A 47,131-nucleotide genomic window follows, 5' to 3' on the forward strand; every position below is an offset into this window, starting at 1 on the left:
CCGCGCTCGGCATCCCGGTCACGGAAGCTGTGGGATAAGTCCGTCCGGGGAAAGGGGAACTTCGGCGTTCAGCCGATTTGTGCAACAGAGCCGCTGAGAGAGGGCCCATGACGTCCAACGCCGAATGCTGGAGGCTGCGGCGCACCGTCCTCGTTCTCGCGAAGATCTCGCTGACCGGCTGCGCGACGGGCGCTTCTCACCTTGGCGGCGTCGGGGCCTGTCCGCCCTGTCGTCGAGTACGGCCGTCAGTTCCAGGCGCGGGCGGCCGAGGAGCTCGGCAATACTTCCGGAAGGGAAATGTGATCGCGGGAATGCTGGCCGACGACGCTGTGTTTCGAGAGCAGGCGCAGGCATCATGTCACTTTTGATGTTTCAATGCGCTTGGCGGAGCCTTCGGCGCTTGATTGCGAAATTTCGGCGAGCTGACCCCGAATACTGTCTGAAGCGTGTCTCGATCCGCTCGGGTACCGAGCGCTCGGCCGACAAACGGTGGATCCGCGCACCAGAGAATCTTCGATAGAGATCGCAAGCAATCCTGATAGCATTTTTACCGACGCGGGCAGATGGTCGTTATCGGTTCGATATCCTCGTGTAAAGTCTCGCAATATTACGGGGGGCAATCCGGCGTCCGAGGCGCCGGTCAGGAAGCTGTATGCGAGAGGAAAGCAAATGGTAACGGCGCTCGTGCTCGAGGAGAAAGGGAAGCTGTCACTTCGGGATTTTCCGCTGGACCAGTCCTTGGGACCGGCCGATGTGCGAATTGCGATCCGGACCGTAGGTGTTTGCGGTTCCGATGTTCACTACTACACGCACGGAAAGATCGGTCCCTTCGTTGTTAAGGAGCCGATGGTGCTCGGTCACGAAGCCGCGGGCGTGGTGCTAGAAACGGGTTCTGACGTTCGAAATCTGAAGGTTGGCGACAGGGTCTGCATGGAGCCCGGCATACCCGATCCGACGTCGCGCGCGTCGAAACTGGGGATCTACAACGTTGACCCTGCCGTCAGATTCTGGGCCACGCCGCCAGTGCATGGCTGCTTGACACCTGAGGTCATCCATCCGGCCGCGTTCACCTATCGGCTGCCGGACCAAGTAAGCTTTGCCGACGGCGCGATGGTCGAGCCTTTCGCAATCGGCATGCAGAGCGCCCTCCGCGCGCGCATTCAGCCTGGCGACATTGCCGTCGTGACCGGGGCCGGGCCCATAGGAATGATGACGGCGCTCGCTGCGCTTGCGGGCGGCTGCGCCAAGGTTATCGTTGCCGATCTGGCGCAGCCCAAGCTGGACATCATCGGCGCCTATGCCGGGATTGAAACGGTCAATATCCGCCAGCGACCGGCTGCCGAGGTTGTCGCCGAGGCGACTAATGGCTGGGGCGCGGACGTGGTGTTCGAATGCTCTGGCGCTGCGCCCGCCATTCTTGGGCTGCCCGCTCTCGCTCGACCGGGCGGGGCCCTCGTTCTGGTCGGCATGCCGGTCGAGCCGGTTCCGGTGGACATCGTCGGGATGCAGGCAAAGGAGCTGCGGGTCGAAACCGTGTTCCGCTACGCCAACATCTACGACCGGGCGATCGCGTTGATCGCGGCTGGCAAGGTAGACCTGAAGCCGCTGATTTCTGCGACTGTGCCATTTGCGGACAGCATCGCCGCCTTTGATCGCGCCGTGGAGGCACGCGAGACGGACGTCAAGATTCAGATCTCCATGCCGGCGGATTGACCGCGCCGCAAGAGGACAGCGCTCATGTATCTGGGACTCGACATCGGCACATCCGGTGTGAAGGCGATGCTGGTGGCGGAGGATTTCGCGACCGTGGCCGTGGCACATGCGCCCCTGACCGTCTCACGCCCGCATGCCGGCTGGTCGGAACAGAATCCAGGCGATTGGATCACGGCGTGCGAAGCGGCCATCGCGGACCTCGCCCGGAAGCAGGGCGACGCGATGGCGCGCCTGCAGGGCATCGGCTTGTCCGGTCACATGCACGGCGCGACGCTGCTGGACGGCTCGGACCGTCCGCTCAGGCCGTGCATCCTCTGGAACGACAGCCGCTCCGCAGAGGAATGCGCTGTGTTGGAGGCACGCGCGGATTTTCGCAGAATCGGCGGGAATATCGTGATGGCGGGGTTCACGGCGCCCAAGCTTTTGTGGGTGGCGCGGCACGAACCGGAGATATTCGAGCGGACGGCCAAGGTACTTCTGCCGAAGGACTTCGTGCGACTTTGGCTGACGGGCGAGCACGTGGCCGAGAGGTCCGACGCGTCTGGAACTTTGTGGCTCGACGTGGCGCAGCGCCGCTGGTCGGACGCGCTGCTTAACGCGACCGGGCTGACGCAGGCGCAGATGCCCGCTCTGGTCGAGGGAACCGACATATCGGGCAGCCTGCGCACCGAGCTTGCCGAGCGATGGGGCGTGGCCCGCGTTCCGGTGGCGGGCGGTGCCGGCGACAATGCCGCGACGGCCTGCGGCATGGGCGCTATCCAGCCCGGAACAGGCTTTCTGTCGCTGGGAACCTCGGGCGTGCTTTTTGCCACGACGGACCGCTTCCGCCCGAACACCGACGACGCGGTGCACGCCTTCTGCCACGCGGTTCCCGACACATGGCACCAGATGGGCGTCTTTCTCGCCGCGACGGATGCGCTTACGTGGCTGTGCGAGATCACCGGCCGTCCGGTGCCTGAACTGGTCGGCCTGCTTCCAGAGACAGTCACGCAGCCGTCCGCTGTCGGCTTCCTGCCCTATTTGTCTGGCGAGCGTACTCCGCACAATGACCCTGGGGCCAGCGGTGCTTTTTGGAACGTCCGCCGCGACACGGGCCTCCCGGAACTGGTGCACGGAGTGATGGACGGCGTCGCTCTGGCCTTCGCCGATTGCGCTACGGCTCTGCGCGCCGCCGGAACCGATATCGACGTGGCTTATGTCGTGGGAGGCGGTGCACGGTCCGAGCAGTGGTTGAGCATCCTCGCCGCCGCCACGGGGATTACGCTTCTGCGTCCGGAGGCCGGCGATTTTGGCGCTGCATTCGGCGCGGCCAAGCTTGCGGCTGCATCGGTAAGCGGCGACGTGTCGGGAGGGATATTCGCCGGCCCAGCGATCCGGTCCGAGGTGGTGCCCGATACGAATTTGGCAGCCGGCTATGCAGAAAAGTATAAGGCATATCGCGCCGCGTATCGTCAGATCCGGCCACTGGTCTAATCGGCACTCTCCCAGATGCGCGCGTGAACGCTGGCTTGAACTGTCTTGTGGCCCTATTTTGCTGCATTGCAGCGAGGGGGCGCCGCGCCAGACAGCCGTTCCCGTTACAGCGCCAGAACAGCATGTTTCTGATGCTCAACATAAACGGATCAAAAAAGTATCAGAAAATGCCCGCTGGCGTCGTGGCTCGACACCGCGCCGGGTGATACAAAAGAATCGTCACCGAGAGGAGGGTCGAGGCCGACGAGAAGCGGATCGATCACGGTGGAACCGGGAGGACACAATGCATCTCGACCTTGAACTGGTCCATATCAGAGACGGGGAATCCTTCGCCGCCTGGCGCCATGGATACCCGTTTCGAACCGTGCGCTGGCATTATCATCCTGAGTACGAGATCCACCTCGTGGTGGCAACGCATGGCAAGTTCTACATCGGCGACCACGTGGGTGAGTTTTCGCCCGGACAGCTGATCATGACGGGCCCGAACCTGCCCCAGAACTGGATTAGCGATATCGGTGACGCTGAAACCGTCCCCCGGCGGACCGAGGTGATCCAATTCCCGCAAAGCTTCGCGGACAAGATTCTTGACGCGTTTCCAGAGGCCGCGGCGGCAGAGGCGATCTTCGAGCGCAGCAAGCGCGGCATCCTGTTCGACTACGAAACGGGGGAATCTGTACGTCCGCTCATGCATCGACTGGTCGATGCACGCGGTGTCATGCGTCTCGCGCTGTTCTTCGAGATCCTCGACAAGCTTCTGAACGCTTCCAAGACGCAGACCCTTTCGAGCCTGAACTTCATGCTGAGCATGGAAAAGGCCGAGGAGTCCGACATGAACAGGGTTATCGCGCATCTGCGCGAGAACCTGACTGAACCCGTCACCGAAAGCGAGCTTGCTGAGATGACCGGCCAGAGTCAGAGCGCGTTTTCCCGGTCGTTCAAGCGCCACACAGGCGAAACGCTCGTCAGGTTTCGCAATCAACTTCGGATCGACCTCGCCTGCCAGATGCTGATTGCCGATCCGGAGGCCAAGGTGTCGGACATCTGTTTCGATGTCGGGTTTTCGAACCTGTCCAACTTCAATCGTCATTTTCTGCGCCTGAAAGGCATGTCGCCGTCTGAGTTCCGACAGACCTTTGCAGAGAACGAGGCGGTGCTAATGCCCGCCTAGCCACCGAAAATCTCCCTCAGGACCAATGAACTGCGGATGCAAACTTCGCAGAACGGGGAGATTTTGTCTTTCAACCAAGGGAGGATCCCATGAAGACCCTACTGAAATCCGTCTCCGTCGCAGCGCTTGGACTGGCCGCTTCGGCCGGAATCGCCACCGCCCAGGACGATCAGCTCAAGATCGGCATGACGTTCCAGGAGATGAACAACCCGTATTTCGTCAGCATGCAGGAAGCGCTCATGCAGGCAGCCGATGCCATCGGCGCAGAGGTGATCGTGACCGATGCCGGGCATGACGTCGCAAAGCAGATCTCGGACGTCGAGGATATGCTTCAGCAGGACATCGACATCCTGCTTCTGAACCCGACCGACAGCGCGGGCATCGAGGCTGCCGTGCGCATGGCCAAGGAGGCCGGCGTGATCGTCGTCGCGGTGGACGCCAATGCCAACGGCCCGGTCGATACCTTTGTCGGCTCCAAGAACCGCGATGCCGGTTACCTGTCGTGCCAGTACCTGGCCGAGGCCATGGGCGGCGAGGGCGAGGTCGCGATCCTGGACGGCATCCCGGTCGTGCCGATCCTGCAGCGCGTCGAAGGTTGCAAGGCGGCGCTGGATGAGGCGCCCGGCATCACGCTGGTCGACACCCAGAACGGCCGGCAGGACCGGTCGGTCGCGCTTGGCGTGGTGGAGAACATGATCCAGGCGCATCCGAACCTCGGCGGCATCTTCTCGGTCAACGATGGCGGTGCGATGGGCGCTCTGGCCGCGATCCAGGGCTCGGGCAAGGACATCCTGCTGACCTCAGTCGACGGCGCGCCCGAGGCGGTGGCCGCCATCGCGCAAGGTACGCCCTTCATCGAGACCACCGCCCAGTTCCCGCGCGACCAGGTGCGCGTCGGGCTCGGCATGGCGCTGGCGCAGTACTGGGGCGCACGGGTGGTTCCGTCCGAGGTCCCGATCGACGTGCGCGTCGTCGATGCGGACAACGCCGAGGGGTTCTCCTGGTAAGAGGCTGACATCGACCGCGCCCGGACCGTCCCGGGCGCGGCACTCAGGGGGAGGAGACGATATGCTTGAGATGAGCGGCATAAGAAAGGCGTTCGGCCCGGTGAAGGTCCTTCACGGCGTGGACCTCGAGGTCCGCGCGGGCGAGGTCCACGCCCTGCTGGGCGAAAACGGCGCCGGCAAGTCCACCATGATGAAGATCCTCTGCGGCATCCTTCAGGCGGACGAGGGCACGATCCGCATCGACGGCACCGAGCGTCACTTCGCCCATTACGACGAGGCCATCGCCGCAGGCATCGGCATCGTGTTCCAGGAATTCAGTCTCATTCCCTATCTGACGGCGGTTGAGAACATCTTTCTGGCGCGCGAACTCCGCACGCGCTTCGGCCTGCTGGACCGCAAGGCGATGCGCGTCCGCGCCAAGGAAGTGCTCGACAAGCTGGGGGTCGCGGTGCCGCTCGACGTGCCCGTGGCCGACCTGAGCGTCGCGGAGCAGCAATTCGTGGAGATCGCCAAGGCGCTGTCGCTTGAGGCGCGGGTGCTCGTGCTCGACGAGCCCACGGCGACGCTGACGCCGAGCGAGGTCGAATATCTCTTCCGCGTGATGCGCGACCTGCGCAGCCAGGGCGTCGCCATCGTTTTCATCTCGCATCACCTCGAGGAGATCTTCGAGATCTGCGACCGCATCACCGTGCTTCGCGACGGGGAGTATATCGGCACCCGTGCCGTGGCCGAAATCGACACCGACGGGCTGGTCGAGATGATGGTCGGTCGCCGGATCGAGAGCAACTTCCCGCCCAAGCCAGACTCGCACCCCCACGCCCGCGTCGTCGTCGATGCCGAGGAAATCCAGCTTAGGAAGAACGGCCCGGTCAGCAGCTTCCAGCTCCGCCAGGGCGAGGTTCTGGGCTTTGCCGGGCTGGTTGGGTCGGGACGCACCGAGACCGCGCTGTCGATCATGGGGGCCTATCCCGCTTTCCGCGTGAAGGTCGAGATCAACGGCGATCCGGTTCCCCCGAAAAACCCCAGCGAGGCGCTGGCCCGCGGGATCGGCCTTCTGCCCGAAAGCCGTAAGGAACAGGGCCTGATCACGTCGTTCCCGATCATGCACAACATCTCGGTGAACAACTACGGCAAATACCGGCGAATGCGGGTCTTTCTTGATCTCGCCGCCGAGCGTCACCATACCGAAATTGCCATGCGGGACGTGCGCGTGAAGGCGCCGGGACCGGACGTGCCCTGCGACACGCTCTCGGGCGGGAACCAGCAAAAGGTGGTGATCGCGCGCTGGCTCAATCACCACACGCCGATCCTCATCTTCGATGAGCCGACGCGCGGCATCGACGTGGGAGCCAAGGCCGAGATTTACCAATTGATGCGTAAGCTCACCGAGGACGGCTACTCGATCATCATGATCTCCTCGGAATTGCCGGAGGTGACGGGCCTGGCTGATCGGGTCTGCGTGTTCCGAAGCGGGGCCATCGTGGCAACGCTCGAGGGCGACGCGATCACCTCCGAAGAAATCATGAAACACGCCACAACGGGGAAGCTCAGATATGTCGCATGACGTAACCGCTCAATCGTCGTCCTCGGCCCTTCAGTCGGTAGCGGCACGCCTCAAGCATTCGCCTTTGCTCCTGCCGCTGGTCGGGCTGATCGTCGTCTCGGTCGTCATGGCCTTTGCCAGCGACAATTTTTTCAGCGTCGACAACATCGTCAATGTCCTGAGGCAGCAATCCATCATCGGCATACTCGCCATCGGGATGACCTTTGTCATCCTCACCGGCGGGATCGACCTTTCCGTCGGGGCCGTCATGGCGCTCTGTGGCACGCTGGGGGCCGGCGTCATGGTTCACATGGGTCTGCCCGGTGGGCTCGGCCTGCTGGCGATGCTCGTCGTGGGGGTGCTCTTTGGTCTCTTTAACGGCCTGCTCGTGGCCTGGGGCAAGATGCCCGCGATCATCGTGACACTCGCGACCATGCTGATCGCGCGCGGGCTCGGGCTGGTCTATTCGGGCGGCTACCCGGTGAGCGGCCTTCCGGGGTGGATCTCTTGGTTCGGCATCGGCCGGATCGGGGGCATACCGGTGCCGATCATCATCATGGTGATCCTCTACGCGGCGGCCTGGGTTCTGTTGCAGCGCACCTCTTTCGGGCGCCACGTCTACGCCATCGGCGGCAACGAGACGGCAGCCTCCCTGTCGGGCGTGAACACCAAGCGGATCAAGCTGATCGTGTTCATGATCTCGGGCTTCACCTCGGCCATGGCCGCCATCGTCCTGACCGGGCGCCTGATGAGCGGACAGCCGGGCGCCGGTGTCGCCTTCGAACTCGACGCGATCGCGATGGTGGTGCTTGGCGGCACGGCAATTGCCGGAGGCCGCGGACTGATCCTCGGCACGCTTATTGGCGCCGTCTTGCTAGGCATCATCAACAACGGCCTGAACCTTATGGGCATCAACCCGTATCTCCAGGACGTCATCAAGGGCTTCATCATCCTGCTGGCCATCTACATCGGCCGCGACTGGCGGTGAGCGAAGCCCGCGGATCCGGATGGACCTCCCCCGTCCGGGTTCGCACCAATGCCCCTCATGAGCCCTGAACAGGAGCTGGGAAGTTGACGGATCATTTCATCGGCGTGGATGTAGGAACCGGATCGGCGCGGGCCGGTGTCTTCGCGGCAACGGGCACATTGATGGCCACCGCCAAGCACGACATCGCCATGCACAAGGAAAGCGGCGGCATCGTGGAACAATCCAGCGCGCAGGTCTGGGACGCCGTCTGCCAGGCGACGCGCCGGGCGGTGACGGAGGCATCCATCGATCCTGCAAGCGTCCGGGGGATCGGCTTCGACGCCACCTGCTCAATGGTCGTGCGAGACCGCAACGGCGCGCCGCTTCCGGTCGGGGATCCCAACCATCCCGAGCGTGACATCATCGTCTGGATGGATCACCGCGCCATCGAGCAGGCTGAGCGCATTAACGCGCAGGATCATGAGGTTCTGCGATATGTCGGCGGCGCGATCTCGCCCGAAATGCAGACGCCAAAGCTGCTCTGGCTCAAGGAAAGACGCCCCGACACCTACGATGCGGCCGGGCATTTCTTCGATCTGACCGATTTCCTGGGCTGGATGGCCACAGGCAGCCTCGCGCGATCCTCTTGCACTGTGACGTGCAAATGGACCTACCTCGCGCATGAGAGCCGGTGGGATCCGGAGTATTTCCGGGCGATTGGGCTGGGGGACCTGGCGGATGCGGATTTCGCCCCTATAGGCCAGGACATCGTCGAGCCGGGCAAGGCACTCGGCGCAGGGCTGACTGAAGGTGCGGCGGCGCAGCTTGGCCTCGCCCCCGGCACCGCGGTCGGCGCGGGGCTAATCGACGCCCATGCCGGCGGGATCGGGACGGTCTGCGCGGGGGGCGGGGCCGAAGATCCGACCGCCTGCCTCGCCTATGTGTTCGGCACGTCCTCCTGCACCATGACCACGACCCGCGAGCCCGCCTTCGTTCCCGGCGTGTGGGGGCCCTACTTCTCGGCGATGGTTCCGGGCGCATGGCTCAGCGAAGGCGGACAGTCCGCGGCCGGTGCCGCCATTGACCATCTCGTGTCGCTGCACCCGGCCTACGGCGACGCGCAGCAGCAGGCACAGGCAGCCCGGAAGCCGCTTCCCGTCTGGCTGGCCGATGCGGCCCTTGCCGCGTGCGATAGGGCCTCGGACGCAGTGTTGCTGGCGCGCGATCTGCATGTCGTGCCGGAGTTTCTCGGCAACCGGGCGCCGTTCGCCGATCCGCACGCCCGTGCCGTGATCGTTGGGCAAGGCATGGAGACGGATATCCCCTCGCTTGTCGCGCTCTATGTCGCCGGGGTCTGCGGGCTCGGCTACGGGCTGCGCCAGATCATCGAGACGCAGGCCGGGCACGGAGCGCCTGTCAACACCATCGCGATCAGCGGTGGCGCCGGGCAGCACCCGCTGATCCGCCAGCTTCTGGCTGACGCGACCGGGCTTCCGGTCGATACAACGACCTGCCCGGAGCCGGTCCTGCTGGGCTCTGCCATCCTCGGGGCGGTCGCAGCCGATGCGTTTTCCAGTATCCAAGCGGCGATGCCCGTTATGTCGCACATCGCGCAAACCCACGCGCCCTCTGGCGGCACCGCGCGGCGCATCCACGACCGGCGCTTCGACGCCTTCCTGACCCTTCAGCGCGTCGCCCGCGACATCCGCTGCACGACCGAAGAGCCTTTCGCATGACTAAGATTTCCCGCGCGCTGGCCAGCGCATCCCGAGACGCGCGTCATTTCGCGCTCGCCAACTGTATCCGCGCGCTCGCGATGGACGGGGTCGAGGCGGCGAAGTCTGGCCACCCCGGCGCGCCGATGGGCATGGCCGACGCGGCCACTGTGCTCTGGACTCGCCATCTGAAGTTCGACCCGTCCTGCCCGGACTGGCCCGACCGCGACCGGTTCGTACTGTCGAACGGCCACGCGTCGATGATGCTTTATGCGCTGCTGCACCTGACCGGGTTCGAGGACATGACCCTCGATCAGCTCAAGGCATTCCGCCAATGGGGATCGATCACCGCCGGGCATCCCGAATACGGCCATGCCGCGGGCGTCGAAATCACGACCGGTCCGCTTGGACAGGGGCTCGCCGGGGCCGTAGGCATGGCGATGGCAGAGCGGTCGCTCGCGGCGGCCTTCGGCGCAGATCTGGTGGACCATCGCACCTGGGTGTTCTGCGGCGACGGCTGCCTGATGGAAGGCATCAGCCAGGAGGCGATCTCGCTCGCCGGTCACCTGCGGCTCGAAAAGCTGACCGTTCTCTATGACGATAATGGAATTTCCATCGATGGCAGCACCGACAAGGCCTTTACCGAGGATGTCGGAAAGCGCTTCGAGGCCGCTGGCTGGCATGTGATCGCCTGTGACGGACACGACCCTGACGCGCTCGATAAGGCGATGCGCGCGGCGAAGGCCGAGACCGGGCGGCCAACGCTGATCAGGATGAAGACGGTGATCGGCCTTGGTGCGCCCAATCGCGCGAACCACGAAAGCGCGCATGGCGCCCCGCTCGGCCCCGACGAGCGCGCGCTGGCACGCGCCGCACTTAGCCTCGATGGCGAGGATTTCGTCCTGCCCGAAACCGCGCTGGCCGAATGGCAGATCTTGGGCGGCCGCGGGGCCGCTGCACGGAAAGACTGGCAGGACCGGCTGGCAGCGGCGCCTGCCGATATGCGCGCCGAATTCCTGCGCCGCCAGCGCGGCGAGATGCCGGAGGCGCTTGCGCCGACCGTCGCGCAGGCCCGCGCGGCGCTGTTCGACGTCCCGCAAGCCGTCGCCACCCGCAAGGCGAGCCAGATCGCGCTCACGACGCTGGCCGAGGCCGTGCCCGAAATAATCGGCGGGTCGGCGGACCTTACCCACTCCAACCTCACGCGCGTGCCGGCGGTCGACAGCGATTTCCAGCCCGGCCAGCCCGGGGGGCGCTACGTCTCCTACGGTGTGCGTGAATTCGGCATGGCCGCGGCGATGAACGGCATGGCCGCGCATGGCGGGATCATCCCCTACGGCGGCGCGTTCCTCATCTTCTCCGATTACGCGCGCAACGCCATTCGCATGGCGGCGCTGATGCAGCTCGGCACGATCTTCGTGATGACCCACGACTCGATCGGGCTGGGCGAGGACGGTCCGACGCACCAGCCCGTCGAGCATCTGGCCAGCCTGCGCGCGATCCCCGGCCTCTCCGTGTTCCGCCCCGCCGACGCGGTGGAGACGCTGGAATGCTGGGAACTCGCGATCCGCAGCCGGAAGGCGCCCTCCCTGCTGGCCTTGTCCCGCCAGGCCGTGCCGCAGCTGCGCGAGGCCGGCCCCGACAACCTGTCGGCGCGCGGGGCGTATATCCTCAGATCCCATGGCACCGGACGGGACGTGACCCTGCTGGCCACCGGCACCGAGGTCTCGCTCGCGGTGCAGGCAGCCGAACGGCTGCACGAACAGGGGATCGCGGCCACTGTCGTGTCGATGCCCAGCTGGGAGCGTTTCGATGCCCAGCCCGCCGACTACCGCGCCGACGTTCTGGGCGACGCGCCCCGCATCGCCGTCGAGGCGGCCAGCCGCTTCGGCTGGACGCGATACGTCGCCTCCGAGGACGACGTGATCGGGCTCGACGGGTTCGGCGCCTCGGCCCCGGCCGACGTGCTCTACCAGAAGTTCGGCATCACCGAGGCGGCCATCGTGGCCCGTGCCCGGCTCCTCCACGACAACAGGACATCCTCATGAAGTTCTTCGTCGATACCGCGCAGCCGGATGACATCCGTGCGCTGAACGGCTACGGCCTGCTGGACGGCGTCACCACCAACCCGTCGCTGATCGCCAAGGCGGGGCGCGACTTCAAGGATGTCGTGGCCGAGATCTGCGCGATGATCGACGGCCCGGTGTCCGCGGAGGTCGCGGCGACCGACAGCGCCGGGATGATCGCAGAAGGCGAGCACCTGTCGCGGATCGCCGACAACGTAGTGATCAAGCTGCCGACGACGCTCGACGGGTTGGCGGCCTGCCGTCACTTCAGCGCGAAGGGCATCCGGACCAACCTGACGCTGTGCTTTTCAGCCAATCAGGCGCTGCTCGTGGCCAAGGCAGGAGCGACCTATGTCTCGCCCTTCGTCGGGCGGCTGGACGACATCAACCTCGACGGCATGGCGCTGATCCGGGACATCCGGACGATCTACGACCGGTTCGCCTTTCCCACGCAGATCCTCGCCGCATCGCTGCGCACCGCCAACCATGTCACCGGCGCCGCTCTGGCAGGCGCCGACGTCGCCACCGTGCCACCCGCCGTCATCCTTGGGCTGATCCGGCACCCGCTAACCGACAGCGGCCTGGCGACGTTCACCAAGGACTGGGCCGCCACGGGCCAGTCCATCCTCTGAGGGAGCGTTCGATGCAGTTTTCCGGAAAATCCGTCATCATCACCGGCGCGGGCAAGGGCATCGGGCGGGCGACCGCCGAACTGCTCGCAGAGCGCGGCGCCGATATCGTGGCGCTCAGCCGAACGCGCTCGGACCTCGACAGCCTGCGCGCTAGGGTCGGCGGGCGCAGCATCGTCGCCGACTTGGCCACCCCGGGCGGTGCAAGACAGGCGATGGCCGAGGCCGGGACCTGCGACATGCTGGTCAACTGCGCCGGCACGAACGTCCTCGAAAGCGTGCTCGACATGACCGAGGCCGGCTACGAGACGGTCATGGGCATAAACCTGCGAACCGCCCTGATCTGCGCCCAGGAGTTTGCCCGCGCGCGCGTCACCGCTGGAGGCAGTGGGGTGATCGTCAACGTCACGTCCATTGCCGGGCATCGCGGCTTTCCCGATCACCTCTGCTACGCCGCGTCCAAGGCCGGCCTCGAAGGCGCGACCCGCGTCATGGCGCGCGAGCTTGGCGCGCACGGCATCCGTGTCGTCGCGTTGGCGCCGACCGTGACGATGACGGAATTGGCCGCCGAGGCGTGGAGCGATCCCGCCAAGAGCGCGCCGATGATGGCCCGGCACCCGGCCGGACGCTTCGCGCAGGCCGAAGACGTCGCGCGGGCGATCGCACTCCTGTTGTCGGACGATGCCGGCATGGTCACCGGATCGGCCCTCGCGGTGGATGGCGGATTCCTTTCGGTCTGAACAATGAACCGGGCGCGCGCCCAGGCGGCACGAAGCGCCCCGAGACAAGATCCTGGCGCATGGGCAGCGGGAGCGCCGCCAGAAAACAAGGAGGATGGATATGGGTGAAGCATTGGAGGGCAAGGTCGCCGCCGTAACGGGCGCAGCCTCGGGGATCGGCTTGTCGATCACCAGGGCCCTGTTGGCCGAAGGCGTGAAGGTCGTCATGGTGGATCGCGATGCGTCGGCGCTGGCAAAGATCGCAAGCGAGCTTGGTCCGGACGCCATCCCGCAAGTGACCGACCTGCTCGATCTGAAAAGCTGCGACGCGATGGTGCCGGAAATCCTCGAAAAAGTCGGCCGGATTGACATCCTGCTTTGCAACGCCGGGAGCTATATCGGCGGCAACCTGCTCGATACGAACCCGGCCGCAATCGACCGGATGCTGAATCTGAACATCAACTCCGTCGTCAAGAATGTGCATGCCGTGGCGCCGCACATGATGGAGCGCGGCTCGGGCGATATCCTCGTGACCTGCTCGATCGCGGGGCACTCGGCCATCCACGTGGAGCCGGTCTACTCGGCGTCGAAATGGGCCATCACCAGCTTCGTTCAGACGATGCGCCGCCAGTTGATGCAGCACGGCATCCGCGTCGGACAGGTTTCCCCGGGCCCGGTCATCTCCGCGCTTCTTTCGGACTGGGAGCCCGACCGGCTTCAGCGCATGAAGGACGCGGGTGCGTTGATGGATACAAAGGAGGTGTCGGATGCCATGATGTACATGCTGACCCGCCCTCGGAACGTGACCATTCGCGACATGATCGTCCTTCCGTCTAATTTCGATATTTGACGCATCGATCCTGTCATCGCGACACTGCAACGAGATTGAATTCTTTTGTGGAAAGCCGGCGCCAAGCGGGCTTTCCGAAACACCATGTTTTCCGAGGTGATCTGCGACCCTCAAAGCTCAAGCTGCTGACTTGGTTTGAAGATGGAACGGATACCGCCTCCTTTGACGGCGTCGCTATGTGCCACGCTTTCGGACTTGAAAGCAAAGGTGAAAGAGAGGGCGCATTCAAGGAGGAGGGTACAATCATCCGCGTCGATTGCTGCCCACTTCCTTACGCGCGGCATGCTACACTGCGAAGCACCCGAGTTGGATTTCAGTCGCTTTTGCATCGGCTCCGATGTCGAACAGAATACTATCATTTAGAATCCGGACCTTACTAGACGGAGAACGTTTGACCCGAGTCCCGTCCGCTCCGCCACTTGTCCCCGCGAAAGCGTTCTCCCGATCCGGCTGCGGCCTCAATTTTCCGTTTTTTTCGAGGGTTATGCGGGTGGGGCTGAGGACTGGCCCCGGCATCAAGAGAACCGGATGCGGTCTCTCAGGGGCGATATTCTCCGGACCTGATGACTGCGCTGATTTAGTGAATAACTTGCAAGGCACGGAAAAAACGTGGCTTTGTGGAGCCATCGACTAAGCACTTCGAAGCCAGTGGCGTTCGGGAGTAGGAACTCGGATCGAACATTCAACGGGCGGAACATAGCTTTGCCGCGCTCGATCAATCAGCTGGACGAGCTGACATCCTGGCCTTCTCTTGAGAGTGTCGAGACCTCGCGTTCGCCAAGCTCGAGCCCGTCAGTTTCAGTGAGCAGCCATGCTGAAAGTCGGTCGGTGGCTACGCCCGGCGTCTGGGAGATCGTGCAGGCGGGCACGGCGGAGCTTCTGGCGCCCGGCCGGTTATCGGCTGACCCGGCTCCTGCGCGGCCAGCGCGGCACCGAGGGCGCCATGGGCAATCCGGCGGCTGCAGGCGCGCGGATCGCTGTGCTGGACGACCGCCTCGCCTCGCTGCCCATCGCCGAGGCTGATCTCGGCATCCCGTGGAACTGGCGCATCGGCCCCGTGAGCTGCCCGGTCAGCGACGAGACCTATGTCGCGCAGGCCTTTACGCCCGCGGGTGTCGGGTTGCGACCGTTCTCGGTCGCCCATGTCGAGCAGCCATGGCGGAAGCCACGCACGCCCGGCGATCTGACGATCCGCTGGACACGCCGGTCCCGCGCGCTTGCCGCCGACAGCTGGGGTGACCTCGGCGGTGCCGTGACCGTCCGCGGTCGCCAAGACGATCTCGGCCCGCCAGGCCAGCTTGCGCGGGGTGTTGCGGTCGGCGACCATGGCTTCGAGCCGCGCTCGGTCGACGGGGCTCCGATACAGGCAGATGTCATCGCGCCTCATACCGCGACACTGACACAGCCAGCCAAGACAGGGAATCTTCCGTCAGGCGGGGGACACTAGTACGATTTACCCGCACAGTCGCCGGAGGCACCATCAACCGAACAGCCGAAGCGAGCCGCGCGCCGCCCACCGGCACGCGACAAACGGGTTGAAAGGGCGCGAGGACTTTGTTTGATCACGGACCGGCCTCGTCGACCAGCGGCGGCCGGCCGCTTCGATTTACGGTGTACACGAGCCACTGCGGCCCTATCGGCGTCTAGTCGCAGAAGAAAACCTGTTCCATGAACGACCATTGCTCGCCCGGAGCGCGGGACGCCAGAGGCTCCTGGCAAGGGTCGGTCAGCCTCCACCACTCTTGCGTGTCCGGGTCGTCCGCCATACGTGCCATATCCGCTGAAAAGTCATCGCCGTGATATTCTAGATACCCAAAGAGCACGTTCTCGGGTTCGCGCAGAAAGATCGAGAAATTGCGGATATTGCTGTCCGCAATCTGGCGCAGCACGCCTGGCCATGCATCTGCGTGAAGCCGTTTATACTCTTTGATCTTTTCAGGTCGGATGCCGATCATCATTCCCATACGTTGCATGGTAAGACCTCCCGTAGGCTAGGCTTCGACGACGTGGTCGAGGGCAGCGATCCGTTGCCTGTCAATCGCGTCCCAGTCCCAGTCAATTCCGATGCCCGGCTCGCCCGGGGGAAGGGCATCGCCGCTTTCGATCCGCAGCGCGGATTTGGTGACGGTATCCAATTGTGGAATGTACTCGAGCGTCGGCGCATTCGGCACGGCGCAGGCGAGGCTGACATGAAGCTCCATCAAGAAATGCGGGCAGATCGGCACGTTATAAGCCTCGGCCAGATGAGCGATTTTCAACCAAGGTGTGATCCCGCCCACCCGCGCGACATCGGCCTGGACCACCGTGCACGCGCCTTGGTCCAGATAATCCTTGAACTGGCTGAGGCTGTACATGCTTTCGCCCACCGCAATCTGCACCCGCGAGCGCTGGGCCAGAACCCGGTGTGCGCCGACGTCATCGGCGGGCATCGGCTCTTCGAACCAGTGGATGCCCAGATCGCCCAGCATGTCGGCGCGCCGCAGCGCCTCGGCGAGATCGAACGATTGGTTCGCATCGACCATGATCTTGAAGCCATCGCCGACCGCATCGCGCACAGCGGACAGACGCGCGCGATCATCCGCAAGCGTTGGCTTGCCGATCTTTACCTTGGCGCCGGTGAACCCACGCGCTTGCATCGCTAGCGCGTCCGCCACCAGATCCTCGGTGGCGATGTGCAGCCAGCCGCCCTCGGTCGAATAGAGCGGCACTTTGCGTTGGGCCCCGCCCGCCAAACGCCAAAGAGGCAGACCTGCCCGACGGCAACGCAGATCCCACAGCGCCGTGTCGACCGCCGCAAGCGCAAGCGATGTGATCGCGCCCACCGCCGTGGCATGGGTGGCAAACAGAAGGTCACGCCATATCCCTTCGATCTCTTCGGCCTCTTTCCCGATCAAACGCGGCGCGAGCGTTTGCGCCAGAAGCGATAGGATCGCCGGTCCACCGGTCCCGATGGTGTAGCTATAGCCTGTTCCGGTCTGCCCATCCGCGTCCGTGATGCGCACAATCGGCGTCTCTTGGCTGACAAAGGCCTGAATGGCGTCGGTCCGTTCGACCTTTGGGGTGAGGTCGACCATCATCAACTCGACTCGGGTGATCTTGGCCATCTGTGCCTTTTCCTTCAGCTTTGGTGCGCGTGCATCGACGTCAATCCAAGCCTAGTTTATAGGCCGCGATCGCGGTCTCTGATCGGATTTGCCGTTGCGCCGGCTCTGCCAATTCGGCGATCAACTGGACGGCGGTGGTCATCACCCGGTCGTAGGGTGCCGCCAGAAGGCAGACGGGCCAGTCCGATCCCAGCATGCACCGCCCTGCCCCAAAGCAATCCACCACATGGTTGAGATAGGGCGCCAGATCATCGGCGGTCCACGCTGTCCAGTCCGCCTCGGTCACCATGCCGGACAGCTTGACCCAGCAATTGGACGAGGCCTCTGCCAGCGCGCGCAGATCACTGGCCCAGGGCTCCCATCCGCCAGAGGCGATCTCTGGTTTTGCGATATGATCCAAGACCCAACGTGTCTCTGGCATCGCCTGCACGGTTTTGATCGCCGCGGGCAGCTCACGCGGGCGCAACAGCAGATCATAGACCAGATCGTGCCGGGCCACCGCCGCCAACCCACGCCGCACGTCCGCCCGCAAAAGCCAATTGGGATCTTCCTCGTCATGCACTTGGTGACGGATGCCCACCAGATACGCGCCGCCCTTGCTGTCTTTGAGACGTTGCAGATCGTCCGCAACGGATTGCGACGTCAGGTCCACCCAAGCCACGACGCCCGCAACAAAATCCGTCGCGTCGGCGATTTCTAGGAACTCAAGCGATTCCTCGTAGCTGCTGCGCGTCTGAACAAGGATCGTGTCCGTGACCCCGACCTCGGCGATACGGGGCCGCAGGTCATCGGGGCTGAACTTGCGCCGGATCACGGCCAGATCGTCGGTCATCCACGGGTAATCCGCCGTTGCGGGATCCCAAAAATGGTGATGCGTGTCGATGAGCCTGGTCATTCTGCGGCCACCTCGCTCGAGCCATGAATATGTTGCATGATTTCGTGGCTGACGCGGTCGTAATCGCGGTCGTTGATCACTTCACCGCGGATCTGAAACTCGTCCATGACAAGGATCCGGTCCGCCACCGTGACCATCTCGGGCATATCGCTGGTGATCAACAGCACCGATGTGCCGGCATCCGCCAGATCCCGGATCAACTCGTGCACATAGGCCTTGGTCTTGATGTCGACGCCCACGGTCGGTTCGTCGATGATCAGGATACTCACATTCGCCGCAAGCCATTTGGCCACGCTCACCTTCTGCTGGTTTCCACCAGACAGGTTGCCGATTGTCTGGTGCAGCGAGGGCGTGCGCACTTCGAGCTTTTTGACCACCGGGGAAACCGCCTTTTCAACGGAGCGGTCCGTAAAGGCGCCAATCGCGTTCTGCAGCCGCCGCCACACGGTGATCCCGGCGTTGTCCAACACGCTGTGCATGAGGATCAGGCCTTCGCTTTTGCGATCCTCGCTGACATAGCCGATCCGGTTTTGATGCAGCGCGTCCGCAACCGATGTGATGTTGCGCGGCGTGCCCTCGACCAAAATCTCGCCGCCCGTCACCTTGTCAGCGCCGATGATCGCCTTGGCGAGTTCCGTGCGGCCCGATCCCACCAGACCGTAAAGCCCCAGGACCTCGCCCTTATGCAGGCTCAACGAGACATCGGTGTGACCCGCTTGGGTGGCAACGCCGCGCAGTTCAAGAGCCACATCGCGGTCGCGGCAATCGCGCTGGCTCCACGTGGGGATCTGTTCGGTCCGGCCGATCATAAGCCGCACAATGTCCTGCCGGCCAAGCCCTTCGAGCGGCTGGCTTTCGCAGGCGTTGCGGCCATCGCGCAGAACGGTCACTTGGTCGCAGATTTCCTGCACCTCCTCCAGCTTGTGGCTGACGAACACAAGGCTCACGCCATCGTCGCGCAGCCGCTTCACAATCGAAAACAGCCGCTCGGTTTCGTGCTGGGTCAAGGACGCGGTCGGCTCGTCGAGCATCAGAATTCGAGACTTAAGCGCCAGGGCTTTCGCGATCTCGACAAGCTGGATCTTGGCGACGGGCAAGTCCTCGACCTTGGTGGAGGGGTCGGCGTCGATCTCCAAGAGATCAAGCCAATGCTCCGCGTCACGATAGAGCTTTGGATAGTTGATCGGCTTCCAAGGGTCGGCGCTCAGCGTTTCGAGAAAGATGTTTTCGGCGACCGAGAAGCGGGGGATGACGTTTCGCTCCTGATGCACGACGCCGACCCCGGCGGCGATGGCCTCGCGGGTAGACTGCGGGGCAAAGAGCGTGCCGTCGATCTCCATATGGCCGGCGTCGTGGCGATGCACACCGGTCATGATCTTGATCAGTGTCGACTTTCCCGCGCCATTCTCGCCCAAAAGCGCGTGCACTGAGCCGGGTGTCAGAGACAGGTTGACCTTGTCCAATGCCACAACGCCCGGAAAGGTCTTGGTCACGGCATGGGCTTGAAAGGTGAATTGGCTCATGCGGCACCTCCGGGGACATGCCGCTGCCCGCGGATTTCACGAAGTCGGTTCACGCCCACCGCCCATAGGATCAAGAGACCCAAGACGACCTGCACCAGGAACGGGTCGATGTTAAAAAGCACAAGGACCTGGGTGATGATGGCAATGATCACGACGCCACAGCAGGTGCCCGCGACACTGATGCGGCCCCCTGTCAAAAGCGCACCGCCGATCACAGGGGCCGCAAAGCTCAGGATCAGCCAGTCGTCGCCGATGCTGGGTTGCCCCAATTCCAGGCGGGCGACCAGCATGATCCCGGCCATCGCGGCCAGGACGCCGGAAATCGCATGGGCGACGATCTCGGCCTTGGGCACCGAGATCCCGGACAGTTCTGCCGCATGTGAATTCCCGCCGACGGCCAGGATCGTGCGCCCAAGCGGCAGCCGGAACAAAAAGTACCACAGCGCGATCGCGGTGATGGCGAACGGGAAGAACAGCAACGGGATGGTGCCGAACAACGATGCATTGCCGATCCACTTCACCGCCTCTGGGATTTCGTAGAAAGGCTGCGCCTCGGTGATGCCAAGATTGATGCCCTTGAAAACCGAGAGCGTGGCAAGCGTGATGACAAAGGCCGACACGCCGGTCAGCGCCACAAGGGCGCCATTCAGCACCCCGGCCAACAGACCGACCGCCAACGCCAGCATCGCTGCGATAGGCCAAGGCAGCCCCCAAACCTCCATCATGCCCGCAAAGGAAATCGCTGCGAGCCCGCCAATCGCCCCGACAGACAGGTTCATCTGTCCGATGCCGATGATCACCATTTGCGCAAACGCCACGAGCGCATTGACCGAGATCGCCAGCAACAGGATCTGAATGTTGAAGGGCGTCAGAAACGACGGCTTTAGAATGCCGACAACGATGATCGCGGCGACCGACACGACAAACGGCCCGAACCAGTCCGACTTTGTGATATGTTGCGTCATACCAACTTGTTCCGTGCAAGGTAGGATCGCCGCGCAAGGTCGAGCAGAACGGCAATCAGAAGCAAAAGGCCAAGATAGGTCTGCACCCAAAACGCGCCGACCTGCATCAACAAAAGACCCGTCGTCAGCATCGTCACCAAGAACGCGCCGAGGAATGTCCCCAGGACCGAAATCCTCCCGCCCGTTAACAGGTTCCCGCCAAGCACCGGCCCCAGAAACGCGGGCAGCAGCCAATCCTGGCCCAATTGTCCCGCCATGGATGGGATCGCTGCCCCCGTCCGCGACACGAGCATCAACCCCGCAACGACCGCCAAGACGCCCGACAGCGCATGGGCATAGGTGATCATGCGTCCGACCCTTATTCCCGAGAGCTCGGCCGCTCTTGCGTTGGCGCCTGCGGCCAAGATTTCCCGGCCGACCGTTGTGAACTTGAACGCGAGCCACAAGAGGACACCGATCACGATCGCCGTCAGCAGCATCGGGGACAGGACCGCCAGGATCTTCATGCGGCCAAGCGTCGAAAACGCCGGAGAGATCTCGCGGAACGATTCCGCCTGCGTCAGAAAGATCATCGCCCCGAACATCACACTCATTGTTGCGAGTGTGATGATAAAGCTGTGCAGGCCCGACTTGACGATCATCACGCCATTCGTTGCCCCCAGAAGGGCGCCCACGATCAACGCCCCAAAGCAGGCGGGCAACCAGTGCAACCCAGCGGCCTGCATCAGCCAACCGCCGAACATGGCCCCGCAAACGCCGATCGCCCCGACCCCGAGGTTCAAGCCTCCGGTCACGATGACCACCATCATCGAGAACCCGATCATGATATTGACCGCCGCTGTTCGGCCCATCGCATACAGGCTGAAATTCGACAAAAACATCGGAGAGATGGACGCGAAGATGATCGTGAAGAGGACGATCAGAACGATCAGCCCAAACTCGTTGCTTAGGAAAAACCGTTGTACCGCAGTCATCTGGCGGACAGGCGGGTGCGCGGTCACCGGATTGCGCACGGGCGCGGAATTCTGCTCGATATCGGCCATCGGACCTTAGCGATTTATTGGGATAAAGCGAAATCGCGGGGCGGAAAACCGCCCCGCAGTCCGGAACACAGCAGCCGATTTAGCTGCAAGTGAGATAAGTGTCCTCGAAGCCTTCCATCAACTCGGCCGTGATCGCCTGCATGGACGCGACGTAGTTGTCGACGGCATCGATCCCGGCGAACACCGTGCCGCTGTCGATGAACTTGTCGGTCAAGGCGATGGATTTGAAGGGGGCGTCGGCCTTGACTTCGCAACCTGAACGCAGGCGGTCGGCGACAAAGGATCCGATATAGCCCTGCCCGTATGGGTTCTGCAGCATCGTGCCGTGGACATAGCCGTCGCGGATCGCGTTCATAACGACCTCGTCGTGGTCGATGCCGACCATCTTGATCCGCTTGTCGCCGATCCTGCGCAGAGCGTTCGCCGCAACGACTGCGGGCACCCAAGCGGTGGTGATGATCCCGTCGACATCGCCGGCATGGGCTGCAAGGTAGGCATTGATCTTTTCTTCGGCAGGTTCCGGTGCGTCGATGTCGGCGATGACCTGGATGACCTCGGCACCGGCCTCTTCCGCGGCACGGGCAACGGCGTCAATGCGAAGCTGCGTGTTGGGATCGACCAAGAAGCCGGTGAAATGTGCAATCTTGGCGCCAGGGCCAAGCACCTCGAGCAATTCCTTTGCGCCCAGATAGGCGGAATTCCCGGTATCGGTGCCCATGCAGAATTTGGCTTCCGACGGGTCCTGCAGGCAGCCCGCAAGCGCCAAGACCGGTGCGCCCGTGCCGGCCAGTTCGTTCGCGATGGCGACGGTTCCGACGGGGTCCCCCGGGAACACCAGGAAGGCGTTGTAGCCTTGGGTGACCAAGCTCTCGAGGATCTGATTTTGCATGCTGAGTTCCCATTTCTGGGGAACGCGATAATCCGCCGCGGCCAGTCCAAAGTCGCGCGCGGCATCCTTGCCCGCTTGTTCCCACGCCGCGAAGTACGGGTGCGGTCCGCCCGGCACCAACGCCACGCGGGTCGTGGAGTCCGCAGATGCTTGCGTGGACAGAACGCCAAGCAAGATCGCGGCCGTGGTCGCTTTGAGAACTGGTCTCTTCGTCATGTCTGTTTCCTCCCTATCAGCTGCACAAAATGCGCTGCTTGCCGTGAGATAACATGCTAGTATACTAGTGTGTCAATAGGGATGATTTTCGCCTGTCAAGCGAAGGGACACAGCACATGGATGCAGGTCAAACAGCGGTCCTCACGGGCGCAGCGGGGGCGATCGGGCAGATGACGGCGCGACGTCTTCTGGATCAAGGCGCGACGGTCATCGGCGTCGACCGCGATGCGAGCGGGTTGGCCGGCTTGGCCTCGACATTTGGGGATGCCTTTGTCCCTCTGGTCGCGGATCTGAGCGATGAGGCGGGCATTTCCGAGTGCTCCGACAGGATCACCGGCGATCACGGCTCCATCGCGATCCTGATCAATAATGTGGGTGTCATCTCCCATTCAAAGTTTCTCGAAACCTCGCTCGCCGATCTGCGGCACGCGATGACGGTGAACTTCGAGAGCGCGTACTTGATGAGCCAGAACCTGCTTCCCGGCATGGTTCGCGCCAAGCATGGCCGCATCATCAACGTCTCGTCCTTCGCGGGCCGGTCAGGCGGTTTGCTTGCCGGAACGGCCTATAGCTTGTCGAAATCCGCAATGATTGGACTGACGTTCGCTTTGGCCCGCGAGTTCGGCCCAAAAGGTGTATCCGTCAACGCCGTGGCCCCGGCGTTTGTGCAGTCGGACATGATGTCTTCATCGTTCAAGCGCCCCGAAGACAAGGATAGGTTGCTTGCCTCGATCCCGCTGGGCCGATTGTGCGACCCCGACGAAGTGGCGAGCGCAATCGCCTACCTGGCGTCCGCTCCTGCGGGATTCATCAACGGCGAAGTCATTGATATAAATGGCGGCGTTCAGTGCGACTGAGGATCTTAAACATCTTTCTCAAACGTCTGCGGGTCTGTCCTCACAGCTTCTTCCAGCATGTGGTTGGCACGGCGCAAATGACGTGTCATCGCCTTTAGCGCCGCATCGGTGTCGCGCGCGCAGATCGCTTCTGCCACCTCTTTGTGCTGCACGAGGATCGCCCTTGTGTCCCGTTGCGAATACACGGCGTAGCGGAATCGATCCATGTATAGCTTAACCCGCAACACCTCGGGCCAGACATCCCCGAGCCCGCAATGTTCTGCTATGGCCGCGTGAAATGCCTCGTCGGACTGGAAAAACGCGGCTTCGTCACCGATCTCGGACAGCACCTCTTGCAGTTTGATCTCGCGCTGGATCGCGCTGCACAACGCGGTGTTGTCCTCAAGCTCTGTCGCACGACGGACTAGCGCCAACTCGAACGCCTCCCGCATGAACTGCGACCGCCGAAACGCAGAGACGCGAATGGGGGCGACAGTCGAGCCCCGCTGCGGAACGATATCCAGAAAGCCAAGCGCCTCCAATTTCTGAAACGCCTCCCGGACCGGTGTCCGGCTCACGCCCAGATCCTTAGCGAGCTGCGCCTCCGAGATATGCGATCGCGGCTTAAGCTCAAGTTTCAGGATCATTCCAAGAATGATCTCGAACACCTGATCGGACATCGACTGTCCCGTCAGGCGTTTCGTTATGCTCTTGCTCATGCTCGATCACTTGCCTTTTGGGGCATATTGCCCTTGGGATGGTACCATTCTACAGTCTTCTAGCGACACCGGTATACTAGTATGCCATACAACATGGCAGGAACATGAGGCAAGAGACGACCATAACTGATCTCCCGGCACTCGGGCTTGGATGCGCACCGATCGGCGGGCTTTTGTCCGAGGTGTCTGACGCAGACGCCGCTGGAGTGCGCCCCTCGGGGTGGGCAGATTGAGCGGGTTGAATTGACCGGGAGCGGGCTTTCAGAGGAAGCAAGCCCATGCCGAGACGCAATCGCAGCCATAGCACCGAGTTCAGGCGCCAAGTCGTCGCCGAGTATCGTGCCTGCGAGACCTTGCATGCTCTTGGTCGCCGCCACGACCTTTCGAGAAACCTGATCTGGATTTGAGTCGAGAAGGCGGGGGGGGGGCGGTGCGTTGGATGAAGACGGAGCCGCCGCCGAACTTCTTGCAGACTACGAGGCGCGGCTCTAGAGCGCCTCGTCGGGTGGCAGATGCCCGAGATCGAGTTCTAAAAGGGGGCTGCACGCTCCGGACCCTCGTGGAAAAGCGAGCTTACATCCGTGACCGTCGGCCTGCCGGCCTTTCATCCAGCGGGGGTGCGAGCTGATGCGTATCGCGCGATCCAGCGACTACGCCGAGCCTGCAGGCAAGCCCGCCGACGAGACGATCGTGGCGGCGATCCGCGCCATCACCGATGAGGTCGAGGGCTATGGCTATCGGCGCGTCGATGTCTAACTCCGCCACCGTGGATTTCTCGTCAATGCGAAGAAGGTGCGGCGGCTGATGAAGGAACACGATCTGAACCCGCGACGACGAAGGCGTTTCGTCCGCACGACCGACAGCGATCACGACAGCCCAATCTTCCCGTTCGTCGCGAAAGGGTCCGAAGTTCACGGCCCGGAGCAGCTCTGCGTGACCGACCTGATCTACGTCCCGATCACGGGTGGCTTCGCCTACGCAGCGCTGATCCTGGACGCGTCGTCTCGCCGGGTGGTGGGATACGCGATCGGGCGCAGCATCAATGCGCGCCTCGGAGTGACTGCGCTTCGATAGGCGATTTCCCTGCGCAAGCCGTTGCCTGGATGTGTGTTCCACTCCGACCGCGGATCGCAATACGCCTCGGAGATGCACCGCGATTTTCTTACCACGCACGGCTTCTTCGGTTCGATGAGCCGGCGTAGCGATCCCTACGACAACCCGCAGGCCGAGAGCTTCGTGAAGACGCCGAAGGTGGAAGATGCCTATTTGATGGAATACGAAACATTCGAGGATGTCGCCGAAGGCGTGCCCCGCCTCATCGAGGCCCACAACGAAAGACGCTTGCACTCCGCCTTGGGGTATCTCAGCCCCGCCGAGTTCGAGGACCGCAACGCCCGCACACCTGTCAAAACCGCCGCGTGATCCTGCCCACCCCGCGGGGGGCGCACTCCATACCGGGGTCAAAGTTGCATGCCGATTGACACGCCTTGCAGACCGGATCGATCATTCCGCGAAGGCAATCGAGGACAAGCACCATAACCTAAGCGCTGTGCTCAAGGGGTTGGCTGAAATCTGGCTGACTGGCCTTGCGCCCGCGTTCAATTTGCAGCGCTCGCTTGAGGATGCGGTTCTGCGATGGATGAGCTCGCATCCAGGTTGGATCCTTCGGGCCCCGGACAGCCGACCGCCCACCGACCTTCACGATGCGGGTCAGATCTGCGTTGGGCCGCCACCGACTCTGTGGAACCAGCCCCCACCGCAGGAGTTGGGCCAGATGTTGAGGATCGCCTGGATGGCTGATGTCGCGGGCCGGGACAAGCGCAACCGCGCACTTGGCCGCGCCGGTGAGGCGCGTATCCTGGCGCACGAGCGGTCAACGCTCCGGTCTGCCGAGCGTGCTGACCTGGCGGGCAAGGCTCGCTGGACACCGAAGGAAGACTGCGACGGCGCGGGCTTTGACATCGCCAGATCTGCGCACGATGGCCGGCTGCGGCTGATCGAGATAAAGACGATGAATGGGTGAGCGTGTAGCGCATGATGTCCGAGGGCCCCACCCCGGCTTCGACGTAACGATGATGGCGAGCTACCATCTCGAAGGCTGCGAATGCGAGATAGCTTCAGCCTTTCCGCGATCAGTCGCGAACCAGAGGAGATCGAGCAGTTCTCGATCGTCGTGATCCTGGTCGGAAACAGACGGGATAAGGAGGAGCTGGAAAGCCAACTGAAAGGGGCTCCATCTCGGATCGTCCGCGTGTTCGCCGGGCGACATGCCTATCGACTCTGCCTTCCTCTCGCCAATGGGTGAAGGGCAAGGCCGCCGAGGCCGTCAACGCGTAACCGAACGTTCAGTCCTTGCGTGCCAATGTCCATGATCTCGAACAGCAACAAATCGACGCGGGCCTGCTCATCCGAGGAATAGTTCGTCCCACAGCGGGTCGAATGTCCCTCTCGCCGCCAACGCAGTGGCACGGTTTGAAGGGGAAGGCCCCCGCGACCAACGATCCCAGCGGCAACAGTACAGGTTCTTGGCCAGCTCTTGCCTGAAGGACCAAGCGTCCATCTCGACCTTTCGCCTATCCATGAACATCGGATTCGATACCGGAATTCGGAAAGTTAAGCAGTCAGGCCAATTCTTTTAGGAGCCACTCTGCGCGGGCGATGTGCGTTCGCGCGATCGCAAGCTTTGCCTGTAATCGGCTCTGTTTCTCCACGGAGGGCGTTGCCGCGATTTCGGCCTCCAAGTCGGCCGCCCTTGCGCGAAGCTTTTTCAGGACCTTCTCCACATGGTTCGGCTGGATCTTGCTCGCCATTCCGCTTTCGAGGCGCGCATTATAGTCTTCTACTTTCTCGGCCAGCTTCTTCAGACCCATTTCCGCGCTCCTATTTGACCCCACTCTAGCCCGGCACGCGTTCCTGACTGCCCTGAGCCCGTGTCATCCGACCGACCATCACCCACGTCCGCGCTCCTCTTCGGGAACGGCCTCGCGGAGTTCTTCTTCGTCGAGCGAAAGAAGCCGCTCGACCTCAGCCATCGCGCTCTCGCGTTCGATATAATAGCTGCGCGCGGCTTCGATCAGCTCACGCATCGCCCCATAGGCATAGCCGGAATCGTTCATGAAGGATGTCGCGGCAGTGGCGGTCAGCGCCCCTTTACGGATGAGGCGGTCGACGCGCTGGGACGCCGTGCGTGCGTCCCCCTCGATCTGAGCGCGTTCCTGATCGAGCCAAAGCGCGCTCCGGTTTTCGGGCTCGGTCAAACCGAGCTGCCGGATCTCTATCGCGATCCGGGCGATCTCGGTCCGCAGTTCGTCGTAAAGTTCCGTGGCCGCTCCTTGCCGACGCACGGTGTAGCGCAGAACGTTCTTGCGCAGGTGTTTGATCGATTTCACCGCCCGCACGATATCGCTGGCCACGTCGCGCAGGGCATACACCCGTGCCGCGATATCGGGATCTACCCTTTTGTCGCCGACCCGCGTCGTGAATTCGACGATACCAGCGTAAAGCGTTTTCACCCGGCGCTCGTAGCTTTCATCGAGATCGAGCTCGAACGGCGTTCGGCTGCGGCGCACCAAAGCGGCGACATTGTCGGTCGCAAAGACCTCGTCACGGTGCAGGTTCAGACCATGCAAGATCAACTCCACCGCGTTCTCATAGAGGTGCAGCACCTCCTTGCGCAGCGCGATCTCGATGGTTTGGGGGAATTCGTCCACCGCCTCGTTGAGGTAGCGCGGACGGCTGACATCCGGCAGGGGCTCGATGATGCGGTTTTCGAGAAAGACGATGAGGCGATTAAGCATTGGGAGCATCAGCGCAACGCCCAGCACATTGAAGATCGTGTGAAAGACAGCGAGCTTCATTGCAAAATCGTCGGGAGCGATTCCGACCAAGTCGCTGATCCAATCCACCGTCTCGCGTAGCGGGCTGATCAGAAACAGAGCGACCATGGCGGTCAACGCGTTGAACATCAGATGCGCGAGCGCCAGTCGTTTGCCCTGAAAATTGGCACCCAGAGAGCCGAGGATTGCGGTGATGGTCGTGCCGATATTCGCCCCGATAGCGAGCGCCAGCGCGTTCTCGTAGCTGATCTGCCCGGCGGACAGGGCCGTCAGGATCAGAACCATCGTCGCATGGCTCGATTGCATGACGACGGTCGCGATCGTCCCGACAAGCGAATAGACGCAGAGACCGAGCAAACCCGTCAGTGCGAAGCGCGTCAGGTCGATCTGATCTTTGAAGGTATCAAAACCTTCCTTCATGTGGTGAATACCGAGAAACAGGAATCCGAGCCCGGCCAAGGCGTAACCGATACCGCGCAAGGGTCTGGATTTCTGGAACACCAGAACGATGCTCAGCGCGATCATCGGCATCGCATAGGCCGCGATATTGATCTTCAAGCCAAATCCCGCGACCAGCCATGCTCCGGTCGTCGTGCCGATATTCGCGCCAAAGATGATCCCCACGCCGCCGATCAGCGAGATCAGACCGGCGCTCAGGAAGGAAATGGTAATGACGGATACCAGCGAACTGGACTGCAAAAGCGTGGTCGAGAGTATCCCAAACGAAAGGGCCCGGGCCGTCGAACCCGTCGCGCGCTCAAGAATGCGCTCCAGCGCGCCCCCACCAAAGAGCTTGAACCCATCTTCGAGCATCAGCATGCCGAAGAGAAAGATCGCAACGCCCGCCGCGATCTCCTGCGCGTCGGAACTGACCCAGAAGGTCAGCAGGAGCGCTCCGATGACAAGCGGGAGGTAGTAGCGCGTCATGGCGACGGGTCAGCCCAAAGCGGCACAGAGGCCCCGCGCCTGAGCGCTCTCATCTGATCGGTTGTGCCTGCCACCCTGTGTCTGCCCCCCGGAGTGTTGCAACTACAACACATAACGACGGCATAATCTCCTGTCCTTGATATCGCTCAGTTGGGCGGCGCGCGGCTTGGTGAAGATCAAGCGTCAATCGCGCAGAGACCTAAGGGACCAAGTCGTTTTGAGAACAGAGAAAATCGAGAGCGCAGCGCGGCGCAACCGGGACGAACTATTCCGATTCGGAACCGCGTTGCTGTTCATCATCGGCATCATGCTGTTCACGATCGCCAGGACCGACGGCGGGATCGATGGCATTCTCTTGGTCGCCGCAGCCATGATCGGCGGCTACATGGCGATGAATATCGGCGCCAACGATGTGGCGAACAATGTCGGACCGGCTGTCGGCTCGCACGCCATCACCCTGACGGGCGCCATCTTCATCGCCGCCTTCTTCGAAGCGGGCGGCGCGTTGATCGCTGGGGGAGATGTCGTAGGCACGATCAAGAGCGGGATCATCGATCCCGATCTCGTGGCCGACCGGGACACCTTTATCTGGATCATGATCGCGGCGCTTCTGGCGGCGGCGGTCTGGCTCAACTTCGCGACCGCCATCGGCGCGCCGGTCTCCACCACGCATTCGATCGTCGGCGGCGTTCTTGGCGGGGGGATCGCGGCGACGGGATGGGGAATTGCGGATTGGTCCGTGGTGGGCCAGATCGCGGCAAGCTGGGTGATTTCTCCGCTGATGGGCGGGATGATCGCGGCGGGCTTTCTGTTTTTCATCAAGCGGACGATCACCTATAAGCGCGATGTCCTGACGGCCGCCAATCGCATGGTTCCCCTGCTGGTCGCGCTCATGGCCTGGGCTTTTGCAACCTACTTGATGCTGAAGGGCGTCAAGAAGATCGTTTCAGTCTCGTTTCCTGTGGCCCTGATGATCGGCGTCGTTGTGGCTGGTGTCGTCTTCGTCATCATGCGGCCCTACATCACACGGAAAACGCAGGAACTTGAGAACCACAAAGCAAGCGTCAACGAGCTTTTTACCGCGCCGTTGATCTTTGCCGCGGCCTTGCTGAGCTTTGCCCATGGCGCCAATGACGTCGCCAATGCGGTGGGGCCCTTGGCCGGGATCAACGAAGCCATCACCGGGGGCGGGATTTCCGTAAAGGCCGGAATTCCCCTCTGGGTCATGGCCGTCGGAGCGATCGGAATCGCACTGGGTCTCGCGCTTTACGGCCCGAAGCTCATTAGAACGGTCGGCACCGAGATCACGGAGCTCGACAAGATGCGCGCTTTCTGTATCGCGATGGCTGCCGCGATCACCGTCATTATCGCATCGCAACTCGGCCTTCCGGTCAGCTCAACCCATATCGCGGTGGGGGGCGTATTCGGCGTGGGCTTTCTGCGCGAATACATCAAGTCGAGCTACGCGCGGAAGTTGGAGGAGATCCGAGCCCATCATGCAGACAAAGACCCGGAAGCGGTCGAGGCTTTTCTGGCTGAGTTCGAGGCGGCGGATGTCGCTACCAAAGGCGACATTCTGCGCGAAATGAAGGCGCAGGCGGCGGCGGACCGTTTGCTTGGAAAGCAGGAACGGCGGGATCTGGGGCGCGTCCACCGTGTCGAATTGGTCAAACGCAACCTGCTCCTCCGGATCGCCGCGGCCTGGATCATCACGGTCCCCATTGCGGCAATCCTGTCGGCGATGTTCTTCTTCATGATCCGCGGCATGATGCTGCCGTAACCTGCCCAAGTGAACGGGTTCGGGCGTGGGGTTAATTCGTGTCGGATCTTGGATCGATCGGGACGGTGCTTTCCGGTGCCGGGGGCGGATACTCTTGGGCGCTGCAGAGCCGGAGGGTGTTGCAGTGGCGGCCCGATCTGACGCATCGCGTCGGCGTTGCTCATGCTCTGCACTGCCACACCTCGCGTTGCCGCAGCTTGATGACGATAGCAGTGTCGAATTCCTTCGGTATTCCTACCTCCCATTTCCGGTTGGCGCCTTCCAGCAAGCGACGTGAACCCTACGCCCAACGGGTTCCGTAACGCTGAACGTCCAGTCGGGCACGCCGCACGCCGCGCAGATCGGCGGGGCACTGGGCAGAGCGGGTCGGGTGGCGAGACATGGGGCGTTGGGACTTTCGCGACACTTGCGACACTTGCGACATGGGGGGCCTGTCGCGGCAGTCGCAAGTGTCGCAGCGGGGCGCGCTGCTGGAGTTGGAGTTGCCTCGCCTTCACGGACAGGTTTCAGGTTTGGCCGGAGTTGTCGTGACGGGCCTGGTCACCTGGAACGTGAGTCCGAGGCTCCTCTGAGCAGCACTCGACAAACACAAGACAGATGCGGAACAGATGCGGAGCCCGAGGTAACACATTCAGGTGACGCCGCTGAGCCAGTCCGACCTCGTCCGATATCCCGAAGAGGATTCCGGATCGAGCGCATGGTGCATCTGGGCCCGAAACGCATCAACCCGATCATCGTCGCCCGCAAGGCCGGCTGAAGCAGACCGGGCCACTCCCCCCAAAAGGACTGAAAACATGCATTTCATCAGCCGTCGCGAATGGGCTTTCCTTGCGGCGATCTTCCTTTTCTCCCTCTTTCCGGCTCAGGTCGGGCCGCTGCGGCTTCCCGAACTTCTTGGCGGTGCGGCGATCTTGCTGCCGAACCCTCGCGCTAAGATCGATCCCGTGCCGATCATGCTGCATATCTTGGGCAGTTCGGTTTTCTGCCTCGCGGGGGGCGTGCAGTTCCTGCCGAGCCTGCGGCAGCACCACCCTGCCCTGCCCTGCACCAGAGCCTCGGGCGCGTCGTGGTGGCAGCGGGATGCCTCAGCGCGATCACCGGGCTCTGGATGGCCGTGTCGTATGAATTTCCCGAAGCCCTGCAGAGTCCACAGCTTTACGGGGCGCGGGTCACGCTCAGCATCGCGCTGGTTGCCTTCATCGCATGGGCCGTCGTTGCGATCCGGTCGCGAAATATGGCCGCGCATCGCGCTGCGATGCTGCGCGCCTTTGCGATCGGCCAGGGGGCCTCGACGCAGACCGCGCTCTTCCTGATCGTCATGATCATCTTCGGAACCGAACCGCTCGGCCTCGCGCGCGATCTGACGATGGTCGCCGCCTGGGCGGTCAGCCTCGGCGTTGCGGAGATAGTGATCCGTCGTCCTCGCGAAACCCGGAGCTTACGCACGAGGATCTCCAGCATGCCCTGAGCCGCGCGCCCGAATGCCGACGGGCCTCATCTCCGAAAAGAGGAAACTCCAATGCGCAGGGTCGATACCCACACGCTCCTGTCCAGCCTTTGGCAGTTCATGCTGCTGAGTGTCATATTTCGGGGTTTTCCCTAGCTCGGCATGGCTTGGCATCTGGAGTCCCGGCTGGCCGGCTACCAGAACAGCGTGGAAATCACAGATGAAATCATTCTGATGGCCGGCATCCTTGTTCAGGGGCCGATCGCCATGGTGCTCCTGTCGCACGTGCTCACACGAATATGGCTACCCCGCGCGACCTTCATTGCAGTCCCGATCCCGGCCGCTGGGATGATGCTCGCGCCACCGGCGGACATGAATACTGTTCTCCATCTGGTCATCGAGCGGATCGCCATGCTCGTGCTCCTTTTGGTCGCGTGGCACTGGCCCGCAAACGCCCCGATGCCGGCCCGGCCATGACGACGCCTGAACCCAGGCCAGGCCGGGTTTTCGTGATATCCCGCCTCCGTAGATGCTAGACCATGGGAGTTATCTTCACTGGCCCGTAGGCGGCGGGCGCGTCGACCCATCGACACCCCGACTTCAGCACGAGGACGACCCCGGAGATCACCCGCCGGTCGTCCACCTGCAGCACGCCGCGGATCTTGTCGAGCAGCCGCGGCCGCAGCCGCTCCATCTGCGCTTCCCTCAACCAGAACAAGATCTCGGGCATCCCCCCTCCAGGACGGCCTCCGCGAAGCACGAACAGGCTGACGACGCTAAACGGTTAGTGGGTTCGGGGCCTAGCAGTTCGAGGAATGTGGAAGCAGTCATGAGGCTCGATGGCTGGTTTCACAATCAGTCCAAGCGACTGAAATTTCTCGGGTCCATTTGGATCTGGCGAAATTTCCAAATGATCACAGCAATGGCTCGCTGCAGCGCCACTTGATTTATGCGCATGAATAAAAAAGTATTCCGATAAGGATTGGATGGCAAAGATATTAAGGACAATGACCTGCGCGCTAGTCGCGCTCGTCCTCCTGGGCGTGCATTCCGAAAAAATGGATGCCGGATCGCACTCAGGGGCTGATCGTGCCGCAGAGGTAACCGGACCCAATGGAGACCGGGAAGATAATTTTTTAAACAACTACGCAAAGAGCATCGCTGATGTATTTTCGGAAGAGCCGTCCACTCCCGACAGCAAATTCGACTTAGACTCTTTTGGTCCTGCCGGTTGCGTTAACGCATGTGAACCCTACAAATAGGGATCTGTTCAATTCTATTATGAAGAGGCGGGGTAGTGATGCATCGTCTTTCTCATTTCCACTCCAACCCGCCCTCCACCACCATCTTGGCCGCGTTCGTGAAATATCTTTCCTCGTCCGACATCACGCGTGTGAACTTCGTCACGAACGCGATAGTCGTCATGACCCGCCCGAACAAAGTGTTCGGAGTTCACTCCTAGGCTCCATACCCGATGAGCATTTTCTCTATGGGTCCTGGGTGCACCAGTCTTCCCGAACGCTTTGAAGAGCGGGTCGGCTAAGGGGCACGATTGGATGAGAGATGCAGAACGGGCTCGGATCGCGCTCCTCCTGCCCTGCGGTCAGCGCGGCGCGTCGACCACCGCCGGGTGATCTCTCTGCAGATGCTGCGGTCGGGGGCGCAGTGGCGGGACTGCCCGGAGGTCTACGGCTCTCAAACGACCGCCTACAATCGCTTCACCAGGTGGTCCCGGCAGGGCGTCTGGACTGGGATCTTCGAGGCGCCGACCGGCCAGACGGGATCGACGGGTCGCAGGCGGAGGTCTCGATCGACGCGACCCACGTGCAGGCGCACCGCTCGGCGGCCGGCGCAAGAGGGAAGCCTTCGCGCAAGGGATAGGCCGCTCCCGGAGGCTGCGCCCGAAGGAAATTATGAACATTCGGGCCGTCGTTCGGTTGCTCGGCCGTGAGACATCGCCCGGGTGAGGCAATCAGCGCAAGCCCCTTAACGGGTCAACTCCAGCACGTCGAAATCGCTCTCCAACATCGGCGCGGGGAACAGAACCCTTGCGCGTCTATCGCTGATCAGTTCGACGAAACCGACGTCCGAGGTCACTTGACCGGCCGAGGCGGGGATGTCGCCCGCGTGGTAGGCCTCGTAGGTGATCGGCTCCGCCCCGGCGATGTATCCTACGCCGAGATAGACGAGAGATCCTTCGCTCGGAACGATCCGGCCCCTGGTGAGCTGGGACCCGCTGAGCTTCTCCAGCAGGAGGTTGCCGTCGGCCGTCTCAGTGACCCTGCAGCGGAAGAAGGTGTATACGGTCAACGGCGTAAGGCCGCCCAGCTTCATGACCCGACATTTCCAATCCCCGGTGAGATCGCCTTCGAGAGCGGGGCCGGAAAGCGCTCTCACGAGAGAGGCGATATCGGCCGGAGCGCCGCCTGAGAGCGCCTGCAACATGGCTCCGCCGAAGTGACGCTCGAACTCAACAAGTCGCTGGTAATCACCAGGAGCGATCCGACTGTCCTGCGCGGTGGCAGGTGCAGAGATAAGTATGGCAGCGGCGAACGCTAATGGGCGAATCATGATTGCTTGTCCAAACTTTGGTTACCGAACCTGCTCCCGCGCGAAGTCCTGCTGGCCTGAAGGAGGTCGTTTCATGGCGGCTTCCTCTGGCGCGCCTGATTTGACTGATCCACTTTGATTGTTAGCGCATCACTGGCCTCTATTCCATCAGGCTGACGGTCTCACGAGCCGAGGCCCTGGAGCCCAAAGTACGGTGGGGTCGCTTGGTGTTGGAGTGCTTTCTCCTGCTCTCGATGATGATCTGGGTTTCTTTGAGCCAATAGAGGATATCGCCGTCGCGCAGTTCGGCCCGCATCCCGGCGTTGCCATTCTGCCAGGGCAATCCAGGCTCGATGCAGGCTGATTTCGCGCCGACGGCTTCGCCTCAGGCTCGTGCGTCGTTGGCGACCCATTCCAGTCCGTTGTCGCTTCGAACGAAACCTCTGGGGAGTGCGGTGATCGGGCCCGCAATGGATCATGTCACACCATTGGTCCGAGCGGAAATGGCGAATGCACCGTTCGCGGCCGCCCGGGCATATCGGCCTCGTCCGACATGGTCTCGAACCTGGGCTTCAGGTCATGCGGTCGGTTCGTCAGGGAGAAAGCGGCATCAGCCCGATCTCTCCCCCTTACGCAGGTCGAGAGTTTGCGGGCCGGTGGTTCGATTTCCTTACGGAAACTTACCGGGCCGTGCAGGGGAAGGGATTGAGCCTCCACATTCCAGACGGTCAGCTAGTCGCCGAAGACCGGATGCAGCGATGAAGTCCCGTCCCAGTCGATCCGGACCAGCGACCGGGCAGAGCGACCCTCCGCGTCCACCACCGACAACGTGACGAAGCCCCGGCCTGGCAGGGACACCTGCACCTCGCGCTCCCGCTCGGCGGAAGCAAGCGGGCGACCATCGGCGAGCCAGGTGAAAGGCGCTACACCGTCCCGGACCTTGAGAACCAGCGTTCCGACCGAGGCGAGGACCGCACCGTCCGGCGGAAAGGCTATTGATGGCGCGTCCGGGGCGGGACGGAACAGCGCATCGCGTCCGCGAAAGCGCTGAAGCGGCCGCGGCAGTTGCCCGGTGGCGGCGATCAACGTTCCCTGAGGCGGCGGCGGCAACCGGTCGAGCGCCGGCTTGAGGCGCGTGAAGGCCTCGAAAAGGACCGGAGCGGCGAGCGCTGCACCGAAAGCGCCGGGCACGGACGTCCCGTCGGGGCGCCCCATCCAGACACCGATCACGTGGCGTCCGTCGAAACCGATGGCCCAGGCGTCGCGGTGCCCGTAGGAGGTGCCGGTCTTATAGGCGATCCGGTCAGCGGGCGCGCCCGCTGGCGGAGCGAGGCCGGCGAGGATGTCGCCGACCATCCAGGCGGCTTCGCGGCGCATCAGTTGCCGCCGTTCGACAGGGACAGCCCCCAACCGGTAGCGCAACTCGACCGCCGCGCCCTGCTCCGCCAGTCCGGCATAGAGTTGGGTCAGACCTTCGAGCGAGGTTCCGAGCCCTCCGAGCACCACGGCGAGGCCGGGACGCCGGCCGGGTATCTCGACCGGGGCACCGGCCGCGCGCATGAAGGTCGTCAGGCGGTCGGGCGTGATGGCCTCGGCCAGTTCGACCGCCGGGATGTTGAGCGAGAGTTGCAGCGCGTCGCGCAGCGTGACGGTGCCCCGGAACCCGCCGTCGAAGTTTTGCGGCGCATAGGTACCGAAGGCGACGGGTCGATCCTCGATCAGCGTTTCCGGATGGGCAAGACCCAGATCGAAGGCGAGGCCATAGACGAAAGGCTTCAGCGTCGATCCGGGCGAACGGAGCGCGCGCGTCATGTCGAGATACCCGCCCCGTGGGCCATCGTGATAGCCGGCGGACCCGACCGAGGCCAGGACCTCGCCCGTCCGGTGGTCGGCGACGAGGATGGCGACCGACAGCCGGTCCCCCGCCTCGCGCGCCACCCGTGTGGCAAGACGCTCTAGCTTCCTCTGCGTCTCGGCGTCGATCGTCGTCCGTACCACGCGTTCGTCCGGCGTCTCGGCAATGAGCCGGTCGGCCAGGTGCGGCGCCACGGTGGGAAAGGCCCGCCGCGTGGATGGGACCGGCTCGCGCATCGCGGCCGCGGCGGTGTCGGCGTCAAGCACGCCCGCCTCGACCATGCGTGCCAGCACTCGGTCGCGGGCGGCGATAGCGGCGGCGCGGTTGCGGTCGGGGCGGCGGGTCTCGGGCGACTGCGGCAGCGCGATCAGAAGCGCCGCTTCGGCGGGCGTCAGGCGGCGCGGGTCCTTGCCGAACCAGGCCCGGCTTGCGGCGCGAAGACCCTCGATATTGCCGCCATAAGGCGCGCGTTCGAGGTAAATCGCGAGAATATCCCGCTTTGACAGGCGGCGCTCCAGAGCCAGCGCCAGCCGCGTTTGCCGCAGCTTGCCCTTCCAGGATCCCGTCGGCCCGTCCTCCAGGAGCCGCGCGACCTGCATCGTCAAGGTCGAGCCGCCAGAGACGACCCTCCCCTGCGTCACCGCCTGCCGGACGGCGCGCAAGACCGCCAGCGGATCGACGCCGCGATGCTGCGCGAAGCGTTTGTCCTCATAGGCGACGAGCATCCGAAGGAATGCCGGGTCCGTCTCCTCCGGGGTCAGGGCCAGCCGCCAGCGCCCGTCATCGACCGTGTAGGCGCGAAGCAGGGTGCCGTCCCGCGCAAGCACCTCGGTCGAGGTCGCGATGGCCGTCGGCGGCAACGAGGTGTCATCCACCCACCGATCGAAGGCGTCATGCGCCACGCCGATGGCAAACAAAAGCGCGGCGGCGGCGAAGAACGGCCAAGCCCTCATTCGGTCACGGTCACCGTGCCTGAATCGGTCCGCGCGCGGAACCGGGGCCGGTACATGTCGACCACGCTCGCGGCGGGCTGGTGAAACGTGCCCGGTGACACGGCGCGCACCATGTAGGCGAGCTGGAACGCATCGGTAGAGCGCGTGTTCACGGCGGCGAGGAAGCGGTCGTCGAGGAACGCGGACGAGTCCGTCCCCACCGTATCGAGCCAGTCGAACGCGCCAATATCGCCCGCGCGCAGCAGGTTCGGGTTGTCGATCTCGAACCCGGCGGGCAGTGGGTCGTCCACCATAAGCCGCGCCCCGCCTTCGACCACGGGACTGACCGTCAGGACCGTCACGAGCCGTGTGCCGACCGCCACGCCGTCGGGCGAGACCGGCGTACCGTCGAGCGTGTAATACGCCCGCTCGATCCGGTAGCCCTCACCGCCCGCCGGCTCAGGCGTTTCGGGGATGCCGTAGGTGGTCAGCGTCAGCGTCGTCTCCTGCGCCGAACCGTTGGCGATGGTCTGCGGCGTGCTGATATCGTCGGCGGCGATGCGAACCACCGGGGTCGCCAGCGGCTGGCCGTCGCGTGTCACACTGTCCGATCCGCTGGCGCCGATCAGCGCGTGCGCAGCGAGAAGCGACCAGACCATTTCCTGGGTCGACAGCGCGGTCTCGCGCGGGCTTGCCACCTGGGCCGCGAGCAGATCGCGGTCCACGGCCGCGGACCCGGCCTCGGCTGCGAGGGTCAGCACGCCGGCGGCATCGCGTAGATGCGTGCCATAGTCGTCGCGCCAGCCGACCTGCTCGGCCGTGTCTCTCGCGACGGCGCGCGCGGCACGGGCGAACATCGCCTCCGCCCGCGTCGGATCGCCATAGGCGGCCAGCGCCGCGCCGAGCTGCGCCAGTGCCAGCGGAGACGAGAACGCCCCGGCCTTCTGATCGGCGTAGTAGCGAAGATCGCCGATCACCGCCGCACCTTCGCGCGCCAACACGAGCAACGCATAGGCCAGGTCCGCACCGCCGCTGTCGAAGTCCGGCGCGTAGGCCACCTGATTCCTGAGGTTGTCGATGGCCGCGCGGAACGCGCTGTCCGGCACCTCGAAGCCTTGCGCCCGGGCCCGGCTGAGGAAGTCGGTGACATAGGCGTCAAGCCAGAAATCGCCCGACGACGGATACCAAAGCCCGAAGGATCCGTTCGAGGACTGGTTCTGAAGGACAGCCGTGATGGCCTGCCCAACCCGGTCCCTGAGGCGGTCGCGCTCCACCAGGCCCATCGCCACCGCCACCTCGTCGAGATACAGCAGCGGCATCGCCCCCGACGTGATCTGCTCGGTGCAGCCATAGGGATAGGTGTCGAGCGCATGCAGGAGGCCCGGCCCATCAAGATAGGCGAGCGGCCCGATGGCGAGGGTGGCCGTCCCCGTGCCACTGACGAGACCGGCGAAGACCTGCGCGTCGAGCACGAACGACGCCCCCGGCTCCAGCGTGAAGCGCGAGGTCCGCGCCACCTCGGGCTCGTTCGCCTCGACCGGGATACGCAGCGTCTTGGTCAGCGCCTTGCCGTCTGGCGTCCTCAGCATGACCTCGACCGTCGCAGGTCCGGTCGGGCCCGCGATCAGCGGCACCGAGACGCGGGCCCTGCCCTGCTCCGCCAGTTCGACGATCTCCGGCACCGTGCCAACCGTCAGACCGGTGGCGGTCACCTCCAATGCGTTCGCGCCCGTCGGGCCAGTCGTGTGGGCGAAGTCCAGAAGAAGCCGCGATGTGTCGCCGGGCGCCAGAAAGCGCGGCGCCGAGGCCGTGACCACGACCGGGTCGCGCACCAGCACCCGCGTCTCCGCCTGTCCGACGCCGGTCGGCGACCAGGCGATGGCCATCAGTCGCACCGTGCCGTTGAAGGACGGCAGGTCGAACGCGGTCCGCGCATAGCCGTCCGCCCCGACCGTTAACGGGCCGGAGAAGGAAGCGACAAGCTCCTCGGTCGGCGGCGGGCTTTCCATCGACAGCTGCGCTATCCCGTCGCCGCCCGAGCGCACCTGCCCCGCGGTGCCGCTCGATCCGTCGATGAGCCGCCCGTAGACATCGCGCAACGCGACCCCCAGCCGCCGCTGCCCGAAATAATGTGCGGACGGATCCGGTGTCTCAAAGCCGGTCAGGCCAAGAATGCCCTCATCCACCGCCGCGATCGTGACCCACGCGATCTCGCCCGGCTCCACGCCTTTCACCTTCACCGCGACCGGCAAGGGCCCGCGCGGCTCCGCCACCGCGGCGGCCTCGACCGCCACGGCCAGGCGATGCGCGCCGGGGTCGACCCCCGCATAGGCGAGGCCGAGCGCCCGCGCGGGTTGCCGCCCGGATGGCGCGTCCATGGGCCGGATCACCGATGCGGTGACGTATGCGCCCGCGCCCCATGCGTCAGTCACATGAAGGTCGATCAGGTTCTCGCCCTCGCTCACCTCGACGGCCTTCATCGCGATCAGCCGGTCCGACAGCACCGTGATCAGCGCCTTGCCCTCGAAGCGGGGCACGATCCGAAGCCGCGCGGTGTCGCCCGGCTGATACTCCGTCGCGTCGAGCGACAACTCCAGCGTATCGGGCGAATCCACCGCGCTGGCGGAGGCGAACCACCCCGCCGAGAACCCGACCGAGGACGTGGCGTAGGCGCCGTCAACAGTCTCGACCCGAAGCTCGTACTCGCCCCAGGTGACCGGGACCGAAAACTCGGCTGGCCCCCCGGACAGCGCCGCCTCGCCCTCGGCGACGCGGCTTCGCGTCGTGGTGGGCTCCCAGTTCCAGTTGCCGTCGATCTGATACCACTGGTACCGCGTCTCGACCCGGTTCACGACCCATCGGACGTTCATCGGGGCGGGCGCGAGGTCCGGGCCAAGCCCGATCAGCCGGAAGCCCGCGCTTCCGTTTTCGGCAAGCGTCCCGTCGAACATGGACCGGATGCCGATCACCGGCGCGTCAGGCGTCACCGCCCGCTTGATCGACCTCTCGACCGGACGTCCCGAGCCCTCGGACAGCCGCACGAAGACCTCCGCCTCCAGCGGTCCCGTCGCCTCAGCCAAAACCGGCAGGGTCAGCGGGACGACCGCCCGCCCGTCCCGATCGGTGCGCGCCCCGGTCCGGATCGACGCGAAGGCCTGCGACACGGGCCGGTCGTGCCGGCCGAAGACGAAGCCGGGGAACGCCTCAAGCGTCCGGACATCGCTCAGCTTCACCTCTCCCTCGATGGCAAGGTCCGCGCCCGGCGCGCCGAAGAGATACCGCGCGACGATCGTCAGGTCGGGCCTGTCCGTGGTGTGGATCGCGCCCTCCGGCAGGGCCAGATCGAAGTCGATCCGCTCGGGCAGGAAGTCCTCGACCAGCAGCCGCTGCGAGGCGAGTGCAGGCGCCTCGGGATCCGAGAAGAGGTCAAGCCGCCACGTGCCCCTCGGCGCCGACCCGGCGACCGGCAGAGCGAACACGTAACCGCCCGCGTTCTCGCTCTGCGCCAAGGTGCGCGAATACTCGACGCCGTCGGGGCGGACCAGCACGGCGCTCATGGGAAACCCGGACAGCGCCTCGGCCCGGCCGTCGCGCGCCAGGACCGTGACATGGATCGTCTCGCCCGCGCGGTAGACGCCACGATCGGTGGCGACGAACACGTCGACGGGACCGGCGGCGGGATTGCCCTCGACCCCACGGTCGGAGAGGTCGAACTCGGGATCGGTGAGCGGAAGGAACGACTGATCGTCGCCCAGCGCGGCGGTCACCAATGCCGGCGCGAACCCGCCCGTGCCCCGCGCGAGGCCCGGATCGAACCGCACATGCCCCTCCGCGTCGCTCACCGCCGACGCCAGGATGGCGTTCGACCGCGACACCAGCTCCACGCGGACGCCCGCCGCCGGCGCGGCCGTGGCGAGTGAACGTGCAAAGACGTGCAGCCCGTCATTGCCGGAATAGGTGGCGAGACCGATATCCGACACGACGAACCACTGCATCGCGGCGGCGGTGTCCCAGTCCGGCTCCTCGCCGGGGAGTGAGGCCTGGAGCACGTAGACGCCCGGCGTCAGACCCTCGACGACCTCGCCGAGCGGCAGGCTGGTCGTCACATCGCGGTTCAAGGCGGTGGCAAGCGTGGCGGAGCCGGTCCAGACCTCCTCGGTCAGATCTTTTGCGAAGTTCGACAGCTGCCAGGCGCTCAAAGGCCGCCCGAAATAGTCGTTCCGGATCGCGCCGACGAGGTTGCGGTCCGAGATCCGTAGCAATTTGAGATCGGCCTCGGGCGCATTGACCCCGACGATGGGCACCGCCACCTGCCCCGTCGCGGGCAGGATGTAGCCGCGTCCGGGAAAGCTCAGCTGCGGACTCCGGTCGCGGACATAAAGAACAACCTTGACCGGTTTTATCAACGTCTCGCCCGAGGCGGCGGCCAGTCCGGGACGGAAGGCGACGCTGTAGCGCCGGCCATGCTCCAGCCCCTCGACGCAGATCTGCCGACCCTCGGACGTGACGACGGGATCACCGCTCCGGTCGATGGTGACGAAGGGGGCATAATCCATCCCGCCGGGCCGCAAATCCTCGGAGAACGTGGCGCAGATGCGCGGGCTGGCGAGGTCGCTGTCGACCTGCGTGTCCACGAGGCGGAAGCCGTACTTCCCGAGCGCCACATCCAGGGCATCGCCGACGTCCTGACGCGCCTCTATCGACTGCGCGAGCCGTAGCACCGGGATCATGTCGCGGCCCCGCCCGATCTTTTCCAATGCCTCCGACAGGACCAGAAGTGACCCGACCCGCTCGCCCGGCGAGCGGGCGCGGAGATAGCCCGCCGCCGCAGCGCTGATCGCGTCCCTGACGTCGTCGCGCCCGTGGTCGGATCCGGTCAGTTTCAGCCGAGCGAATTCGGTCCAGAGGGCGGACTCATCCGAAATCGTCAGCGCCGCACCCGTGTAGAGAACCGCGCTTTCGTGGTCGTTCGCGCCACGCGCCCGGCCCGCCGCCGCGACCAGTTCCTCGAGCGTCCATCCCCCCGTGCCGAAGTCCTCGCCGATATCCCGCGCGAACCCGCGCGCCGCGTCGAGAGTGTCGCCGCCGAGGAAGAGAAGATCCTCCGCCCGCTGACCGGCCAGTGTCACGAGCGCTGGATCGGCGATGAACACCTTGGCCGACGAGGCCCCGACAAAGGGCGAAGGCGCCGCAGCGACCGACTTCAGGAAGCAGGCGTTCGCCAAGTGGTTGTAGGTCAGTGCCCGGCACTGCAGGTCGGCGAGGCACGCCGCCCTGCAGCTGTCATACGAGACGTCGAAAAGCGACTGAAAATCGCCGCCGGGAAAGTCGGTGTCGCGCGAGACGGTCAGGCGCCGCTCTGGCAGCGGGTCATCCGGCACGTCGCCTTGCGCGAACGCAGCGGAGGTCAGAGACAAAGTGAAAAGGGCAAAACGGACAAGGTAATTCATTTGATTACGCACCCTCCGAATTCCTATTCTTTGCATGCGAAAATTCAAAGAACAACGATTTCCGCATTGGTCTTGCCCTCTTATAGGCTCCGGACTCATGACCAGGAACTGACGGCTGCGGAGAGAGCGACGTCCGCTCTGCGGTCGTCTGGTGTGGGGCGATCCGGCGACGATCCTTGCGCCTCCCGAACATCCGCTCGATCGCGTCCGCACACCGTTGCCAACGGTTGTAGACCGTTTTCCGAGGCCCGTAGGCGGCGGGCGCGTGACCCCATCGTCACCCGGACTTCAGCACGTGGACGATGCGGCCTGAGCCGCTCCATCCATGCTTCGCTCAACCAGATCAGAATCTCGGACATGGCCACCCTCCTGGATCGCGTCCGTGAGGCACAACCAGGCTGACGGCGCTGGACGGTTCATTGATCCGAGGCCTAGCTCAAGGAGGAGCGTGACTTTTCAAAGAAGGGCGGGAAGCGACATGACCTTCGCTTTCGTCGCGGAGCATCGGCCTATCGGCCCGGTTCGCGGGAGGGGCGAGGTGCTGGGCGTCTCTCGGTCCGAGGTCTATGTCTGAGCCACGCCCGACCTGACCGAGGCGACTGCGCGCCGCAGGCTGCAGCCGGGGTCATCTCCTGAACCCGGAATCGATCCCTCGGGCGGGCACACCCCGCGCCCTCCGACACTTGAGATGCACGGGACAAGCCGCAGGATGGCTCGGGCGTAGATTCTGCATCAAGCGTATCGGATGCGGTGCGTGCCTCCGGTCGCGCTGCTTGGTGCGAAGCGGAGACGCGGATCTGCGCGTAGCGGCTCGGTCTTTTGGCTGCTGCTCCTACCTGAACGACGCCGGTATAGACGACGCGATCTGCGTCGACTGACGCGAGCCACAGGAAGACGCGCGATCATGCGAGACATCGGCTCGGTTGATCGCGGTCAATGTGGGAGCCGCTTACGCCCCCCATGCTAGAACCAATGCGCCAACCGGGAAGATGCGCGTGCGGCCCGATGCCGGTCCATCCGGCGCGAAGGCTTCGGCCGGTCTGACGCTGCTCTGGCGAAACCGACGGTGGGAGGCCGCGATGATCAGAACAAGAGCCTTCCTTGCGGCGGCTTTCTCGGCTGCTGCGCTGCTGTCCAGTGGACTCCCATCCCAGGCGCAAGACGGGTTGAGCAGCTTCGGCAAGCCCGAGATCGACCCGGATCGCGAGTGGACGGTCATGGTCTACCTCGATGGCGACAATGACCTCGAATATTTCGCCCTCTCGGATATCAACGAGATGGAGGCGGGCCTGCCCGAGCGTGGTGTCGAGGTCGTGGTGCTCCTCGATCGAGCGCAGGGCTTCGACGATAGCGACGGCGACTGGACCGAGGCGCGTGTCTATCGCGTCACAAGCGATACCGATCCGGAGCATATCGCGTCGGACGAACTCGCGAGGCTCGGCGAGGTCAATATGGGTGCGCCGGAAACGCTGGCCTCTTTCGTTTCGGCCTCGATCAACAAGTTCCCCGCGCGCAACTATGCCGTCGTTCTCTGGGATCACGGGGGCGGCTGGCGCTCGATGGCGAGCGACCATGACGCGCCGGGGACAAGCAACGGCTATGACGATTTCAACCTCGCCGAGGTCAGCGAAGGGCTCCGGACGGGGCTCGCCAGAACCTCCGTGAAGAAACTCGATATCGTAGGGTTCGACATGTGCCTCATGGCGCAACTCGAAACCGGCTACGAGCTTCGCAAACTGGCCGATGTCCTGGTGGCAAGCCAGGCGGTCGAGCCGGGGGACGGGTGGCCCTACGACGCCATTCTTCCGGAGTTCGGCAAGGAAACGCTGGGCGCCCAACGGCTCGGGGCCGCCATCGTGGAGGCCTATGGCGCGTATTACGGCGCGAGAAACGAGACCGTCGCGACGCTGTCGGCGATCGACCTCGCCGAGATGACTCGCGTGGCCAATGCGTTGGACACGATCTCCACCTCGCTCGCGGGATCGCTCAGCGCGACTTGGTCGGATGTCTCGCGCTCGCTCTTCTACTCCGAGAGCTACTCCGAACGGACTGATGTCCGGCACGGGAACCGCGCTCTAGCAAGCGTGGATCTGCTCGACATGGTCGGTCGGCTTCGCCATTCGGTGCAGCCGTTCCCGGCCGAAGACGCCTATCGCGATCTTGTCGACGCGATGGACCGGGCGGTGATAGCCAATTACCATAGCCCTCGGCACCGGCTGAGCCATGGCATGGCGATTTACGCGCCGCTTCTGAGCGAGCAGTTCAACGAGGACTATGCGACCACGGCCCTTGCCGCGCGCTCGACCTGGACGGGGCTTCTGAAGGACCTGCATACCCGTCAGGCCGAGAACCTCACCCGGCCGGATATCACCTCGCTCCGCATCGTCGACACGCAGACCGGCGAGACGGTGAGCGGCGGGACGCCCGGCGGGGGATTCGGGCTGGAAGCGGTAGTCGAGGGTGAAAACGTGCTCTGGGTGCAGTCGCTCCAGGCGACCCACGACGCCGAAAACGGCGGCCTTCGCATCCTGGAACACAGCTACATCGTCGACCCGGAATACTACAACAAGCAGACCGAAGCCGTGGCGAGCGTGGTCGATCTGATCATGCCGGAGTTCAAGGGCAGCCAGAACACGGTCTCACAGGAATTCGTGGGCCGGCGGTTCTACGTGAGCGACGGAGAGACGGCAGGACTGGCCACTATCGACGGATCCTCGCTCACCGATCTGACGACCGTCGCAGTCCCCGTCCTGCTCGGGCGCGGCGACGAGGAGTATTTCGCCACGGTCTATTTCAACGTGGTGAACTGGTATGCGGTCAGCGTCGTCGTCGAGCTTCCGCAGCCCGACGGCACCGTCGCCTTCCGACAAATCCGCCCGGAGCCCGACGACAAGATCACCCTGCTCTTCGAGTTCATACCGGAGGATGGGGGCGACATGAGCTACCTTCGGGGAGCGGAAATGTCGTGGCGCAACGGGCTGGAATTGATCGTCGGTAACGACGACCCGGGTGAGATCGTCGTGGCGGTGCGGGCGGAATCCATTGGCGGCCTTTCGAATTTCGTCTCCGCCAGCATCGCCGTCGAGGGTTACGACGCGCAGGAGCAGCAGTTCTTCGATCAGGCCAAGGAACTCACGCCGCAGATGCTGCCCGGCAAATGGCGTTGGAACGGTCTCATAGACGGCGAGTGGAAGCCGATCCCGCTCGTCACCGAAATAAGGCCCCACGAGCGCGATCCCTCGATCCTCGTTTCGGTGACGACGAACGACGAAGACGCGGACTTCGTCTTGGGGCCCAGCGAGGTCGTGCTCGACACAAGACTGACGCCGACGCTCCGGATGATCCGCTACGACGACGAGGGCTATCCCCTGGAGTCCGACGTCTACACCCTTCTCGTGTCCCGCTGGGAGGCGGGCTCGCCAAGGATCCTGATGAAGCAACTGGTCCCGAAGGGCTGGCTCATCCTGCTGACCCGCGAAGGCGAACCCCCGGCGGGCCAAACCGCGCCGCAGGGGCAACCGCCAGCGACGCAGCCATCGCCTCCGGGACAAACTCCCGGCACGCAACCTACGCCGACGCCGCAGGCGCCCGCTGCCGTCTCGCTTGCCGGATATTGGCAAGGCACGATGGGCCTCGTCCTGGCGATGAACGACACGAATTACGAACTCTACGAGTATGGCGAGCTGGTCGACGCAGGAACCTACCAGATCGACGGCAACCTGATGTACACCGTCGATTTCTGGGGTGAGAGCTCGGTCTACAACGTCCAGTACTCGGGTAACAGCTTCGCGCTCCAGGACGAGTACGGAGACATCTACCAGTTCACCCGGATCCAGTGAGCTTCGCGGGAGCCGTCCTTATTGGCGGCTCCCTCGATCAAGGCAGGCGCGATGCGGACGCACAGGATCGCCGGTACGCGGCGGCAATGACCGCGCCTGATCGACACCATCCGCCACGGCGCGCTTGGATCACACCGCCGTGCGGGCATGGTCCTGGTCGACACCGGTTCCGCGATCGAAGTCTTGGCCAAGGACCGTTCATAAATCTGGTCAGCCCTATTAGGCTCCGGCGGCGTGTCCGCCCTTGTGAGGCCCGAGACCAGAGTTAAGGCGCGTGCGGCTCGCGGGGGAAGGGGCCGGCAGACCTAACGCGATGACTTCAGTCCGGCTCGCCTGTGCGAGGCCGGTGAGCTGCGCCCACGATGCTCTTCGAGGCTAAGCCGCGTCGTCCAAGTGCAGGCGGTCAATGATCCGTTCCACCATCTCGATGTCGGTGAAGATGGCATGAAGGCGGGGCTCAATTGCCGATACGGAG

Annotated in this window: 36 protein-coding genes and 2 pseudogenes; 23 read left to right on the top strand and 15 right to left on the bottom strand. The window is 63.9% G+C overall.

All coding sequences use genetic code 11. The annotated features are described in order from the left end of the window. Positions 1-669: 669 nt before the first annotated feature. The 12 genes and pseudogenes from DTQ71_RS21095 to DTQ71_RS24995 form a co-directional block, all read left to right on the top strand. A complete protein-coding gene (locus DTQ71_RS21095; RefSeq protein ID WP_109566282.1) occupies positions 670-1,713 on the top strand; it encodes an NAD(P)-dependent alcohol dehydrogenase in 1,044 nt (347 codons plus the stop codon). A 24-nt stretch (positions 1,714-1,737) separates the two neighbouring features. Beyond that, positions 1,738-3,186 carry a xylulokinase gene (gene xylB, locus DTQ71_RS21100; protein WP_109566283.1) on the top strand — a complete coding sequence of 483 codons (1,449 nt, stop codon included), beginning with the start codon at positions 1,738-1,740 and terminating at the stop codon, positions 3,184-3,186. Between the two features lie 283 nt (positions 3,187-3,469). Next, a complete protein-coding gene (locus DTQ71_RS21105) occupies positions 3,470-4,354 on the top strand; it encodes an AraC family transcriptional regulator (protein WP_109566284.1) in 885 nt (294 codons plus the stop codon). A gap of 89 nt (positions 4,355-4,443) precedes the next feature. Continuing rightward, complete coding sequence (locus DTQ71_RS21110; protein ID WP_109566285.1) at positions 4,444-5,361, top strand: ABC transporter substrate-binding protein; 918 nt, start codon at positions 4,444-4,446, stop codon at positions 5,359-5,361. Positions 5,362-5,431: 70 nt separating this feature from the next. After that, positions 5,432-6,925, top strand: coding sequence for a sugar ABC transporter ATP-binding protein (locus DTQ71_RS21115; protein ID WP_245947682.1), 1,494 nt, complete (start codon positions 5,432-5,434; stop codon positions 6,923-6,925). After that, positions 6,915-7,892, top strand: a complete 978-nt coding sequence (locus DTQ71_RS21120) for an ABC transporter permease (RefSeq protein ID WP_109566287.1) — start codon at positions 6,915-6,917, stop codon at positions 7,890-7,892. Before DTQ71_RS21115 ends, DTQ71_RS21120 begins: the two co-directional genes overlap by 11 nt. 83 nt (positions 7,893-7,975) lie before the next feature. Further along, on the top strand, positions 7,976-9,607 hold the full coding sequence (locus tag DTQ71_RS21125) for an FGGY-family carbohydrate kinase (RefSeq protein ID WP_109566288.1): 1,632 nt from the start codon (positions 7,976-7,978) through the stop codon (positions 9,605-9,607). Next, positions 9,604-11,634, top strand: coding sequence for a transketolase (tkt, locus tag DTQ71_RS21130; RefSeq protein WP_109566289.1), 2,031 nt, complete (start codon positions 9,604-9,606; stop codon positions 11,632-11,634). The genes DTQ71_RS21125 and tkt overlap by 4 nt, the downstream gene beginning before the upstream one ends. Further along, entirely contained in the window at positions 11,631-12,284 is a 654-nt protein-coding gene (gene fsa, locus DTQ71_RS21135; protein ID WP_109566290.1) for a fructose-6-phosphate aldolase, read from the top strand. The genes tkt and fsa overlap by 4 nt, the downstream gene beginning before the upstream one ends. 11 nt (positions 12,285-12,295) lie before the next feature. After that, the gene (locus DTQ71_RS21140; protein ID WP_109566291.1) at positions 12,296-13,021 is read left to right on the top strand and encodes an SDR family oxidoreductase; all 726 of its coding nucleotides are present in this window, start codon (positions 12,296-12,298) and stop codon (positions 13,019-13,021) included. Positions 13,022-13,121: 100 nt separating this feature from the next. Then, positions 13,122-13,850, top strand: coding sequence for an SDR family oxidoreductase (locus DTQ71_RS21145; protein WP_109566292.1), 729 nt, complete (start codon positions 13,122-13,124; stop codon positions 13,848-13,850). An 831-nt stretch (positions 13,851-14,681) separates the two neighbouring features. Beyond that, positions 14,682-15,087, top strand: a pseudogene (locus DTQ71_RS24995) (GTA baseplate fiber-binding domain-containing protein); the annotation flags it as partial. 406 nt (positions 15,088-15,493) lie between these two features. Here the strand turns inward: DTQ71_RS24995 and DTQ71_RS21160 are convergent. The 7 genes from DTQ71_RS21160 to DTQ71_RS21190 form a co-directional block, all read right to left on the bottom strand. Beyond that, complete coding sequence (locus tag DTQ71_RS21160) at positions 15,494-15,823, bottom strand: L-rhamnose mutarotase (protein WP_109566293.1); 330 nt, start codon at positions 15,821-15,823, stop codon at positions 15,494-15,496. An 18-nt stretch (positions 15,824-15,841) separates the two neighbouring features. Then, complete coding sequence (locus DTQ71_RS21165; protein ID WP_109566294.1) at positions 15,842-16,954, bottom strand: mandelate racemase/muconate lactonizing enzyme family protein; 1,113 nt, start codon at positions 16,952-16,954, stop codon at positions 15,842-15,844. 40 nt (positions 16,955-16,994) lie between these two features. Beyond that, entirely contained in the window at positions 16,995-17,849 is an 855-nt protein-coding gene (locus tag DTQ71_RS21170) for an amidohydrolase family protein (RefSeq protein WP_109566295.1), read from the bottom strand. Further along, positions 17,846-19,372 carry a sugar ABC transporter ATP-binding protein gene (locus DTQ71_RS21175; RefSeq protein WP_109566296.1) on the bottom strand — a complete coding sequence of 509 codons (1,527 nt, stop codon included), beginning with the start codon at positions 19,370-19,372 and terminating at the stop codon, positions 17,846-17,848. The genes DTQ71_RS21170 and DTQ71_RS21175 overlap by 4 nt, the downstream gene beginning before the upstream one ends. After that, positions 19,369-20,337 carry an ABC transporter permease gene (locus tag DTQ71_RS21180; RefSeq protein WP_109566297.1) on the bottom strand — a complete coding sequence of 323 codons (969 nt, stop codon included), beginning with the start codon at positions 20,335-20,337 and terminating at the stop codon, positions 19,369-19,371. The genes DTQ71_RS21175 and DTQ71_RS21180 overlap by 4 nt, the downstream gene beginning before the upstream one ends. Continuing rightward, positions 20,334-21,380, bottom strand: coding sequence for an ABC transporter permease (locus DTQ71_RS21185; RefSeq protein ID WP_211317171.1), 1,047 nt, complete (start codon positions 21,378-21,380; stop codon positions 20,334-20,336). The genes DTQ71_RS21180 and DTQ71_RS21185 overlap by 4 nt, the downstream gene beginning before the upstream one ends. A gap of 79 nt (positions 21,381-21,459) precedes the next feature. Next, positions 21,460-22,485, bottom strand: coding sequence for a sugar ABC transporter substrate-binding protein (locus DTQ71_RS21190; protein ID WP_109566298.1), 1,026 nt, complete (start codon positions 22,483-22,485; stop codon positions 21,460-21,462). A gap of 116 nt (positions 22,486-22,601) precedes the next feature. On the opposite strand from DTQ71_RS21190, the gene DTQ71_RS21195 reads away from it, so the two are divergent. Further along, positions 22,602-23,342 carry an SDR family NAD(P)-dependent oxidoreductase gene (locus DTQ71_RS21195; protein ID WP_109566299.1) on the top strand — a complete coding sequence of 247 codons (741 nt, stop codon included), beginning with the start codon at positions 22,602-22,604 and terminating at the stop codon, positions 23,340-23,342. Between the two features lie 5 nt (positions 23,343-23,347). On the opposite strand, the gene DTQ71_RS21200 is transcribed toward DTQ71_RS21195, so the two are convergent. Then, positions 23,348-24,040, bottom strand: a complete 693-nt coding sequence (locus tag DTQ71_RS21200) for a GntR family transcriptional regulator (RefSeq protein WP_109566300.1) — start codon at positions 24,038-24,040, stop codon at positions 23,348-23,350. A 627-nt stretch (positions 24,041-24,667) separates the two neighbouring features. Here DTQ71_RS21200 and DTQ71_RS24715 point away from each other — a divergent pair. The 5 genes from DTQ71_RS24715 to DTQ71_RS23695 all read left to right on the top strand — a co-directional run bounded on the left by DTQ71_RS24715 (position 24,668) and on the right by DTQ71_RS23695 (position 26,345). Then, positions 24,668-24,796 (top strand): hypothetical protein, encoded by a 129-nt coding sequence (locus DTQ71_RS24715; protein ID WP_281271266.1) that lies wholly within the window; start codon positions 24,668-24,670, stop codon positions 24,794-24,796. A 36-nt stretch (positions 24,797-24,832) separates the two neighbouring features. Further along, positions 24,833-25,114, top strand: a complete 282-nt coding sequence (locus DTQ71_RS21210) for a hypothetical protein (RefSeq protein ID WP_170125527.1) — start codon at positions 24,833-24,835, stop codon at positions 25,112-25,114. A gap of 33 nt (positions 25,115-25,147) precedes the next feature. Next, complete coding sequence (locus tag DTQ71_RS21215; protein WP_109566302.1) at positions 25,148-25,462, top strand: integrase core domain-containing protein; 315 nt, start codon at positions 25,148-25,150, stop codon at positions 25,460-25,462. Between the two features lie 352 nt (positions 25,463-25,814). After that, positions 25,815-26,063 (top strand): protein NO VEIN domain-containing protein, encoded by a 249-nt coding sequence (locus DTQ71_RS23265; protein WP_146204913.1) that lies wholly within the window; start codon positions 25,815-25,817, stop codon positions 26,061-26,063. An 81-nt stretch (positions 26,064-26,144) separates the two neighbouring features. Next, complete coding sequence (locus tag DTQ71_RS23695; protein WP_170125528.1) at positions 26,145-26,345, top strand: hypothetical protein; 201 nt, start codon at positions 26,145-26,147, stop codon at positions 26,343-26,345. 316 nt (positions 26,346-26,661) lie between these two features. Here DTQ71_RS23695 and DTQ71_RS21235 read toward each other — a convergent pair whose 3' ends face one another. Both DTQ71_RS21235 and DTQ71_RS21240 read right to left on the bottom strand, forming a co-directional pair. Continuing rightward, on the bottom strand, positions 26,662-26,910 hold the full coding sequence (locus DTQ71_RS21235) for a hypothetical protein (RefSeq protein WP_109566305.1): 249 nt from the start codon (positions 26,908-26,910) through the stop codon (positions 26,662-26,664). Positions 26,911-26,988: 78 nt separating this feature from the next. Continuing rightward, positions 26,989-28,803, bottom strand: a complete 1,815-nt coding sequence (locus tag DTQ71_RS21240; protein WP_109566306.1) for a Na/Pi cotransporter family protein — start codon at positions 28,801-28,803, stop codon at positions 26,989-26,991. Positions 28,804-28,969: 166 nt separating this feature from the next. Here DTQ71_RS21240 and DTQ71_RS21245 point away from each other — a divergent pair, with 166 nt between their 5' ends. The 3 genes from DTQ71_RS21245 (at position 28,970) to DTQ71_RS21260 (ending at position 32,507) form a co-directional block, all read left to right on the top strand. Further along, positions 28,970-30,583, top strand: a complete 1,614-nt coding sequence (locus DTQ71_RS21245; RefSeq protein ID WP_211317172.1) for an inorganic phosphate transporter — start codon at positions 28,970-28,972, stop codon at positions 30,581-30,583. Positions 30,584-31,652: 1,069 nt separating this feature from the next. After that, positions 31,653-32,051 (top strand): DUF2306 domain-containing protein, encoded by a 399-nt coding sequence (locus tag DTQ71_RS24460; RefSeq protein ID WP_245947686.1) that lies wholly within the window; start codon positions 31,653-31,655, stop codon positions 32,049-32,051. Between the two features lie 141 nt (positions 32,052-32,192). Then, positions 32,193-32,507 (top strand): hypothetical protein, encoded by a 315-nt coding sequence (locus tag DTQ71_RS21260; protein WP_109566309.1) that lies wholly within the window; start codon positions 32,193-32,195, stop codon positions 32,505-32,507. A gap of 73 nt (positions 32,508-32,580) precedes the next feature. On the opposite strand, the pseudogene DTQ71_RS21265 reads toward DTQ71_RS21260, so the two are convergent. Then, positions 32,581-32,760, bottom strand: a pseudogene (locus tag DTQ71_RS21265) (transposase); the annotation flags it as partial. A gap of 822 nt (positions 32,761-33,582) precedes the next feature. Between DTQ71_RS21265 and DTQ71_RS25000 the strand changes: the two are divergent. Beyond that, on the top strand, positions 33,583-33,981 hold the full coding sequence (locus tag DTQ71_RS25000) for a transposase (protein WP_407066422.1): 399 nt from the start codon (positions 33,583-33,585) through the stop codon (positions 33,979-33,981). 35 nt (positions 33,982-34,016) lie between these two features. Here the strand turns inward: DTQ71_RS25000 and DTQ71_RS21275 are convergent, their stop codons facing one another. The 4 genes from DTQ71_RS21275 to DTQ71_RS21290 form a co-directional block, all read right to left on the bottom strand. Next, entirely contained in the window at positions 34,017-34,601 is a 585-nt protein-coding gene (locus tag DTQ71_RS21275) for a DUF4893 domain-containing protein (RefSeq protein WP_109566311.1), read from the bottom strand. Positions 34,602-34,740: 139 nt separating this feature from the next. Next, entirely contained in the window at positions 34,741-34,935 is a 195-nt protein-coding gene (locus DTQ71_RS21280; protein WP_109566312.1) for an integrase core domain-containing protein, read from the bottom strand. 377 nt (positions 34,936-35,312) lie between these two features. Continuing rightward, positions 35,313-37,388 carry a penicillin-binding protein 1C gene (gene pbpC, locus DTQ71_RS21285; RefSeq protein ID WP_109566313.1) on the bottom strand — a complete coding sequence of 692 codons (2,076 nt, stop codon included), beginning with the start codon at positions 37,386-37,388 and terminating at the stop codon, positions 35,313-35,315. Next, positions 37,385-42,817, bottom strand: a complete 5,433-nt coding sequence (locus DTQ71_RS21290) for an alpha-2-macroglobulin family protein (protein ID WP_245947684.1) — start codon at positions 42,815-42,817, stop codon at positions 37,385-37,387. Before DTQ71_RS21290 ends, pbpC begins: the two co-directional genes overlap by 4 nt. A gap of 1,079 nt (positions 42,818-43,896) precedes the next feature. On the opposite strand from DTQ71_RS21290, the gene DTQ71_RS21295 reads away from it, so the two are divergent. After that, positions 43,897-46,656, top strand: a complete 2,760-nt coding sequence (locus tag DTQ71_RS21295; RefSeq protein WP_170125530.1) for a clostripain-related cysteine peptidase — start codon at positions 43,897-43,899, stop codon at positions 46,654-46,656. Positions 46,657-47,131 lie beyond the last annotated feature (475 nt).

This window comes from Jannaschia seohaensis, from assembly GCF_900116765.1.
Lineage (GTDB): Bacteria > Pseudomonadota > Alphaproteobacteria > Rhodobacterales > Rhodobacteraceae > Jannaschia > Jannaschia seohaensis.

Excerpts from the sequence above, each read along its gene's own strand:
- DTQ71_RS21095 (WP_109566282.1), top strand. The coding sequence starts at position 670 with ATGGTAACGGCGCTCGTGCTCGAGGAGAAAGGGAAGCTGTCACTTCGG.
- xylB (WP_109566283.1), top strand. The coding sequence starts at position 1,738 with ATGTATCTGGGACTCGACATCGGCACATCCGGTGTGAAGGCGATGCTG.
- DTQ71_RS21105 (WP_109566284.1), top strand. The coding sequence starts at position 3,470 with ATGCATCTCGACCTTGAACTGGTCCATATCAGAGACGGGGAATCCTTC.
- DTQ71_RS21110 (WP_109566285.1), top strand. The coding sequence starts at position 4,444 with ATGAAGACCCTACTGAAATCCGTCTCCGTCGCAGCGCTTGGACTGGCC.
- DTQ71_RS21115 (WP_245947682.1), top strand. The coding sequence starts at position 5,432 with ATGAGCGGCATAAGAAAGGCGTTCGGCCCGGTGAAGGTCCTTCACGGC.
- DTQ71_RS21120 (WP_109566287.1), top strand. The coding sequence starts at position 6,915 with ATGTCGCATGACGTAACCGCTCAATCGTCGTCCTCGGCCCTTCAGTCG.
- tkt (WP_109566289.1), top strand. The coding sequence starts at position 9,604 with ATGACTAAGATTTCCCGCGCGCTGGCCAGCGCATCCCGAGACGCGCGT.
- fsa (WP_109566290.1), top strand. The coding sequence starts at position 11,631 with ATGAAGTTCTTCGTCGATACCGCGCAGCCGGATGACATCCGTGCGCTG.
- DTQ71_RS21140 (WP_109566291.1), top strand. The coding sequence starts at position 12,296 with ATGCAGTTTTCCGGAAAATCCGTCATCATCACCGGCGCGGGCAAGGGC.
- DTQ71_RS21145 (WP_109566292.1), top strand. The coding sequence starts at position 13,122 with ATGGGTGAAGCATTGGAGGGCAAGGTCGCCGCCGTAACGGGCGCAGCC.
- DTQ71_RS21160 (WP_109566293.1), bottom strand. The coding sequence starts at position 15,823 with ATGCAACGTATGGGAATGATGATCGGCATCCGACCTGAAAAGATCAAA.
- DTQ71_RS21165 (WP_109566294.1), bottom strand. The coding sequence starts at position 16,954 with ATGGCCAAGATCACCCGAGTCGAGTTGATGATGGTCGACCTCACCCCA.
- DTQ71_RS21170 (WP_109566295.1), bottom strand. The coding sequence starts at position 17,849 with ATGACCAGGCTCATCGACACGCATCACCATTTTTGGGATCCCGCAACG.
- DTQ71_RS21175 (WP_109566296.1), bottom strand. The coding sequence starts at position 19,372 with ATGAGCCAATTCACCTTTCAAGCCCATGCCGTGACCAAGACCTTTCCG.
- DTQ71_RS21180 (WP_109566297.1), bottom strand. The coding sequence starts at position 20,337 with ATGACGCAACATATCACAAAGTCGGACTGGTTCGGGCCGTTTGTCGTG.
- DTQ71_RS21185 (WP_211317171.1), bottom strand. The coding sequence starts at position 21,380 with ATGGCCGATATCGAGCAGAATTCCGCGCCCGTGCGCAATCCGGTGACC.
- DTQ71_RS21190 (WP_109566298.1), bottom strand. The coding sequence starts at position 22,485 with ATGACGAAGAGACCAGTTCTCAAAGCGACCACGGCCGCGATCTTGCTT.
- DTQ71_RS21195 (WP_109566299.1), top strand. The coding sequence starts at position 22,602 with ATGGATGCAGGTCAAACAGCGGTCCTCACGGGCGCAGCGGGGGCGATC.
- DTQ71_RS21200 (WP_109566300.1), bottom strand. The coding sequence starts at position 24,040 with ATGAGCAAGAGCATAACGAAACGCCTGACGGGACAGTCGATGTCCGAT.
- DTQ71_RS24715 (WP_281271266.1), top strand. The coding sequence starts at position 24,668 with ATGCGTATCGCGCGATCCAGCGACTACGCCGAGCCTGCAGGCAAGCCC.
- DTQ71_RS23265 (WP_146204913.1), top strand. The coding sequence starts at position 25,815 with ATGTTGAGGATCGCCTGGATGGCTGATGTCGCGGGCCGGGACAAGCGC.
- DTQ71_RS23695 (WP_170125528.1), top strand. The coding sequence starts at position 26,145 with ATGCGAGATAGCTTCAGCCTTTCCGCGATCAGTCGCGAACCAGAGGAG.
- DTQ71_RS21235 (WP_109566305.1), bottom strand. The coding sequence starts at position 26,910 with ATGGGTCTGAAGAAGCTGGCCGAGAAAGTAGAAGACTATAATGCGCGC.
- DTQ71_RS21240 (WP_109566306.1), bottom strand. The coding sequence starts at position 28,803 with ATGACGCGCTACTACCTCCCGCTTGTCATCGGAGCGCTCCTGCTGACC.
- DTQ71_RS21260 (WP_109566309.1), top strand. The coding sequence starts at position 32,193 with ATGGCTTGGCATCTGGAGTCCCGGCTGGCCGGCTACCAGAACAGCGTG.
- DTQ71_RS21275 (WP_109566311.1), bottom strand. The coding sequence starts at position 34,601 with ATGATTCGCCCATTAGCGTTCGCCGCTGCCATACTTATCTCTGCACCT.
- pbpC (WP_109566313.1), bottom strand. The coding sequence starts at position 37,388 with ATGAGGGCTTGGCCGTTCTTCGCCGCCGCCGCGCTTTTGTTTGCCATC.
- DTQ71_RS21290 (WP_245947684.1), bottom strand. The coding sequence starts at position 42,817 with ATGAATTACCTTGTCCGTTTTGCCCTTTTCACTTTGTCTCTGACCTCC.
- DTQ71_RS21295 (WP_170125530.1), top strand. The coding sequence starts at position 43,897 with ATGATCAGAACAAGAGCCTTCCTTGCGGCGGCTTTCTCGGCTGCTGCG.